Annotated in this window: 53 protein-coding genes (1 of these 53 running past the window's edge); 20 read left to right on the forward strand and 33 right to left on the reverse strand. The window is 41.0% G+C overall.

The features are described 5' to 3' along the window. Nucleotides 1-657 precede the first annotated feature (657 nt). The gene (locus PSH48_RS04720) at nucleotides 658-1113 is read left to right on the forward strand and encodes an REP-associated tyrosine transposase (RefSeq protein ID WP_095206753.1); all 456 of its coding nucleotides are present in this window, start codon (nucleotides 658-660) and stop codon (nucleotides 1111-1113) included. Between the two features lie 422 nt (nucleotides 1114-1535). Here PSH48_RS04720 and katG read toward each other — a convergent pair whose 3' ends face one another. Beyond that, nucleotides 1536-3716, reverse strand: a complete 2181-nt coding sequence (gene katG, locus PSH48_RS04725) for a catalase/peroxidase HPI (RefSeq protein WP_273610993.1) — start codon at nucleotides 3714-3716, stop codon at nucleotides 1536-1538. A gap of 659 nt (nucleotides 3717-4375) precedes the next feature. On the opposite strand from katG, the gene PSH48_RS04730 reads away from it, so the two are divergent. Continuing rightward, a complete protein-coding gene (locus PSH48_RS04730) occupies nucleotides 4376-5254 on the forward strand; it encodes a tetratricopeptide repeat protein (protein ID WP_024032988.1) in 879 nt (292 codons plus the stop codon). A gap of 736 nt (nucleotides 5255-5990) precedes the next feature. Here PSH48_RS04730 and PSH48_RS04735 read toward each other — a convergent pair. From PSH48_RS04735 to PSH48_RS04755, 5 genes are all read right to left on the reverse strand, one after another. Then, nucleotides 5991-6311, reverse strand: coding sequence for a hypothetical protein (locus PSH48_RS04735; RefSeq protein WP_004589283.1), 321 nt, complete (start codon nucleotides 6309-6311; stop codon nucleotides 5991-5993). Between the two features lie 16 nt (nucleotides 6312-6327). Beyond that, nucleotides 6328-7059, reverse strand: coding sequence for a nuclear transport factor 2 family protein (locus PSH48_RS04740; RefSeq protein WP_029773547.1), 732 nt, complete (start codon nucleotides 7057-7059; stop codon nucleotides 6328-6330). A gap of 92 nt (nucleotides 7060-7151) precedes the next feature. After that, nucleotides 7152-7895: a ferredoxin--NADP reductase gene (locus PSH48_RS04745; protein ID WP_273610994.1), complete on the reverse strand. Its 744-nt coding sequence runs from the start codon at nucleotides 7893-7895 to the stop codon at nucleotides 7152-7154. 968 nt (nucleotides 7896-8863) lie between these two features. Continuing rightward, nucleotides 8864-9565 (reverse strand): purine-nucleoside phosphorylase, encoded by a 702-nt coding sequence (gene deoD, locus PSH48_RS04750; protein WP_004587192.1) that lies wholly within the window; start codon nucleotides 9563-9565, stop codon nucleotides 8864-8866. Nucleotides 9566-9580: 15 nt separating this feature from the next. Then, nucleotides 9581-10798: a phosphopentomutase gene (locus tag PSH48_RS04755; RefSeq protein WP_096042662.1), complete on the reverse strand. Its 1218-nt coding sequence runs from the start codon at nucleotides 10796-10798 to the stop codon at nucleotides 9581-9583. 194 nt (nucleotides 10799-10992) lie between these two features. Between PSH48_RS04755 and udk the strand changes: the two genes are divergently transcribed. The 3 genes from udk (at nucleotide 10993) to PSH48_RS04770 (ending at nucleotide 14019) form a co-directional block, all read left to right on the forward strand. Then, the gene (udk, locus tag PSH48_RS04760) at nucleotides 10993-11622 is read left to right on the forward strand and encodes a uridine kinase (RefSeq protein ID WP_004587190.1); all 630 of its coding nucleotides are present in this window, start codon (nucleotides 10993-10995) and stop codon (nucleotides 11620-11622) included. 17 nt (nucleotides 11623-11639) lie between these two features. Then, a complete protein-coding gene (locus tag PSH48_RS04765) occupies nucleotides 11640-12863 on the forward strand; it encodes a NupC/NupG family nucleoside CNT transporter (RefSeq protein ID WP_055013477.1) in 1224 nt (407 codons plus the stop codon). A gap of 442 nt (nucleotides 12864-13305) precedes the next feature. Then, nucleotides 13306-14019 (forward strand): substrate-binding periplasmic protein, encoded by a 714-nt coding sequence (locus tag PSH48_RS04770; RefSeq protein ID WP_273610995.1) that lies wholly within the window; start codon nucleotides 13306-13308, stop codon nucleotides 14017-14019. Between the two features lie 15 nt (nucleotides 14020-14034). On the opposite strand, the gene PSH48_RS04775 is transcribed toward PSH48_RS04770, so the two are convergent. From PSH48_RS04775 to PSH48_RS04835, 13 genes are all read right to left on the reverse strand, one after another. Beyond that, nucleotides 14035-14736 carry a substrate-binding periplasmic protein gene (locus tag PSH48_RS04775; protein ID WP_273610996.1) on the reverse strand — a complete coding sequence of 234 codons (702 nt, stop codon included), beginning with the start codon at nucleotides 14734-14736 and terminating at the stop codon, nucleotides 14035-14037. A gap of 175 nt (nucleotides 14737-14911) precedes the next feature. Continuing rightward, nucleotides 14912-15121: a cold-shock protein gene (locus tag PSH48_RS04780; RefSeq protein WP_004587186.1), complete on the reverse strand. Its 210-nt coding sequence runs from the start codon at nucleotides 15119-15121 to the stop codon at nucleotides 14912-14914. Between the two features lie 265 nt (nucleotides 15122-15386). Next, nucleotides 15387-16103: a hypothetical protein gene (locus PSH48_RS04785; protein WP_273610997.1), complete on the reverse strand. Its 717-nt coding sequence runs from the start codon at nucleotides 16101-16103 to the stop codon at nucleotides 15387-15389. Then, complete coding sequence (locus PSH48_RS04790; RefSeq protein ID WP_273610998.1) at nucleotides 16100-16840, reverse strand: iron transporter; 741 nt, start codon at nucleotides 16838-16840, stop codon at nucleotides 16100-16102. Before PSH48_RS04790 ends, PSH48_RS04785 begins: the two co-directional genes overlap by 4 nt. Further along, entirely contained in the window at nucleotides 16827-17180 is a 354-nt protein-coding gene (locus PSH48_RS04795) for a cupredoxin domain-containing protein (RefSeq protein WP_273610999.1), read from the reverse strand. The genes PSH48_RS04790 and PSH48_RS04795 overlap by 14 nt, the downstream gene beginning before the upstream one ends. Then, nucleotides 17173-18486 carry an ATP-binding protein gene (locus PSH48_RS04800; RefSeq protein ID WP_273611000.1) on the reverse strand — a complete coding sequence of 438 codons (1314 nt, stop codon included), beginning with the start codon at nucleotides 18484-18486 and terminating at the stop codon, nucleotides 17173-17175. The genes PSH48_RS04795 and PSH48_RS04800 overlap by 8 nt, the downstream gene beginning before the upstream one ends. A 26-nt stretch (nucleotides 18487-18512) precedes the next feature. Beyond that, nucleotides 18513-19172: a response regulator gene (locus PSH48_RS04805; protein WP_273611001.1), complete on the reverse strand. Its 660-nt coding sequence runs from the start codon at nucleotides 19170-19172 to the stop codon at nucleotides 18513-18515. A 7-nt stretch (nucleotides 19173-19179) separates the two neighbouring features. Beyond that, nucleotides 19180-19827 carry a hypothetical protein gene (locus PSH48_RS04810; protein ID WP_273611002.1) on the reverse strand — a complete coding sequence of 216 codons (648 nt, stop codon included), beginning with the start codon at nucleotides 19825-19827 and terminating at the stop codon, nucleotides 19180-19182. Nucleotides 19828-19848: 21 nt separating this feature from the next. Next, nucleotides 19849-20619 (reverse strand): SDR family oxidoreductase, encoded by a 771-nt coding sequence (locus tag PSH48_RS04815; RefSeq protein WP_273611003.1) that lies wholly within the window; start codon nucleotides 20617-20619, stop codon nucleotides 19849-19851. Further along, nucleotides 20616-21305 (reverse strand): TenA family transcriptional regulator, encoded by a 690-nt coding sequence (locus PSH48_RS04820; RefSeq protein WP_273611004.1) that lies wholly within the window; start codon nucleotides 21303-21305, stop codon nucleotides 20616-20618. The genes PSH48_RS04815 and PSH48_RS04820 overlap by 4 nt, the downstream gene beginning before the upstream one ends. Further along, nucleotides 21298-22767: an AMP-binding protein gene (locus tag PSH48_RS04825; RefSeq protein WP_273611005.1), complete on the reverse strand. Its 1470-nt coding sequence runs from the start codon at nucleotides 22765-22767 to the stop codon at nucleotides 21298-21300. The genes PSH48_RS04820 and PSH48_RS04825 overlap by 8 nt, the downstream gene beginning before the upstream one ends. Next, on the reverse strand, nucleotides 22764-23417 hold the full coding sequence (locus PSH48_RS04830) for a thermostable hemolysin (protein WP_273611191.1): 654 nt from the start codon (nucleotides 23415-23417) through the stop codon (nucleotides 22764-22766). Before PSH48_RS04830 ends, PSH48_RS04825 begins: the two co-directional genes overlap by 4 nt. A gap of 184 nt (nucleotides 23418-23601) precedes the next feature. Next, on the reverse strand, nucleotides 23602-25101 hold the full coding sequence (locus tag PSH48_RS04835; RefSeq protein ID WP_273611006.1) for a sensor domain-containing diguanylate cyclase: 1500 nt from the start codon (nucleotides 25099-25101) through the stop codon (nucleotides 23602-23604). 314 nt (nucleotides 25102-25415) lie between these two features. On the opposite strand from PSH48_RS04835, the gene PSH48_RS04840 reads away from it, so the two are divergent. From PSH48_RS04840 to PSH48_RS04850, 3 genes are all read left to right on the forward strand, one after another. Further along, the gene (locus PSH48_RS04840; RefSeq protein WP_273611007.1) at nucleotides 25416-27212 is read left to right on the forward strand and encodes a glycoside hydrolase family 3 protein; all 1797 of its coding nucleotides are present in this window, start codon (nucleotides 25416-25418) and stop codon (nucleotides 27210-27212) included. Nucleotides 27213-27231: 19 nt separating this feature from the next. Next, nucleotides 27232-27963 carry a 5-oxoprolinase subunit PxpA gene (locus tag PSH48_RS04845; protein WP_273611008.1) on the forward strand — a complete coding sequence of 244 codons (732 nt, stop codon included), beginning with the start codon at nucleotides 27232-27234 and terminating at the stop codon, nucleotides 27961-27963. A gap of 139 nt (nucleotides 27964-28102) precedes the next feature. Beyond that, the gene (locus PSH48_RS04850) at nucleotides 28103-30139 is read left to right on the forward strand and encodes a S9 family peptidase (RefSeq protein ID WP_273611009.1); all 2037 of its coding nucleotides are present in this window, start codon (nucleotides 28103-28105) and stop codon (nucleotides 30137-30139) included. A 489-nt stretch (nucleotides 30140-30628) separates the two neighbouring features. Here PSH48_RS04850 and PSH48_RS04855 read toward each other — a convergent pair whose 3' ends face one another. Beyond that, nucleotides 30629-32230, reverse strand: coding sequence for an isocitrate lyase (locus PSH48_RS04855; protein ID WP_004587182.1), 1602 nt, complete (start codon nucleotides 32228-32230; stop codon nucleotides 30629-30631). 236 nt (nucleotides 32231-32466) lie between these two features. Here PSH48_RS04855 and PSH48_RS04860 point away from each other — a divergent pair, with 236 nt between their 5' ends. Continuing rightward, nucleotides 32467-34659, forward strand: a complete 2193-nt coding sequence (locus PSH48_RS04860) for a malate synthase G (protein ID WP_138579599.1) — start codon at nucleotides 32467-32469, stop codon at nucleotides 34657-34659. A gap of 292 nt (nucleotides 34660-34951) precedes the next feature. Here PSH48_RS04860 and PSH48_RS04865 read toward each other — a convergent pair whose 3' ends face one another. From PSH48_RS04865 to PSH48_RS04880, 4 genes are all read right to left on the reverse strand, one after another. Then, nucleotides 34952-35677, reverse strand: coding sequence for a YebC/PmpR family DNA-binding transcriptional regulator (locus PSH48_RS04865; RefSeq protein ID WP_024032996.1), 726 nt, complete (start codon nucleotides 35675-35677; stop codon nucleotides 34952-34954). Nucleotides 35678-35855: 178 nt separating this feature from the next. Then, on the reverse strand, nucleotides 35856-36473 hold the full coding sequence (locus PSH48_RS04870) for an HAD family hydrolase (protein ID WP_004588262.1): 618 nt from the start codon (nucleotides 36471-36473) through the stop codon (nucleotides 35856-35858). Between the two features lie 257 nt (nucleotides 36474-36730). Next, nucleotides 36731-37222 (reverse strand): DUF6702 family protein, encoded by a 492-nt coding sequence (locus PSH48_RS04875; RefSeq protein WP_004588263.1) that lies wholly within the window; start codon nucleotides 37220-37222, stop codon nucleotides 36731-36733. Next, nucleotides 37222-39657 (reverse strand): M1 family metallopeptidase, encoded by a 2436-nt coding sequence (locus PSH48_RS04880; protein WP_024032997.1) that lies wholly within the window; start codon nucleotides 39655-39657, stop codon nucleotides 37222-37224. Before PSH48_RS04880 ends, PSH48_RS04875 begins: the two co-directional genes overlap by 1 nt. Nucleotides 39658-40039: 382 nt before the next feature. On the opposite strand from PSH48_RS04880, the gene PSH48_RS04885 reads away from it, so the two are divergent. From PSH48_RS04885 to PSH48_RS04905, 5 genes are all read left to right on the forward strand, one after another. Continuing rightward, nucleotides 40040-40276, forward strand: coding sequence for a hypothetical protein (locus tag PSH48_RS04885; protein ID WP_004588265.1), 237 nt, complete (start codon nucleotides 40040-40042; stop codon nucleotides 40274-40276). Nucleotides 40277-40411: 135 nt separating this feature from the next. After that, a complete protein-coding gene (locus PSH48_RS04890) occupies nucleotides 40412-40648 on the forward strand; it encodes a hypothetical protein (RefSeq protein WP_004588266.1) in 237 nt (78 codons plus the stop codon). Between the two features lie 77 nt (nucleotides 40649-40725). Continuing rightward, nucleotides 40726-41973, forward strand: coding sequence for an exonuclease SbcCD subunit D (locus tag PSH48_RS04895; protein WP_138579601.1), 1248 nt, complete (start codon nucleotides 40726-40728; stop codon nucleotides 41971-41973). Then, nucleotides 41970-45620 carry an AAA family ATPase gene (locus tag PSH48_RS04900; RefSeq protein ID WP_273611010.1) on the forward strand — a complete coding sequence of 1217 codons (3651 nt, stop codon included), beginning with the start codon at nucleotides 41970-41972 and terminating at the stop codon, nucleotides 45618-45620. Before PSH48_RS04895 ends, PSH48_RS04900 begins: the two co-directional genes overlap by 4 nt. A gap of 12 nt (nucleotides 45621-45632) precedes the next feature. Further along, the gene (locus tag PSH48_RS04905; RefSeq protein ID WP_138579605.1) at nucleotides 45633-46289 is read left to right on the forward strand and encodes a class I SAM-dependent methyltransferase; all 657 of its coding nucleotides are present in this window, start codon (nucleotides 45633-45635) and stop codon (nucleotides 46287-46289) included. 1 nt (nucleotide 46290) lies between these two features. On the opposite strand, the gene PSH48_RS04910 is transcribed toward PSH48_RS04905, so the two are convergent. Next, complete coding sequence (locus tag PSH48_RS04910; protein ID WP_171036110.1) at nucleotides 46291-46461, reverse strand: hypothetical protein; 171 nt, start codon at nucleotides 46459-46461, stop codon at nucleotides 46291-46293. A gap of 103 nt (nucleotides 46462-46564) precedes the next feature. Beyond that, on the reverse strand, nucleotides 46565-47170 hold the full coding sequence (locus tag PSH48_RS04915) for a short chain dehydrogenase (protein ID WP_138579607.1): 606 nt from the start codon (nucleotides 47168-47170) through the stop codon (nucleotides 46565-46567). A gap of 144 nt (nucleotides 47171-47314) precedes the next feature. Between PSH48_RS04915 and PSH48_RS04920 the strand changes: the two genes are divergently transcribed. Next, the gene (locus tag PSH48_RS04920) at nucleotides 47315-48196 is read left to right on the forward strand and encodes a LysR family transcriptional regulator (RefSeq protein ID WP_138579609.1); all 882 of its coding nucleotides are present in this window, start codon (nucleotides 47315-47317) and stop codon (nucleotides 48194-48196) included. A gap of 125 nt (nucleotides 48197-48321) precedes the next feature. Here PSH48_RS04920 and PSH48_RS04925 read toward each other — a convergent pair whose 3' ends face one another. From PSH48_RS04925 to PSH48_RS04935, 3 genes are read right to left on the reverse strand one after another with little or no spacing between them, the layout of a single operon-like run. Beyond that, nucleotides 48322-48714 (reverse strand): ACT domain-containing protein, encoded by a 393-nt coding sequence (locus tag PSH48_RS04925; RefSeq protein ID WP_138579611.1) that lies wholly within the window; start codon nucleotides 48712-48714, stop codon nucleotides 48322-48324. Nucleotides 48715-48731: 17 nt separating this feature from the next. Beyond that, complete coding sequence (locus tag PSH48_RS04930) at nucleotides 48732-49274, reverse strand: DUF6942 family protein (RefSeq protein ID WP_138579613.1); 543 nt, start codon at nucleotides 49272-49274, stop codon at nucleotides 48732-48734. Nucleotide 49275: 1 nt separating this feature from the next. Beyond that, entirely contained in the window at nucleotides 49276-49731 is a 456-nt protein-coding gene (locus tag PSH48_RS04935) for a YaiI/YqxD family protein (RefSeq protein ID WP_004588273.1), read from the reverse strand. A 120-nt stretch (nucleotides 49732-49851) separates the two neighbouring features. On the opposite strand from PSH48_RS04935, the gene PSH48_RS04940 reads away from it, so the two are divergent. Continuing rightward, nucleotides 49852-50373 (forward strand): lipocalin family protein, encoded by a 522-nt coding sequence (locus tag PSH48_RS04940; protein WP_138579615.1) that lies wholly within the window; start codon nucleotides 49852-49854, stop codon nucleotides 50371-50373. 237 nt (nucleotides 50374-50610) lie between these two features. On the opposite strand, the gene PSH48_RS04945 is transcribed toward PSH48_RS04940, so the two are convergent. From PSH48_RS04945 to PSH48_RS04955, 3 genes are read right to left on the reverse strand one after another with little or no spacing between them, the layout of a single operon-like run. Then, on the reverse strand, nucleotides 50611-50952 hold the full coding sequence (locus PSH48_RS04945) for a DUF3325 domain-containing protein (RefSeq protein WP_055254328.1): 342 nt from the start codon (nucleotides 50950-50952) through the stop codon (nucleotides 50611-50613). Next, nucleotides 50949-52544 (reverse strand): PepSY-associated TM helix domain-containing protein, encoded by a 1596-nt coding sequence (locus tag PSH48_RS04950; protein WP_138579617.1) that lies wholly within the window; start codon nucleotides 52542-52544, stop codon nucleotides 50949-50951. The genes PSH48_RS04945 and PSH48_RS04950 overlap by 4 nt, the downstream gene beginning before the upstream one ends. Beyond that, entirely contained in the window at nucleotides 52541-52879 is a 339-nt protein-coding gene (locus PSH48_RS04955) for a hypothetical protein (protein ID WP_138579619.1), read from the reverse strand. Before PSH48_RS04955 ends, PSH48_RS04950 begins: the two co-directional genes overlap by 4 nt. A 222-nt stretch (nucleotides 52880-53101) precedes the next feature. Here PSH48_RS04955 and PSH48_RS04960 point away from each other — a divergent pair, with 222 nt between their 5' ends. From PSH48_RS04960 to PSH48_RS04975, 4 genes are all read left to right on the forward strand, one after another. Beyond that, nucleotides 53102-53458, forward strand: coding sequence for a VOC family protein (locus PSH48_RS04960; protein WP_273611011.1), 357 nt, complete (start codon nucleotides 53102-53104; stop codon nucleotides 53456-53458). 149 nt (nucleotides 53459-53607) lie between these two features. Continuing rightward, on the forward strand, nucleotides 53608-54198 hold the full coding sequence (locus PSH48_RS04965; protein ID WP_138579623.1) for a uracil-DNA glycosylase family protein: 591 nt from the start codon (nucleotides 53608-53610) through the stop codon (nucleotides 54196-54198). Beyond that, nucleotides 54195-54932 carry a phytanoyl-CoA dioxygenase family protein gene (locus PSH48_RS04970; protein WP_138579625.1) on the forward strand — a complete coding sequence of 246 codons (738 nt, stop codon included), beginning with the start codon at nucleotides 54195-54197 and terminating at the stop codon, nucleotides 54930-54932. The genes PSH48_RS04965 and PSH48_RS04970 overlap by 4 nt, the downstream gene beginning before the upstream one ends. A gap of 163 nt (nucleotides 54933-55095) precedes the next feature. After that, complete coding sequence (locus PSH48_RS04975; RefSeq protein ID WP_273611012.1) at nucleotides 55096-57480, forward strand: TonB-dependent receptor; 2385 nt, start codon at nucleotides 55096-55098, stop codon at nucleotides 57478-57480. Here PSH48_RS04975 and PSH48_RS04980 read toward each other — a convergent pair. Continuing rightward, nucleotides 57464-57671, reverse strand: partial view of a LysR family transcriptional regulator gene (locus PSH48_RS04980; RefSeq protein ID WP_273611013.1) — the end only. It continues 722 nt past the right edge of the window; 208 of the gene's 930 nt are visible here — the last part of the coding sequence; its start codon lies off the right edge, out of view — the gene reads right to left on this strand; it ends in the stop codon at nucleotides 57464-57466. The two genes, PSH48_RS04975 and PSH48_RS04980, sit on opposite strands and share 17 nt — an antisense overlap.

The following is a 57671-nucleotide window of genomic DNA, read 5'->3' on the forward strand; positions in this document are numbered from 1 at the left end:
GCCGGAGCTAACCTCTACCTTGTAGACGCACAGCTTGCTGGCGTTTAAAAGCAACGCTTTTACCTAAGTGTTACCACCTTTGCTAAGGCCATGAGAAGCTGCGCTTCTAACGTGAGCAAGCTCAACGACTACAAGTCAAACTAACGCCGGAGCTAAGCCCAATCCTGTAGACGCACAGCTTGCTGGCGTCTTAAAAGCAACGCTTTTACCTAAGTGTAACAACCTTTGCTAAAGCCATGAGAAGCTGCGCTTCTAACGTGAGCAAGCTCAACGTCTACAAGTCAAATTAACGCCAGAGCTAAGCCCAATCCTGTAGACGCGCAGCTTGTTGGCGTTTAAAAGCAGCGCTTTTACATAAGTGTAACCACCTTTGCTAAGGCCATGAGAAGCTACGTTTCTAACGTGAGCAAGCTCAACGTCTACAAGTCAAACTAACGCCGGAGCTAACCTCTACCTTGTAGACGCACAGCTTGCTGGCGTTTAAAAGCAACGCTTTACCCTGATGTTAAACCCCTTCGCTAAAGCCATGAGAAGCTACGCTTCTAACGTGAGCAAGCTCAACGTCTACAAGTCAGATTAACTACTGTTTTAAAAACTTGCCTTGTGTAATAAACAGGTTTTCCTATATTTATTAAAATATATTAAGAAATGGCTCTCATGGTTTCTTCAACAAAACTATTAAAAGGTCGCTGCTCGTCTGCAAATAAATATTATTCAGTCACCATATGCTGCGTGCAAAGAGCCGATTTATTTGAAAACTTTGAGAATGCCTGTATAGCCGCTCGCGCGATCTTTTATATGCAAAAAAATGTTAATACTATTTGCTATACCGTAATGCCAGATCACCTTCATTGGCTTTTTCAGGTTAAGGCGCTCTCACTATCTGAGGTAGTTAGGCAGTTTAAAAGCTTAACAACCGTGAAGATTAATGCGCTTAGTGGTGATAAAGGTCCAATTTGGCAACAAAATTATTTTGATCATCAAATCCGCAATGAAAGAGATTTAATAATTCAGGCTCGTTATATTGTTGCAAACCCATTAAGAGCTGGGATTGTGCAAAAGATTGAACAATACCCTTTTTGGGATTGTATATATTTGAACGGCGGCGGTTGAGGGTATTATTTTTCGTGAACAAGCAACGCATACCAACGCTGGAGCTTAGCCCTACTCTGTAAACGCGCAGCTTGCTGGCGTTTAAAAGCAAGGCATTTACCTAAGTGTAAACCCCTTTGCTAAAGCCATGAGAAGCTGCGCTTCTAACGTGAGCAAGCTCAACGTCTACAAGTCAAATTAACCCCGGAGCTAAGCCCTGTTCTGTAAACGCGCAGCTTGCTGGCGTTTAAAAGCAGCGCTTTTACCTAAGTGTAAGCCCCTTTGCTAAAACCATGAGAAGCTACGCTTCTAACGTGAGCAAGCTCTACGTCTACAAGACAAACTAACGCCGAAGCTAAGCTCTGTGCCTACAGGCCACGAACTAAAATTTAGACAACAAAAAAGGGAGCTATGTTGCTCCCCTTTGTGCCTATAATTTTGATTTATTTAAGGTCAAATCTGTCGGCGTTCATTACTTTTACCCATGCATTTACGAAATCATTTACAAAACGTTCGTTGTTGTCGTCTTGTGCGTAAAATTCGCTTAGTGCACGTAATATAGAGTTTGAACCAAACACTAAATCTATACGTGTTGCGGTCCATTTTATGGTGCCTGTTTTACGTTCAACAATGTTGTAAACACCTGGCTCAGACGGTTTCCAGTTATTGGCCATGTCGGTTAAGTTTACAAAAAAGTCGGTAGAAAGCGCACCTACGTTGTCGGTAAATACGCCGTGTTTGCTGCCTGCGTAGTTTGTGCCTAAAACACGCATTCCGCCAAACAGTACGGTCATTTCTGGTGCTGTTAGGCCCATTAACTGGCTACGCTCTAAAAGTAGCTCTTCTGGCGATACGCTAAAATCGCCTTTAAGGTAGTTTCTAAAGCCGTCGTGTACTGGCTCTAACGGTTCGAACGACTCGGCATCGGTCATTTCGTCGGTTGCATCGCCGCGCCCTGGCGCAAACGGTACTGTTACATCAACACCAGCTTGTTTTGCAGCTTGCTCTACAGCTGCTGTGCCACCTAATACGATTAAATCTGCAATACTGATAGGCTTAGCTAAACCTGCTTTAAATTTTTCAAGGGCGCTAAGTACGCTTGCTAAGCGCTCTGGCTCATTGCCTTGCCAATCTTTTTGCGGAGCTAAGCGAATACGCGCGCCATTTGCACCACCACGGCGGTCTGAGCCACGGTACGTACGTGCGCTATCCCACGCTGTAGTAATTAAATCAGTTGCGCTTACGCCACAATCAAGAATTTGTGCTTTTAGCTCGCTAATTTCATCATCAGATAGGGTGTAGTCAACCGCTGGAATTGGGTCTTGCCAAATTAGGTCTTCGCTTGGTACATCTTTACCTAAGTAACACGCTTTAGGGCCTAAGTCGCGGTGCGTAAGTTTAAACCACGCGCGGGCAAACACATCAGAAAAATACTCAAAGTCGTTGTTAAAACGTTCAATAATTTTACGGTAGATTGGGTCTACCTTCATGGCCATATCGGCGTCGGTCATCATTGGGTTTAAACGAATTGATGGGTCTTCTACATCTACCGGCTTATCTTCTTCTTTAATGTTTACAGGCTCCCATTGGTGCGCGCCTGCTGGGCTTTTAGTTAGCTCCCACTCGTAATTTAATAGTAAGTGGCAGTAGCCGTTATCCCATTTTGTTGGGTGGGTAGTCCACGCGCCTTCTAGGCCCGACGTTACGGTATTGCGACCAAAGCCGCCTTCTTTAGTGCTGTTCCAGCCTAGGCCTTGCTCGTGTACATCGGCCGCTTCTGGCTCTGGGCCTAAGTGCTCAGCTTTACCGTTACCGTGGGTTTTACCTACCGTGTGACCGCCTACAGTAAGCGCTGCGGTTTCTTCGTCGTTCATTGCCATGCGAGCAAATGTTTCACGTACGTGCTGCGCGGTTTTTTGCGGATCGGGTATCCCATTAACGCCTTCTGGGTTTACGTAAATTAAGCCCATTTGTACCGCAGCCAATGGGTTTTCCATGGTGTCGGGTTTTTCTACGTTGTCGTAACGCTCATCACTCGGTGCTAGCCATTCTTTTTCTGCGCCCCAGTAAATGTCTTTTTCTGGATGCCAAATGTCTTCACGACCACCTGCAAAGCCATAAATTTTTAAGCCCATTGATTCGTATGCCATGTTACCGGCTAAAATAAATAGGTCGGCCCACGATAATTTGTTACCGTATTTTTTCTTGATTGGCCATAATAGACGGCGCGCTTTATCTAAGCTTGCGTTGTCTGGCCATGAATTTAGCGGCGAAAAACGCTGGTTGCCGGTGCTTGCGCCACCACGGCCGTCTGATAATCGGTACGTACCCGCAGAGTGCCATGCCATGCGGATCATTAAGCCGCCGTAATGGCCCCAATCGGCAGGCCACCAATCTTGGCTATCGGTCATAAAGGATTTTAGGTCTGCTTTTACAGCGTCTAAATCGAGAGATTTGAATGCTTCGGCGTAGTCAAAGTCTGTGCCGTAGGGGTTTGATTTTGTGTCGTGCTGATGAAGAATGTCTAAATTTAGAGTATTTGGCCACCAATCTGTGTTTACTTTAGAAATAACTGAGTTACTACCGTGCATTACGGGACATTGACCCGCTTTAGTGCTGCTCATTTTCAGCTCCTTACTTTAAATGAAGAGTTTAACTATTTTACTCAAGCCCCAGCGCTTACATTTAAAGTAGCACGCTAAGGTTTATTAATTTTGCGCATAATTTTTATTTACTGCTCAAACAATATAGACTCCTAATATTACATTCGCCAGCGTATTAACTTGAATTAAATCGATTGAAACCATTGGTTTAATGAATACAGTTTAAACACCACAATTAGTGTGATCGGATTAAATAGATAACGCGTAATGGTATGTGAAGGGTTTGAAAGTGGCTTTTAATTAAGCGCACATTGGAATACCCCCCTTCACCATGAAATTAAAGTTGTTTATAAAGGTGCATTACTAAGCCCAATGCACCTTTACTTTATAACTTATTGAAATCTATTTTGAATAATTAAGTAAATGTTCAGATTAACTTGATTATTATGACCACTCACTCCTGTTATTTCCCTGCGACAATTTATTGTTGTTTTAAGCAGTTTTGCCAGCCCACATTGGGCTGGCTTTTTTTTTGCCTAAAATTTAGAATCCTTTAAGGCTGTGTGAACAGTTTTATGATTTTGTTAAGTTGTTTAATGTTCAAAGCCAACACGCCCTAGTGCCAATAAGCCTTGCATGTTAAAGTGCGATTAGTCACTAATAATTAACTAGGCGTACCCATGCGTTTTTATATAACTATTCTATTTGTTTGTTTTGTTTCGCTTTTAAATACTGTTAATGCCCAAGAATCTGCTGCACCAACAGAAGAGCAACAGCAACAAGCGTTAGCGCAATTAAATGAGCCCATGTATAAACCGCTTTTAGAACGCTATATTCTTGATGAGTTAAAAGCCGTTCGCCAAGACCAACAACAATTACGCGAAGATGTGACAAAACAAGTTACACACGCCCAGTTAGATACCGCCGACAGAGCGCTTATTTACACCACCGACACTATTAATAACGTGTTTTTTATTATTACTGCTACGGCCTCTATTTTGGTTTTAGTAGGCTGGAACTCGCTGCGCGATGTTAAAAATAAAGTAGAAGACATAGTAAATACGCGTGTCAGTGTGATCACTGACGAGTACGAAGATCGCTTAAAAATTCTTGAAGAAAAACTGCGTGTACGCTCAGAAGAAATACTCAGTAACCAAGAGCGTATATCGGTCACTAACGAGGTACACTCGTTATGGATGCGCGCAAACCTAGAAAGCGACTTTGCAAACAAAATAGAAATATTTGACGAAATTTTAAAGCGTAAGCCAGAGGATGTAGAAGCCATTGCCTATAAAGCCGATGCATTATTAGAGCTAAACGAAACCGCCAAAGCCATTGAGTTATGTAACCAAGCTATTGATATAGATAGCGACTACGGCTATGCATACTGGCAGCGTGCGTGTGCGTATGCACTTACACACAAACATGCCGATGCATTAGCCGATATAAAAATGGCCCTTGAATACTCGCCAAACTTACGTAATGAGCTACTACACGAAAGTGCATTTGCCAGCCTACACGACAACGACAGCTTTAATACCATAGTAGCGGGTAGCTAGAGTTTTGTAGGCGCGTTATTGGCGTAAAGTGCGAAGCCCACAAAAGCAGTAGCAGCGGCTTTATGCCGCGAAAAAATTCAATATAAAACGCGAGGTAAACTCGCTGCTACGTGGTTAGCTCATGCTTTCGTTTAAAAGTGATTATGTCACCACCGAGAAGTGAAGCAGGAGAACAGGAGAAATTACTCACCAACCCCCATTGTTTCCTCTGTGTCCTCTGTGTCTCTGTGTCTCTGTGTCCTCTGTGGTGAAATTAATGAGTAGCAGCGGCTTTATGCCGCGAAAAAGTTTAATATAAAACGCGAGGTAAACTCGCTGCTACGTGGTTAGTGACCACCGAGAAGTAAAGGAGGAGAGCAGGAGAAATTACTCACCAACCCCAATTGTTTCCTCTGTGTCTCTGTGCCCTCTGTGGTGAAATTAATGAGTAGCAGCGGCTTTATGCCGCGAAAAAATTCAATATAAAACGCGAGGTAAACTCGCTGCTACTTAGTTAGCTCATGCTTTCGTTTAAAAGTGATTATGTCACCACCGAGAAGTGAAGGAGGAGAGCAGGAGAAAAACTGAAGAAATAAATCACCAATACCTGTGTTTTCTTTGTGTAGCGCGAAGCGCCTCTGTGCCCTCTGTGGTGAAATTAATGAGTAGCAGCGGCTTTATGCCGCGAAAAAATTCAATATAAAACGCAAGGTAAACTCTCTGCTACGTGGTAAAACTTGTATTCAGGCGTTTATAATTATCGTTTAAAGTATAAATCGATGGCTTTGGTGAGGAGTTCGTCGAGTTGCTCTTCGAAGGTATCTATATCAATTTCAAAATGGTTTAAATAGGCCTTGGCTTGCACTCGCGATAGGTTGCGGTTTTTTACGCTGTATTGACGCTCATCTTTTTGTTTGTCAAAACGTGGTAAAAACAAAAATTGCCCGTAATAAGGTGATTTAATATGCTTGTTAGCATAACGACAAAAGTCTTCTATGTGATCTGCGCCCTGCGGCCCTAAACACCCTGGCTCAACGCGGTACATTAAGCGAATTTTTTTGTCGTCTGCTAACTGCATAGTATGCCTTTTATAATTATCTAAAAAATAATACGCGGATTATTTTTCCGTCTTTTATTTGGTAGCTCGATACTAACTCAGAGCGTTTATCTACCACGTTTTCGTCTGTTGAACAGGTTTCTGATAGCTCGTGGTCTATTACTATGTCGCCGTGCACAATACGCTTTATTGGCGAGCTATTAATACACTTTAATTTTTTAAACATTAAGCCATAACGGGCTATTAGTTTTTCTTTTCCTTTAAATAATAGCTCATTAGGAAAAATATAAAACTCTACATCTTCATCGTACATACGAATAAATTGTTCAATATTACGTGCGTTATAGGCTTCTACTAGTTGCTCTACAACAGCAAGCGACTCGCGAGATTGCTTAGCTTTAGCTTGCTGCTTAGCGGTTAATGCCTCTTTGGCTTGCGTTACCGCTTTTTCTGCCTCGGCCACAGCTGCTGCTTTTTCTACTTTGTTTTTTGGTTTTTCTACCGGTTTTGGGGTTTCGCTACCCAGTACTTTTGAGTCGTCAGGTTTAGTAGTATCTACTGTTGGCGTTTTAAGCTCTGGGGCTTGGTACTCAAGCGTGTTTAACTTTTCATCTTTTGCTTTTGTTGGTGAATTGCTGGCTTGAGTAGAGCTTGACGCTTGCTCGGTACTTTTTTGCTCTTCTTGAGTCTCTTCGGTTTGCTCTGCTGCATAACTGATCAGGGCAACAGTGGCAATAAGCGAGGCAAAAATAATAGATAACGATTTCATAACTTTCCTAATATGAACATATAACGCTGTTAATGCTGCAACATAACAAATTTGAGCGTTTTCGGGTAGCAATTAAATGATTGTTATACACTTTACCAATACTGCTCAACCGTTATGTGCCCTGGGTCTCTGCGACGGTTTCGTTTAAAGTTTTTGTCTAAAAGTAACTGTGTGGTGTCTTTTACCATTTGTGGGTTACCGCAAATCATAAATTGCGAATTACTCGGGCTTGGGGTTTTAGAAGCTTTACTAAATAGCTCGCCGTTTTGAATTGCTGTAGTTATACGCCCTTTTAGGCCTTGTTGTGGCTCCTCACGGCTTACAACCGGAATGTAGTTAAGTTGTGTAGGGTGTGCGTTTATTAGGGTGTGTATTAGATTTTGATAGCTTAAATCGGCATTAAAACGTACGCCGTGTACTAAATTAATCTGTGTGTATTTTTGCCATACCTCTTGTTGCTGCAAAATAGATAAAAACGGCCCTATTGCAGTGCCTGTACTTAGCATCCATAACTGCTCGCTTGGCGGTATTTCGTCTAAGGTAAAAAAGCCCGTGGCACGTTGCTCTATTAATACAGTGTCGCGTGGTTTTAATTGCGCCAACCTAGGCGATAATAAGCCGCCCTCTACATTGATAAGGTAAAATTCTAAATCGGGGTTATTAGGCGCGTTTACATAAGAGTATGCCCGAGCAATTCGTTTATCGCCCTCCATAATCGAGAGCTTAGTAAACTGCCCTGCTTTAAATGGCTCTACGCTTGCGTTTACTACCAGGCTGAAAAGTGTATCGCTCCACCATGTTACTTTTTTTACGGTTGCATCTACCCAGTTAGACATAGTCAACTCCATAGCTTAACGGTTAAACAACAAAAACAATAAATGGTTGTAATTTATACACTAGCATTAACTTAGTAAGAGTGACACTGGGTGTAGTGACTTTTTAAACGTAGTGCTTTTACTTTGGGTAACATTGGTTTGATTAAAAAGATGAGTAGCAGCGGCTTTATGCCGCGAAAAAATTAATACCAAACGCGAGGTGAACTCCAGCTAAGCGGTTAGCTCGTGCTGTACAGACGCGCGTTGTTTTCGTTCATAAGTGATTTTTTTCACCACAGAGAAGTGAAGGAGAAGAGCAGGAGAAATGACTTACCAACCCCCATTGTTTCCTTTGTGTCTCTGTGCCCTCTGCGGTGCAATTAATGAGTAGCAGCGGCTTTATGCCGCGAAAAAATTAATACCAAACGCGAGGTGAACTCCAGCTACGCGGTTAGCTCGTGCTTTGTAGACGCGCGTTGTTTTCGTTCATGAGTGATTTTGTTACCACAGAGAAGTGAAGGAGAAGAGCAGGAGAAATGTTACCACCCCCCATTGTTTCTTCTGTGTAGCGCTAAGCGCCTCTGTGTCCTTTATGGTAGAAACAAGTTAAGCCAATTATTCACAAAGAGGTTAAGACACGCTGCGCTTTTAGAGGTAGAGAATAAGTGATTTAAAAAGTGATGAGCCAATCCCCGTGCTCTCTGTGTAACGCTAAGCGCCTCTGTGTACTTTGTAGTGGAATTCATGAGTAGCAGCGGCTTTATGCCGCGAAAAAAATTAATACCAAACGCGAGGAGAACTCCAGCTACGCGGTTAGCTCGTGCTGTGCAGCTTGCTGGCGCTTTAAAAGCAGCGCTTTTATAGGTATAAAAAAAGCCGCATAAAATGCGGCTTTGGGGGTTTAGTCTCACTTCACTTTGGGCGTGTCTCCAAAACTTAGTGAATACGTTACCAAGGAACTGTTTGCTAATTTAATAAAATTGCGTTTATTAAATAGACTCTAAAGCAATTTTAACCATTTCGTTAAATGTGCTTTGGCGCTCATCTGCAGGTGTTGCTTCACCAGTGATCACGTGGTCACTTACGGTAAATAATGCCATTGCGTTAGCACCATACTCTGCAGCTACACCATATAAACCTGCTGTTTCCATATCTACAGCTAGTACACCTAGTTTATCTAGGTCTTTGTAGAATGTGTCGTCAGCTTGGTAGAAGGTATCGGTAGTAAATACGTTACCTACTTTTGCTTTAATGCCTAGGTCTTTAGCGGCGTTAACACCGTTTAAAAGTAGGTCAAAGTTAGCAATTGCTGAAAAATCATAACCACGAACGCGTGCACGGTTTACGTTTGAGTCGGTGCTTGCGCCTTGTGCAAAAATTACGTCGCGAATTTTAATATCTGTACCAATACCACCACAGGTACCAATACGAATAATATTTTTAACGCCAAAGCTTACAATTAACTCACGCGCATAAATAGACATAGATGGTATGCCCATGCCCGAACCCATAATACTTACAGGTTTACCTTTATATGTGCCTGTAAAGCCGTACATGTTACGTACGCCTGTTACTTGTACTGCATCATCTAAAAAGTTTTCAGCAATGTATTGTGCACGAAGCGGATCGCCCGGCATTAATACTGTTTCAGCGAAGTCACCAACGTTTGCACTAATATGCGGAGTACTCATTAATTGTTTTCCTTTTTATTTAGGCGCGTTTAGCTTATTTAAAAAGCCGTCACCGTATTCAAGTGCAGGTAAGTTAAACCACTGTGCAAGGGTTTGGCCTATATCTGCAAAGCTATTGCGCTCGCCAAGCGGGGTATTTTGCATGCCCGGTTGATAAGCTATAACTGGTACATATTCGCGGGTGTGCTCTGAACCTGGAAAGGTTGGGTCACAGCCGTGATCTGCAGTGATCATTAACACGTCATCTGCATTTAATTGGTTTAGTATAGTTGGTAAGTAATCGTCAAATTCTTTTAACGCTTTTGCATAACCAACTGGGTTGCGACGGTGGCCAAACTTTTCGTCAAAATCAACTAAATTGGTAAAAATTAAGCTGTTATCTGGCGCACTTGCTAATACTTCGCTGCTTTTTTCAAGCAAATTCATCAGCCCTGGGGCTTTGTGTTTTTGGGTAATGCCTTGGTGTGCATATATATCTGCAATTTTACCAATGCTTATTACTTCACCGCCGTGTTTAGATAGAACATCTAATAGGGTCGGTGCTGGCGGCAATACTGAATAATCGCGACGATTACCAGTACGGGCAAAATCTGCGTTGCTTGTGCCTAAAAATGGCCTAGCAATAACACGGCCTATATTTAGTTTATCAAGTAATTCGCGGGCAATTTCACACACTTCGTAAAGGCGCTCAAGGCCAAAAGACTCTTCGTGTGCGGCAATTTGAAACACACTATCTGCAGAGGTGTAACAAATTGGTTTGCCTGATTTTACGTGCTCTTCGCCTAGCTGCTCTAATATGGTAGTGCCTGATGCATGGCAGTTGCCTAAAATGCCAGGTATACCGGTAGCGGCTATAAATTCGTCTACAAATTCTTGTGGAAAACTCGGCTGTGTTTTAGGGAAGTAGCCCCAATCAAATAACACAGGTACGCCGGCCATTTCCCAGTGCCCTGATGGCGTATCTTTACCGCTTGAAAGCTCTTTTGCATAACCCCATGCACCTTGCGATGCTTGACGCTCAGAAACTAAACACGTTTCACCGCCCGCTGCCTCACAGGCATCGATTAAACCTAATTTAGATAAATTAGGTAACGATAACGCTTTACCCGTTTCGTCGTGGTATGCTTTTAATAAGTGGGCGAGTGTATTTGCTCCAACATCACCAAATTTGTCTGCATCGGGTGCTGCGCCTATACCTAGGCTGTCTGCCATTAAGATGATTGCTCTTGCCATGTTGACCTCACTTTGCTTCTAGGTGGTTACTTTATCCGCTGATCGAATTTTCCGTACAGGACATAAGTCCTGTTTCATAAAAGCTAAACATTATAAATTTGCGTTCTTAAGCAAAGCAAAAGAGATTATTCGTGTCTTTTTTGCTATTGTGATCAACCAAACAACTTTTCCTTTCTGTGTGGGTGAGAACTTTAGTGACACGAACTATTATAGCTATTGCTGGCGCATCAGCGTCGGGCAAATCTCTTTTTAGCCAAACTATTTACAATGAGTTGGTTAATGAGCTTGAACCAGGCGCTATCGCCATTATTGAAGAAGATGCTTATTACAAGGATCAGTCGCATTTGCCTATGGAACACCGTACGCAAACTAACTACGACCATCCTGATGCATTTGAACATGAGTTAATGCTTGAACATTTAACTCAACTTCGTAGTGGTAACTCTGTCGAAGTACCTACTTATGATTATGCACAACACACACGAAGCGATGAAACTCGTCGCGTTGCTGCAGCTAAAATTTTAATAGTAGAAGGTATTTTATTATTAAGTGATAAAGCACTTAATAAAGAATTTGATATTAAGGTATTTATAGATACACCCCTTGATATTTGCTTAATGCGTCGTATGCAACGAGACATGGAAAAAAGAGGCAGAACATTACAATCTGTTGTTGAGCAATATCAAGCAACTGTTAGACCGATGTTTTATCAATTTATTGAGCCTTCAAAGCATAACGCTGATTTGGTTGTGACTCGAGGCGGAATGAACCGCGTTGCGATTGATATTATTAAAAGTAAAATTAAGTATTTACTACAAGAATAATAACGGGAAACATCTGTATGACAACATTTATGAGCTTAGTAGGCATGTTTGTACTACTAAGTATTGCTTTTGCGGCTTCGACTAATCGTAAAGCAATAAACTTACGCACCGTAGCGATAGCCTTTGCTATGCAAGTAGTTATTGGTGGGTTTGTACTGTTTTTTGAAGCAGGTAAAAATGTGTTAGCAAGTATGTCTAGTGCCGTCTCTTCGGTAATTAGCTTTGCAAACGACGGGATTGGGTTTTTATTTGGCCCACTTGCTTCGCAAGATACACTCGGTTTTATTTTTGCTATTCAAGTTTTACCGGTCATTGTGTTTTTCTCAGCACTTGTTGCTGTGCTTTACCACATTGGCATTATGGATTGGATAATTAAAATTCTGGGCGGCGGTTTACAAAAACTATTGAAAACCTCTCGCACAGAGTCGCTCTCAGCAACGGCTAATATATTTGTAGGCCAAACTGAAGCACCCTTAATTGTTAAGCCGTTTATAGCAACCATGACTAAGTCTGAGTTGTTTGCAGTAATGGTAGGTGGCTTAGCCACGGTAGCAGGCTCTGTAATGGCAGGTTACGTAATTATTGGTGTAGAGCTTAAGTATTTAATTGCCGCTAGCTTTATGGCTGCACCTGGTGGGTTTTTAATGGCTAAAATGATTGTGCCAGAGACCGAAACACCTAAAGATACGCTTGCAGAGTTAGATAGCGATGAAGACAAGCCAGTTAATGTTATTGATGCAGCAGCATCAGGCGCAGCTAACGGCATGCATTTAGCGCTTAATGTGGGCGCAATGCTATTAGCTTTCGTAGCATTAATAGCGTTATTAAACGGCTTATTAGGCGGAATTGGAGGGTGGTTTGACTATCCTACTTTAACGCTACAAGAAATTTTAGGTTATGTATTTGCCCCTGTTGCATGGTTACTTGGCGTACCATGGGATGAGGCAATCATAGCAGGTAGTTTTATTGGTCAAAAGTTAGTAGTAAATGAGTTTGTTGCTTACTTAGACTTTATAAATTATCGCGATACGTTAAGTGCGCACACTCAAGCGATTGTAACATTTGCCTTGTGTGGGTTTGCTAATCTATCGTCGATAGCTATTTTACTAGGTGGATTAGGCGGTATGGCGCCTAGTCGGCGAAAGGATATCGCGCGCTTAGGGCTCAGAGCAGTGTTAGCAGGATCTATGGCTAACCTTATGAGCGCAGCAATTGCTGGGTTTTTCCTCTCGCTAGCTTAGAAACTTAATGAGATGAACACCGGTGTTGCAAAACAAGAAGATAGTACTTTAAGGGGTTAAAGCACTATTTGACTTGAACGATACTTCACCAAGGGCCGCAAGGCCCTTTTATCGTTTTAGGGCTATTAAAAACTTACACCTTTGTTAAATAAGCACTAGCCTTTGTCCCTCCCTCAACGAGCTGTTTACTCAAACACCCGTAATAAATAAACTTTTTCTCATAAATCCTTTTAATTATTGGTAAATTTGCAATCTTAGACCACACTTAGTAGTAATTTTTGCTATAACGTTGCCGCATATTTTGCACATAAGTGGCGTGTGTTTTTGCTTATGAGCTATTAGCTACAAAACTATCAAAAAATAAAACCTATTTACTTTTTGCTATGTGATGGCCAGCTAAGCGTTGTATTCGTTATTGAACACTATGAGATGAACTTAATTAATGCGTGTAATTGTATCTTTATTGCTGTTTTTTTCTTTTTTTAGCTTTGCTTCATCTAAGCAAATTTTAGTCGTTACGGAGCTTTCACCACCGCATCAAACCCTCGTTAATGGAGAGGTATCAGGCTCTGGCACTGCGTTCATACGCGACATTTTTAAAGCTGCCGGCTTATCTCCCGACATTCATATGTACCCTTGGGCGCGTGCTTATAAATTAGCAACAACAGTCAATAATACATTTATATATAGCCTCGCCAGAACCCCAGAACGAGAGGCTAAGTTTCACTGGATAGGCGGCCCAGTAGGTCATTTTGAACTAGGATTTATTAGCTTAAGTAGTCGCTCAGATATAAGTATTTCAACAACTGAGGATGCTAAAAAATATAAAATTGCGATGCAGCGCAACGATTTTGCAACAGATACGTTATCGAAAATAGGCTTTGAAGTGGTACTAACCTCTGACATAAAAAAATCATATGCGCTGTTGTTAGCAAACAAAGTCGACTTAATTGTAGATGATAAAAACTTTATGGTTAAAATGGTAGAGTACTTAGGCTATGAAAAAAACCATTTAAGCTTTCTTTATAAAGTGGATGAATTAACCATTAATGCATACTTAGCCGCCAACATAAATACTGATCTAAAATATATAAAGGCCCTTAATGAGGCCTATTTTGAGGTAGTAAAAACAACGCCCCTACCCTATGATATTTAGCCTTAACTAGCTTAATTATTTTTCATAGGGGGCCATAAAATATGCCAGCCCTCGCTGTTGCACAAGCTTGTTATACGCAATTTCAAAGCGCTTAGTAACCTCTAAAGGCACTTGTTTGTTAAACGCCAAATAGTTATCTTTTAGAGAAGGCGGAACAGGCAGCTCATACAGTTGTTCAACATTACTTAGCGATAAACCATATGCCTTAAGTTGGTTATTAACGACTTGCTCCGATCCTATAATTAAATCTAACCTCTTTTTTATAAATAGCTCAATGTACTCTTGCTCTTGTGCCACCACCAAGAGGTTTTTGCCGTGTTCAAAACCCGCCTTTTCGACTAGGGTGCCATATATATCTCCTCTAACAATACCTAAAGTATAACTTTTAAGCTCGCTCAAACTAGCGCTCTGTACTTGATTGTTACCAGCCAATTTATAAAAGTAGGTTTTACCTGAAACTAATGGCCCTAACCAATTGAATACACTTACCCGGTTTTCATGTTTAGCTACAGAAAATATTGCTGAGTGGGGGTCTAACGATACAGACTTCATAGCACGCGCAAAGGGCTGCACTCTAAATGTGCATTCTATGTTTGCGTCAATGCATAATGTATTTACGATATCAAAATTTACACCAGTCAAAACACCTTCATCGTTTAAAAAGTTATAGGGTGCAAAATGATCGGTATATATAGTTAGCTTAAAGCTATTTGCCAAAACAGGTTGTATGCAAAATATAAAAAGAAGTGAAAGTAAGGCTTTTAAAATAACAACACCACAATAAATATAATAAATTTTTATAAAAGAATAGGTGTTTAGGTAGGACAGTCAAATTTTAGGCACAAAAAAAGCGCCTTACGCGCTTTTTTTATTTTTACTTTAACAGTAAAAATTATAACGGAGTGATGTTATCCGCTTGAGGACCTTTTTGACCTTGTGAAAGAGTGAACTCTACACGTTGGCCTTCAGCTAAAGTTTTGAAACCTTCGCTTTTGATTGCTGAGAAGTGTGCAAAAACGTCTGGGCCGTTTTCTTGCTCGATGAAACCAAAACCTTTAGACTCGTTAAACCACTTAACTGTACCTGATACGATGTTAGACATTGTAATATCCTGATATAAAAATAAAAAATATGCTCGTAAGAGCGGGTGTAGCAAAAAATGAGATGGTACTTAAAAACTTCAGGACGGTACTACAAGTATTACTTATACAACAACGAAATAAAGATTTATAAACTATCATGCTTTCTTTCTAGCTGCGGCCCACTATATATTGTTTTAATATTATGTCAAGCCTTTATGCTTTTTAATAAAAAGCTCTCCTAGTCTGTATTTACCTTTTATAACTAGTGTTCATAAAAACGTGTAATTAAAATTCAAATTCTAATGCGAGCCTAAAGCTATGATTTTTTTCAGATTGGCTTATCTCAGTGATAAACCCGGCTTCCCATTTTAATTGCTTTTGGCCATCAAAACGCTGCAAACCGATAAACCCAGGGCCTATACCAACGAAGTCTTCTCCTACGTACACCTCAATAGATGGCTGAAAAGCAGAACGATAACGATAGCGGTATTGTGCTCTAAACTCACTTTCCCATTCATTTTGAATATCCTGCCCCCATTCATAAACCAAAAAAGCATTCATAGTTAAGCTTGTTTTACCAAATTCTTTTTCGATCACAAAACCCGACGTTGCTTCATACACATCTTCGTTATGCTTTTTCTCAAGCTCAAATAATGCGCCCCAATCAGACCATAACTTACCTTGTTCAATTAGTTGCCAACGTAGCTCAAGCTCGTACGCTTCTAAGCCAAAATCGCCGTTATCGTCTCGCTCACCAACTATGTAACCTTCTAGTGCCATTGTATCGTTAATAGCACCACCGCCACCCAAACGCTGTGCGAGTATGTTGCCACTATCTGTTTGGTGCGACACTAACCGCCATTCAAACTCACGTTCAAAAGGTAAAACATAAGGGTGATATACCTTATCAACAACAATACCATCGGCCTTTGCTTGGGTTGGGAGTAACAACACACAAACAGCGGTAAAACTAAGCGCTAAATATAGGTTGAGTGCTTTCATACACGTTCCTTAGATATTGAAGCCGTAATAACATAACAAAGTGATAAAAATATCACGCTACTTGTACTATATATAAGTACACTCATTAGATTAGGAGTGGCCTCATAACCAACAAGAGCACGCAATACGCGCCCAAGCTCAGAGTTTTCGCTTAATACATCGCGTAAATCCCACACGGTTGCGGTGTTGGTAATTAAATCTATTTGGCTTGCCAAATCCAGTGCAACTAATAACTTAGCCGCGCTGTTAAAAGCAAGCAAAGTAAAAAGCGGATACATACCAAAGCGGTGCTTAATTGCATTCATTAAAAAGTACAGCAATACGCTAAAACTTAAACAAATTCCAACACCTAATAAAGTGCCAATAAATAAGCTTTGCCCTGCATCATTATTTTGCCAAAAACTGGTGAGGTAAATAATATAGTGGCTTAAGTACAATGTTGTTGTGCTTATAACAGCAATATAGAAAGCCGCTGATTTTTGTTTTATTGCAAATACTAATACGGCAATAAATAGAGTAATACAGAGCCCTATTTGTGAGTACTCTAGCCCTTGGTGTTCAAACCACTGGCTCACCCATGATGCACTTTGCATGTACAAAAACGACATGAACGCGCCAATTAATAAAGCAGATCCTATTTTTAAAGAACTTTGTTTTTTAACTACTTGTAGTAGCACTAATAAAATAGCCACAGGTAGCAATTGATTAAGACTCATGACTAAACTAGTTATTAGCATGCTGCGCCCCTTCATCACCAACTATGACAACGCCCCTTGCTGTATTGGGCGAAAACTCACCAAAAAATTCGTAATGCCCTTTACTCAGCGGCCCTATATAAATAATGCTTTTACGGTTTGGGTAGAGTACTTTTTCTCTGTTTAGATCAAAGCTATCAAACTCTTCTGGTGTGCTATCTTGGTTTTCTATTAATAGTTTTACTTTTTTATTCGCGGGAATGGTAATTTGTGAGGGATAGAACAAGTGATCTTTTAAAATAATAAGGTACTCTTTACTCGCCACGTTAAACGACAAAAATAACAAACAACAAAGGCACTGATTAAATAAACGTTTAGTCACTTTTTACTCCTGTAAAAGTAACCTTAACGGTTAGTCCGCCTAAAGGGCTATTCGCTAAATGAATACTTGCGCCATAAATAGCAATTATGTGTTGAACAATCGCCATACCTAAACCGGCACCTTGCTCGCCTGATGGATGCTGATCACCTCCTACTCGATAAAAACGATTGAATATTCGCTCTTTTTGCTCTTCAGTCATACCCGCACCAGAATCATCAATTTGCCAACTATAGCCGTTATTACTTGATACTAATTTAATTATAATTTGACCCTTATCAGGTGTGTACTTTATGGCATTGCTAAGTAAATTAGTGATGAGTGTGGTTAATGTAAACTCATCACCATTAATAATAAAATCATCGCCTTCAAGACTAATGGTTTGGTTTTTTTCATCTATTTTGTTGTATTGCTCCGATACGACTTGCTGAGTAATCGTTAGCAATGATTGTTCGCTAAATTGCCTCTGCCATTGTTCAGGCTGAGTGCGCCCTAAAATTAGCATTTGCTCAACAATATTACTTAAGCGATTAATGCCTTGTGACATGGCTTGTAATTCTTGATGGTTTTGCGAGTTACTTTGTTTATTAGCCAAATTATGTACATTAATTTTTAAGCTACTGAGCGGGGTACGTAACTCATGAGCTGCATCTGAGGCAAAAAAGCGCTCTCGTAAGTAAGCAGTTTCTACGCGTTTAAATAAATCGTTTAAACGATTAATAACCGGTTTAATTTCTTCGTCGGTTACTTGCCAGTTAATTGGCGTAAAGTCGTTTGCTTGGCGAGACGCCAGCTGCTTAGATAATCGAGTAAGAGGGGCTAATGCGTATTTAACAAAAAAGCTAATAAAAATAGCAAGCAGAGGGACTGCCCATAGCATTGGTAACATTGCAGATAAAATAACGGCTTCAGCTAATTCAAACCGCTTTGCCATAGGTTCAGCAACAATGACTTTACGGGTGTTTTTACTCATCACAAATACCCGCATACGCTGCCCTGCTACATTGGCCGTTTGAAAGCCCTCGCTAAAACTAATTTGGTTATTCGTTAAACTCGATGAGCCACTAAGTAAACTATTATTTTGCCAAATTTGATACAACAACTGAGCACTATTATTGCTTACTTGTACTACATTTGTGCTTAGTGCTAATGGTTGCTCAATTAAAACGCCAGCCACTATTTTAAGCTCATCATCAAGCAAACTTTCACCGTGGTTCATACTTTTTTGATAGCCTTTTACTAATGCTAAAAAGCAAGTTAGCACCATCATTGAAAGTAAAATTAAGGTTAGACGTTTACGAATAGACATTTTCAACCTCGAAAAACAAACTCACTCTAACGCTTACCAACCACGTAGCCAATGCCACGTAAGGTTTTAATAAAATCGCTAGGGAATTTTTTACGAAGATGATGAATATGCACCTCTATGGCATTAGAGCCAACTTCTTCACCCCATTGGTAAAGTTTGTTTTCGAGTTGTAGTTTTGATTGCACCCTTCCCTGATTTTCCATCAGCGCTTTTAAAAGCATGTATTCTTTTCGAGGTAGTGTAAGTGTTTGATCACTTAGCTTAACTGTATGAGCAGAGGTATCCATTACTACATCACCACAGCGCAATAAGCTTGACTGAGTTTGGTTAATGCGCCGGCTTGCTACACGTAATCGAGCAAATAACTCAGCAGGGTCAAACGGCTTTGCAAGGTAATCATCTGCTCCCATATCGAGCCCTTGGACTTTGTCGTCAATACTGCCGCGAGCAGTTAAAATAACCACCGGAATAACTTTTTTTTGTACTTTAATATGCTTTAAAACTTGCGAGCCGTCGCCATCAGGTAATCCTAAATCGAGAATAACAAGCTCAATCTCACCACTAGAAAGGCACTCTAAGGCGTGTTTTACTGTGCCACTATGCTCTACGCTGTAGCCCTCTTGACGCAAAGAGCGAATAAGCCCTTGCGCCACTAAATGATCGTCCTCAACGAGTAATAAATGCATTATGTGTTTATCTTTTTAATTTTTTATCTACTTTAGCCAATAACTGACTTATTGCTTGTTGACGATATTTATCTGCTTTTGCACGAGTATCACGGATCCCAGCAGCTTGTGCTACAAGTAGTCGCGCTTTAGCTTGTTTATAATCGCCTTCGTCATACAAGTATTCACCGTATAAGTAATTAGTATCAATGCCTTCGAGATTAAAAGCGAGCGCTTGTTTAAATAATTTTTCAGCTTTGTCGTCATCACCAAAACCAATTGGCCAGCCAGGTACTTTACTGTAAAGCGTTGCAAGGCTTGCGTAAGCTGAGCCATTTAGTGCAGTGCCATCTATTGAAAGTGCATTTTCAAGTGATGCTTTTGCTTCTTTTGCTAAACCAAGTGCACCCAAGCCTCCTTTTGCGCCAGCAAAGCTGGCTAACACGATGCCATTCCAAATATGTGTTTGCGCCGAGCTCGGGTAGTTTTTAACAAATAACGCGCTTTGCTCACTTAGTTGTGTAAACGCGTCTATTTGCGCATCGTCTTTAAGTTCGTAATTAGCAATTGCCCACTTTTGTTGAATATCGCTTAAATCTTGCGCTTCATCTGCGTGCACTGCGGTTGCAAATACAGAGGTTAGTATTAAATAAAATGCGAGTGTAAATTTATACATAATTTTGCCTTTGTGTGTTTGTTAACTTAAAAAACGTTTAATTTTAGGAAGCTGCTTTGCAATAGCATTATCAACAACGCTTGGGAATACGCCATTTATGCGTGCAAATAATTTTTCAGGAAAACCAATAAAGCGCCTTGTTTGGTTTGAACTTATAAGTGTTAATAACTCTTGTGCAACTAATTCTGGCGAGTCCATTTTATTACCGAGCTCTTCATTCATTGCCCGCGCTTTACTGCTATTAATAGATGTATCTGTTGCTCTTGGTGCTAAATAGGCCACTTTAACGCCTGAACCATTTAACTCACGCGATAATGCTTCTGTAAAGCCACGTAAACCAAATTTACTGGCGCAATAAAGTGTTTGAAAAGGGTAGCCAATACTGCCAAACGATGATCCCACGTTAACAATGGTGCCTTTGGTATATGCTAACTGTCCTAAAAATAGCTGGCATAATTTAATAGGCACCGACAAATTAGTAATGAGCATATTATCTATTTGCTCATTACTTGTGTGCTCAAGGCTTTGCATTGTATTTATACCTGCATTATTAATAAGTAATTTAACGCCGCCGAGTTGCTTGGCTTTTATTGCTAGGTTAATACCTGCTGTATCGTCGGTTAAATCGCCCGTAAATATTTCACTGTCTGGGCATTCACGGCTCAGTTTTTCAAGGGCTTGGGTATTTCGCCCTACAAGCAGTAACTTCCACCCTTCTGCATATAGGGCTTTAGCAACCGCTTGCCCTATTCCGCCTGTTGCACCAGTGAGCACACATAAAGGGCTACTCATGACAATTTGCCGTGTGCACTTGCTTTAAAAAATGGCTCGTCATCGAGTCCACGAAATATATCGCCATATAAACGATAAAAGCGCTTTGCACTATGAAGTATGGCTTGCTGATCCGCCTCGTCTGTTATTTGGTTCATTAGGTTTTCAAAAAACTTTACATGCTCTATATCAAGTGCGCCGTGAGAGGTTAAATAACTAAATGCTTTTTTAGGTAAGCCCACGGCATTAGCAATATTTGAAGCCGCGCCATCAGCAAGCGCTATCGAAGTGCCCTCAAGCACATGCACCATGCCAAAAAAACTCAAGGGATTTTTACGTGCAATAGAGTCGTACGCATACGACACCATCATTTCAGTTGCAAATTGCGGCTGACTACACCGTACTGTTTCTTTGTCAAAACCACAGGCTGCAATATCATTAAGTACCCACTCTTGATGACCAATCTCTTCTTCAATGTATTCTGCGACGGCTTCGCGCAGCCATTCTTGATCGTCGGTTAATCGCGCACCAACCGACATCATTAATGGCACGGTGTGCTTAACATGGTGATACGCTTGCGCTAAAAACGAGGCGTATTCTTCAAGTGATGCTTCGCCTTTAAAAACACGCTGTATAATCGGCGCTGCAAGCAGATAGTTTTGCTCTTGTTTAGTTTGCTCTTTAAGGGTGTTAAAAAAATCACTCATTAATTACTTCTCCAAGTCGGTAAAATTGCTCAAACACAGCATGGTACTGCTTACTTATGGTATCTCGTTTTGGGCGATTATTTGTTGTTAATAATCCTTGTTGCACACTTAATGGAGCAGCTAAACGATGCCATTTTTGAATTCGAGCATAGTCGGGTAGTTGTTTATTAATTGCGTTAATGTATTGCGCTAACGCTGGGTTACTTAGCTTCGAATCGGCGTAAATAATGGCGGTTAAAAAAGGTCGACCTTCACCAAACACAACCGCCTGTAAAATACCGCTTTGGCTGAGTAATAGTGATTCAGGCCACTCGGCACTAATATTGCGCCCCATGCTAGTAATAATTAGATTTTTTAGGCGGCCTTTAATAAATAAGGTATTTTGATGCTGTTCGACCAGGTCGCCAGTTGCATACCACTGTTCTTTGTCGTGAGGTTGATGATTTAAGTAGCCTAAAAACAAATCGCCTTTTATAAAAAGCTGGCCATTTTCAATTTTGGTTTGAATATGAGGCAACACAGAGCCGGCACTTTGCAGGTTATCGTTTGTGGGTGTATTTAAACTAACGACAGATGCCGCCTCAGAAAGGCCATAACCTTGGTACACCGGTAAGTTTAAGCTACGCGCTTTTACTATTAGCATTTCGCTGACACGCGCACCACCTACTGCAATAAACTGTAACGAACTAGGCGGTTGCCACCCTTGCTCTGCAAAAGCGACTAAGCATGCTAATAGTTCAGGCACTAAAATAAGCGTATTTGGCTTAACTTTATCAATAGCAGCGATAAGCTGTGCGGGCTGTTTTAATGTAGTTCCAACAAAGCCTAATTCATTTAATGACATTAAGTGTACTGTACCGCTACTTTTTAAAGGGGCATACACCCCAGCTATATTTTCAAGCAATACAGCTAGCGGCAATAAACACAAATGAACAGGCTTTTTAATATTAATTTTATCGCACAGAGATTGAGCCACCTGCATTTGGCTATTTGCAGATAAACACACGCCCTTTGGTTGCCCAGTTGAGCCTGATGTAAACGTTACTTTTTGAGTTTCTGGAAAATAACTGACGGGTTTAGCTACAACGATTTCGTAAATATATAATGTGTAAAGCTCAAACACAGTAATAGAGGTAACAGGCTCCCCAAATAAAGAGGTTATCGTGTCGCTAATAAATAGATTAGCGCCGCATTGCGCTAGTACATATTGAGTTTGTTGCTCACTAAAAAAGTGAGCAATTGGCACAGCCACTTTGTTAGAAACTGCAGTAGCAGCATCAATAACAAGCCAAGCTGGTGTATTATCGAGCTTATAAGCGACACATTTGCGGCCAAAGCCTTGTAGTGTTTTTACTACTTTTTGTATTTGCTGGTTAAACTCATCGCTGTTAATTTCACGTGTTAGATCTTTATTATGGGCAATAATTAATGGCGATGCTGAATGCGTATTATTGTAATTCATACATTCACCAATGCGTTTACCAACGAATTGATATTTGAGTGGTTTTGCTGCATTAAACTATAAAGCATTGGGGTATTTAGTACTTGTTGATGAGCTTGCTCTAGGCTCACAATACATACTGTTGGTTGGTTAGCGTAATAGCTGCCCCACTTTAATGGGTTCTCAACTACAAAACTGCTAGCAAGTGCAATTTCAGTACACGTAACACCAAGTAAGCGCAATAAAGCACGCACTTTGTTGGTTGCACAAAACACTAAATGTTTTGCCCCTACACTTTGCAGAGCTTCGTTAACAATAATAAAATGCGCAAGTGTTGCCCTACGATTTGTAGAGCAGAGATTACCAAGTTCAAAAATTTTATTGCGAGAAATGCTCTCATCTAAAAAATCTTCAACGGGTGATGCTAAATACTGCTCTATAAATAATGGCGAAGTTGCTTGCCTCAGCCCCAGCGTGCACTTTCCTTGCTCGGTAACGTATTGGCAAAGTAGTGGCATAAAAGAAGTAAGCTCAGCGTTATACGCAACTAAAAAACCTTCTTTCACTGTATTTTCGAGATTTTTTCGATGAACATCATCAATACGAGCACTAATAAACTGACTGTTATTTTGTGTTAAACCTAATGATGTAGAAGTGTGGGCTAATTGCATAAGCTCGCTCATTTAAACCTGTTTATATTTCAGGGTTTAAATTTAACCAGCGAAACTTAAAGAAAACTTAAGGCAAGTTAATTAAAATGAGAAAACTTTTAAAGGTGAATAATAGCTAACAATAATTTAATACGGCCACCATTAGTATGCCCAATTATCACACATACAAACAAGCCATTTTTGCTTAATTAACGTCAGCTATTACACATCTGTTGCGGCCATGGTTTTTAGCATAATAAAGTGCTTTGTCGGCACATTTATAAACTTTGTCAATATCGTTACTGTGATCTGGCCAAGTTGCTATACCTATCGAAATAGTAATGTGACCAATAGTATCTATTTTTGAAGACTCCACAGTGGTGCGCAAGCGCTCCGCAATTGTATAAGCACTTTTGTTGTCCTCGTTAGGTAGTACTAGCACAAATTCTTCACCGCCAATACGGGCTATAATATCGTCTTTTCTTGAGAGCTTTTTAATGATGTTTGTTAAGTAAACAAGCGCTTCATCACCTTTATCATGGCCAAAGGTGTCGTTTACGCGTTTAAAAAAGTCGATATCTATTTCTAAAATAGCAAAAGGTGTTTGTTTATACATAAGGTGGTTAAGTAAACCATTTAGGCTTCTTCGGTTATGTGTTTCTGTAAGAGGATCTGTTTGCGCATCATGGCGAAGCTGCCCTATTTGCATTTGTAATATATTAACCCCTTTTAGCATCGCCATTTTTAATCTATGACTTTCAAAGTACCAAGACTTAACCGCTTTTAGTTTTTCTAAGCTTTGAGGATCGTCAAGAGTATCAGCATTCTCGGCTAAACGTTTTAATGGCCTTGCAATAAAGTGCGCAAATAAGCCTATGAGTATAAATGTGATTAATGCCATAGGGATCGTTCGCTTAACTACTTCAATAGTTAATACATCCAGTGATGAAAGCGTTACTTTTAAAGGTCTTTGCGCCACTATGCCCCAACCAGAGGATGCAACCGGTGCATAACCTGCTAACATGGTTTTATTTTTACTATTAAGTACTTGCGACGTACCTTTTTTGCCACTTAACGCAGCGTCTACAACTGCGTTATCAGTAACTAAAGAACCTATACGGTGTGCATCAGGATGATACAAAATACGTTTATTTGAGCTAACCACATATAAATAAGAGCCCCCTTCGTGATAATGCTGCTCTAAAAGAGCATTTAAAATATTTTTTTCTTTTAAATAAAGAGAGCCACCAATGTAGCCTAAATAATTGTTCTCTAAATCAAATAGTGGATGCGATATAAAAACAATTAAGTTGCCAGCTGCCGACATATACGGCTTACTAATTAACGGACGCTTTTCATTAGTAGCCTCAATTGCACCAGGCGTATTTATTGGTTGGCCAATTATAGTAGCAAAGTGTGGAGAAGTAGCTGCAAGAATTCCATTAACGTTAACCACAACAGAGTTAAAACTTTTTGTTTGAAGATTTAACCGAGTTACTTCGCTATTTAGTAACTGCAGATCATCTGTTTGATGTTCAATAACGTTAGCCGAATAAGCCAATTGCTGAAGTGCCGACTCTAAAAAATTGTCAGTTGCGGACGCTAGCTTTTGCGCATAAGCTAGGTTACTTCTGAGAGTGAATGCAGTTAGTTGCTCTTTTTGAACTTGATAAGTAGAGTAAAAACTTCCAATCAGCGTACTCATCGCTGTAGAAAAAGCGAGCAATAAGATTAGAGTTCTTAAATTTAAAGCTGGTAATAATTTTTTAATCAAAGCTCATTCACAACCAATCATTAATTATACTAAAAAGTGTATGCAAAGCCCTCGATTATAACGCTTACCTGAGTATTAAGCCATTAATTATACTGTCTATAGCTTAGTAAAAATCCTTATCAATACGCACTTTGCAGTTGTATAAAAAAGTAGATAAGCTACTGGTACTTATCTATTTAGCGCTGGAGTGTGTTTTGCTAAATAAATGCTTTATTTCGTCTGTTGTTTTTTTATCTGGGTGTTTAATGCCATTACAATCTTCTTTTGCTAAGCCTACTCTGTCTCTTGAGCAACAACTGGGGCAAAAACTAATACTCGATTTACGCTATTTTTGTCAACAAGGGTCAAGCAAACAATGTAGAACACCGGTTACGTCTCTCCCTGATGAACTAGCAGCGGCCATTACAAAGCATAATATTGGTGGGGTAATTTTATTTTCTGAAAACACCCAATCTATTGAGCAAACCATTAACCTTAATAGCCAATTACAAAATGCTGCTAGTAAGTCGAGCTCTAAGCTGCCGTTATTTATTTCAATAGATCAAGAAGGCGGGCGCGTTGCTAGACTGCCTCGCGACGTGGCCACATCATTTACTGGTAACATGTCTATTGGGGCTACATATGAAAAGCACGGTACAAAATATGCGACGCAAATAGCGACGGTTATAGCAAAAGAACTTGAATCTTTAGGTATTAATGTGAACTACGCTCCCACCGTAGATGTAAACATGAACCCAGATAACCCTGTAATTAATGTACGCTCATTTGGTGAAAATCCAGCTTTAGTCAGTAAGCTTGGCGCAGCCCAAGTTGCAGGGTACGAAAACAATGGGGTAATAACGTCGTTAAAGCACTTCCCAGGGCACGGCGATACTAACGTAGATAGCCATACAGGCTTGCCACAAGTTAACCATTCTAAAGAAGAAATTTACCAGCAAGATCTCGCTCCATTTAAGCATATTATTGCTACGCAAAACCCAGGGATGATTATGACGGCGCATATTCAATACCCACAGCTCGATAGCAGTACATTTGTTAGTACTAAAGGCAAAAGTATGATTAAGCCTGCCACTATGTCGCGTACTATCATTACTGATATTTTACGAGGCGAGTTAAAATATCAAGGCGTAGTTGTTACCGACGCACTTGATATGGCTGGCATTAGCGATTTTTTCACTCCTACCCAAGCGGTAATTAATACTTTTGCAGCAGGCGTAGATTTAGCCCTAATGCCCATAGAAATAAGAACACCGGATGATTTAAACGCACTAGACGAACTCATGGATGAACTAATCGCAGCGGTTAACAGCAATCAGCTAAATAAAAACGAAGTGGCTCAATCGGCTTCGCGTATAACAACGTTAAAAAATAAGTTTAAATTAACGACCAAGTTAGACCCATTAAGCACGTTAGCTAAAGCAAAAAATATTATTGGCTCTAAAGCTCATCGAAAAGTAGAAGCCGAGCTTGCCGTAAACGCCATTACCGAGGTTAAAAATAATAATAACGCATTACCCCTTAACTTAACTAAAGGGCAGCATGTACATATTATTATGCCCGACACACGAAAGTGCATGGCTATGCAACAAGCACTTAGCGCAACAAGTTCCATTACGCTTAAATATAGTTGCAGTAGTTTGCAAGGCTTTGACCCAGTAAAAGCACATAACTTAATTAAAAACGCAGATATTGTTATCGCGGGCAACGCCACACCAAACCAAAGTGCAGTAGAGATTGGCGGAATGGATGATTTAAAAGACAATCCTCGCTTTGCGCTCAATACGGCAGAGCAACCTAAAGCGCTGGCATCTTTACTGGATATTGCAGCATCAGTGAATAAAAAAACAATTTTTATAAGCTTACGGGCCCCCTACGACATAGCGCAGTTTGGCAGCAGAGCTAATGCAGTGCTTGCTTCTTATGCGTACAATATAGATACAGATAAAAACAATGCGGTTGCAGGGCCTGCATTTACAGCGCTAGCAAAAGTATTGTTAGGTAATGTACCGGCTCACGGCGTGCTGCCTGTTACCATAAAATAATAAAAACAAGGGATATAAAATGAAACTTAATTGCGATTTAGGCGAGAGCTTTGGCGCATGGAAAATGGGGTTAGATGATGAGGTAATGCCTCATATTGATATGGCGAATATTGCTTGTGGGTTTCATGCTGGTGACTCAGATGTCATCGCTGATACATTATATTTAGCAAAGCAGCATAACGTTCAAATAGGTGCGCATCCAAGTTATCCCGACCAACAAGGTTTTGGTAGGCGCTCTATGGCGCTGAGTGCGCAAGAACTGACTAATTGCTTACATTACCAAATTGCTGCCCTTGATGGCATGACCAAAGTGCAAGGCTTAACACTTAGCTATGTTAAGCCACATGGTGCTTTGTATAACGATATGATGAAAAACGATCATATTTTACAAACGGTTATTACAGCCGTTGCGCACTACCCGTCGCCATTAAAGCTCATGCTATTAGCCACTAAAGACTCTGCTAAACACTCTTTAGCCGCAAACAGTTTAGGCGTTGAGCTAATTTTAGAAGCCTTTGCCGACAGGCAATACACAGATGAAGGACACTTAGTATCTCGCCACCTTGAGGGCAGTGTTCACGATAAACCAGCGCTTTTAGCGCAAGTAAAACAGCTTTTAAACGATGGCACAGTCACCACCCGCTCAGGCAGTACACTTAATTTAAACGCTAACAGCTTATGTGTACATGGCGACAACGCAGCCGGTATTGCACTTATTAAAGAAATTAAATCCCTGTGTGAATTAACTTAATAACTCATACTTTCGAGCTGTAAAGCCCCTTTACAGCTTTAACTCGTAGTTACAAATTATTGTTTCACCGCATTGCGCTTTTCATCCTTTCCCTGCTGACATATAACTATGTATACAAAAAACACAACAGGGAATACAAATGAAGACGCTTATAGCACTAAGTTTAAGTAGCAGTTTATTACTAGCTAGTAGCCAGTTAGCTTTTGCAAAGGACAACACATTACAGCTACAAGATGTGTTTAATCTTGAATATGCCAATCAAATTGATATAACCGACGATGGTAAAACGGTGTACTTTGTACGTAATCGTATGGATATAAAAACCGACCGTAAAGTCAGTAATATTTGGTCAGTTGATTATAAAACCAAACAACTACAGCCGCTTACCTCTGGCGTGCATATGGATCACTCCCCAGTACTTTCACCTGATGGCCAGCGCCTTGCATTTATATCTAACCGCGATGGTAGCAGCCAAATTTATATAAAATGGCTTAAAACAGGTGCTGTAGCAAAAATAAGTAACCTAACCAGCAGCCCACGTGCAATTACTTGGAGCCCTAATTCTAATCAGCTTATTTTTAGTATGTTTGTGCCCAGTAGCAGTGCCGCACCTGTAAGTTTGCCTGGAAAGCCTAAAGGCGCGACGTGGGCCAAACCAGCAAAATTTATAGACGATGTCTACTACCGAGCCGACGGTGGAGGCTACACACAAAAAGGCTATAATCAATTATTTGCTATAGATGCCAACGGCGGTAATGCAAAGCAGCTTACACACGATAAGTTTGATAATGCGGGTGAAGTAAGTTTCAGTAAAAACGGTAAAGCCCTTTATTTTTCTGCCAATCGCCATGAACAAAATCAATTAAAACCAATCAACAGTGAAATATACCAACTTAATTTAACCACCCTAGACATCAAGGCCATTACCAACCGCAATGGGCCAGATCAACAACCTAAAGTATCTCCCGATGGGCGTTACTTAGCGTATACAGGGTATGACGATAAACGTACTAATTACGAAAACACGCAACTTTATATTCGCGATTTAAAGTCTGGTAAAACAACAAGCCTAACCCCTAACTTTGATAGAAGTGTGGGGCAAATTAAATGGAGTGCCAATTCAAAAGGGGTTTACTTTAGCTACGCAGACGAAGGCCAAACCGCCCTTGCCTACCAACCACGCAGTGGTAAGCGTAAAGTGCTCACCGAGCAAATAGGTAGCGTTGCGTTTGGTCGTCCTTATTCGGGCGGCGATTTTGATGTAAGCGAAGATGGCGATATTGCTTTTACACTTGCCGATACTCAGCGCCCTGCAGATATAGCCACTATAAAACGAGGCAAAGCTCGTCGCCTCACTACACTCAATGCCGATGCATTAGGCGATAAAGAACTTGCCAACGTAGAAGAAATTTGGCTTAAATCTAGCCACGACCAGCTGCCAATTCAAGGTTGGATTGCATACCCTCCTGGGTTTGATAAATCAAAAAAATACCCACTTGTTTTAGAAATTCATGGCGGCCCTGTGGCCAATTATGGCCCTCACTTTAGTACCGAGGTGCAATTGTTTGCAGCCAAAGGAAACGTGGTTTTATACATGAACCCACGAGGCAGTGACTCATACGGTAAAACGTTTGCCCAAACAATTCATCATAATTACCCAAGTAACGATTTTGACGATTTAATGACCGGCGTTGATGCACTAATAGCGAAAGGCTTTATTGATGAGTCTAAACTATTTGTAACAGGTGGTTCTGGCGGTGGTGTATTAACCGCATGGATTGTAGGGCACACCGACAGGTTTGCTGCTGCAGTGGTGGCTAAACCCGTCATTAATTGGATCAGCTTTGTACTAACTGCCGACTTTTATCCATTTTTTGCCGATTACTGGTTTCCAGGTAAACCTTGGCATCATATTGAGCACTATATGAAACGCTCACCTATTAGCTATGTAGGTAACGTAACAACGCCCACTATGCTTTTAACAGGGGAGGCAGATTACCGTACCCCTATTTCTGAAACCGAGCAGTTTTATCAAGCCCTTAAGTTGCAAGGTGTTGATACCGCCATGGTGCGTATTCCTAATGCATCACACGGTATTACGGCGCGCCCTTCTAATTTAATGACTAAGGTAGCCTACATTCAATGGTGGTTTGATAAACACTCAAACAAAAAATAAGTTCCGTGTTTAGGTTTAAAAATAGCCACACCTAAGTGGCTATTTTTTTGTAATTACCAACGCTTAGGTTAATTAATGCCAAACTGTAAACCCCCTTTACAGTTTTGAGCTTATCCATATCGGACTTAGGTGTTTTTCAGTTAGTAAAATTTCGGTTTATTGTAATTTTAATCGTTTGAGTTGGTAAAAAATCGGTTTGAGCCACTGTTTATAAGCACTCAGTTAGTAAAAAATTGTTTTATAAAGGCACCAGGTTAGTAAAATTTCGGTTTATTATTTTACTTATACTTAGTAAAACAGCTAAAAACAGCCTTTTAATAGGGGGATTTTGCACTTTAAAGCGGCTTTACAGTAAAAAAGCAGCCATATAGCTGTACTTAATATCTACCTAGTTAAATTGTGATCCAAACTAAATTCAACCGAGCCTGATTTATATTAATACAACAAAAAAAGGGCCTTACGGCCCTTGAGTAACACTATCTAGAAAAGTTAAAACTGGTTCATGGTATTATCTTCACCACCGGCTTTAAGTGCGTTTTCACCAGAGAAGTACTCTTTGTGCGTATCGCCAATATTAGACCCAGCTAAATCTTGGTGCTTAACTGAGGCTTGTTCGCGGCGGATTTCTTGACGTTGTACATCACGTACATAAGCAAGCATGCCCATATCACCAAAGTAACCTTCTGATAAAATATCGGTGCTTAGTGCAGCCGTATGGTATGTAGGCAGTGTAATTAAGTGATGGAAAATACCCGCTTCACGTGCACCATCGCGCTGGAAGTTTTGCACTAATACATCCGCTTCAGCAGCAAGCTCTGTATCGTCCATTTCTGGCGCCATTAGGCCTTTATTATCACCTAGGCTTGGGTAAGCGCTCAAGTCGCGACCCGCTTCTTGCCACTCTTGGTACACTTGCTCACGGAACTTAAGCGTCCAGTTGAATGACGGTGAATTGTTATAAACAAGCTTAGCATCAGGTACTTGCTCTTTAACGCGGTTAACTAGCTCTGCAATTTGTTTAACATGTGGTTTTTCGGTTTCAATCCACAATAAGTCAGCGCCCGATTGTAAGCTTGTTACACAATCTAGTACTACGCGGTCTTTTTCAGTGCCTTCGCGGAACTGGTATAAACCGTTTTCTAAACGCGTTGGCTTACATAATTGGCCATTAATTTTCATTGCCGTATCACCTTCGTTTAAATCATCTACACCGTTAATAGGTGTGGTTTCTAAAAACGCGTTGTACTGGCTAGCTAAGTCTCCTGGCGTTTGAGACACAGGCACTTTTTGCGTAAGGCTTGCACCTAATGAGTCGGTACGCGCAACAATAATACCGTTATCAATACCGAGTTCTAAAAATGCGTAACGTACAGCGTTAATTTTTGCTAAAAAATCTTCGTGCGGTACAGTTACTTTACCTGCTTGGTGACCACATTGTTTAGCGTCAGACACTTGGTTTTCTATTTGAATGGCACACGCACCTGCTTCAATCATCTTTTTAGCAAGTAAGTAGGTTGCTTCTTCGTTACCAAAACCAGCATCAATATCGGCAATAATAGGCACTACATGTGTCTCAAAATTATCAATTTTATCAAGCACCGCTTGCACATCGCCGCCATTGGCTTTCGCTTCGTCTAGATCATTAAATAAGTGGTCTAGTTCACGGGCATCGGCTTGTTTTAAAAACGTATAAATTTCTTCAATAAGCGCAGGCACTGAGGTTTTTTCGTGCATGCTTTGATCCGGTAACGGGCCAAATGCAGAGCGAAGTGCAGCAACCATCCAACCACTTAAGTAAACATAACTGCGCTTAGTTGTTTTTTGATGACGCTTTATTGCCATCATCATTTGTTGCGCAGTAAAACCATGCCAACAACCTAAAGACTGTGTGTATTGGCTGGTGTCTTTATCGTAAGCGGCCATATCTTCACGCATTACATCTGCGGTGTATTGTGCAATTTCAATCCCTGTACGAAAGCGGTTTTGTAAACGCATGCGACTTGCATATTCAGGGTTAATGGCTTTCCATGCGCTACCTTGAGATTGGCAAAGTGTTGCTAGAGTATCGGTTTCACGTGTGTATGTTGTCATAATAAAATCCTTCGAACGGGTCTATAAATTATTTAAATTATTGTGAGAGTGGCTAGGAGTGTGTGCTCCGTATCGCTTAATTCAACATTAGGCTTATTTTTTAGATTTAGTAAATTTATAGTTGTTATTACCGCTATATTTTTTGTGAATGGCTAAAAAGCACGCACTGAGCCTTTTTTGCGTTATTGTTGCTTTAACGCACACAACAACACCGCGACCGTTTAAGGAAGGTAAACATGGCACACACTCTCACACACTCAGGGCTAAGCGTAGATACACAGCTGGCCAACTTTGTAAAAACACAGCTACTCCCAGGCACTCATTTATCTGAGCAGCAATTTTGGCAAAGCTTTGCAAACATAGTACAAACGCTTACCCCGAAAAATAACGCTCTTTTAGCTAAGCGCGAGCAGCTACAACAACAAATAGATGACTACCATAAAACAAATAAAACCTGGGATAGCGCGCAGTACCAAGCGTTTTTAACAGACATTGGCTACCTAGTACCAGAGCCTGCAGACTTTGCCATTGAAACCCAAAATGTAGAGCCCGAAATAGCACTCAGCGCAGGCCCTCAGCTTGTTGTGCCTGTTAGCAACGCACGTTTTGCGCTTAATGCGGCTAACGCGCGCTGGGGTTCGTTATACGATGCGCTATACGGCACCGACGTATTAAGTGAAGACTACGGCGCTGAAAAAGGCACTACGTATAATCCGGTTCGTGGTTTTAAAGTAATGGCGTATGCGCGCCAGTTTTTAGATAAGGCCCTGCCCCTTAAAAATGGCTCACACATAGAAAGCACCAACTACTCAATTGTTGAAGGCGCCTTGTCTATCACCCTAAGAGACAGCTCGCATACTCAACTAAAAAACCCTGAGCAACTTATTGGCTACCAAGGCGAGGCGCAAAACCCAAGTGCTATTTTATTAAAAAACAATGGCCTGCATGTAGAGCTGCAAATAGACCATCACCACCCTATTGGCCAAGCCGACAAAGCAGGATTAAAAGATGTTTTGCTTGAAGCTGCACTAACAACCATTATGGATTGCGAAGACTCTGTTGCCGCAGTAGATGCCGAGGATAAAGTACAAGTTTACAAAAACTGGCTGGGTTTAATGCAAGGTAACTTGGTTGAATCGTTTAAAAAAGGCGATAAAACCATAGAGCGTACTTTACAAAGCGATAGGCAATATACAGCTCTTGATGGCAGCAGCCTTACGCTTAAAGGCCGCAGCATGATGTTTGTCCGTAATGTCGGCCACTTAATGACAAACCCTGCTATTACCGACATTTACGGCCAACCCGTATTTGAGGGCATTATGGATGCGATGTTTAGCGCAACCGCAGCCCTGCACGATTTAAATAAAAAAACAGGCATTAAAAACACCAGTGCGCAAAGTATCAATATTGTAAAACCCAAAATGCATGGCCCTGAAGAAGTTGCTTTTACAAATACGCTTTTTAGCATGGTAGAAGAAGCACTTAGCTTGCCAAAAAACACCCTAAAAATGGGGATTATGGATGAAGAGCGCCGTACTTCAGTAAATTTAAAAGCCTGTATACACGCAGCCAAAGCGCGCGCGGTGTTTATAAATACTGGCTTTTTAGACCGCACGGGCGATGAAATTCATACCTCTATGCACGCAGGGGTCGCTTTGCCAAAAGCCGCTATTAAAGCTCAGCCGTGGATCAAAGCATACGAAGACCGTAACGTTGATACAGGCCTTGCCTGCGGCCTAAGCGGTAAAGCACAAATAGGTAAAGGTATGTGGCCAATGCCAGATAAAATGGCACTTATGATGGAGCAAAAGCTTGCTCATGTGCAATCTGGCGCTAATACCGCGTGGGTGCCCTCGCCTACCGCAGCCACTTTGCACGCTATGCATTATCACGATGTAGATGTATTTACCGAGCAAAAAGAAATTGCCAAACGAGGCATGGCAAGCCTTACTGATTTACTTACACCGCCTTTAATGGCACAGCCGAAAACGCTCAGTAAAGAAGATATTCAAAGTGAGCTTGAGAACAATGCACAAGGCATTTTAGGCTACGTAGTACGCTGGATAGACCAAGGTATTGGCTGCTCAAAAGTGCCTGATATTAACCACATAGGCTTAATGGAAGACAGAGCAACCTTGCGTATTTCAAGTCAACATATGGCAAATTGGCTACAGCATGGGGTGTGTACTCAACAACAAATAGAGTCGATTATGGCTAAAATGGCTAAAGTGGTTGATGGCCAAAATGAGCACGACAGCGCGTATAAGCCAATGGCACAAAGCGAAGAGTCACTAAAAAATAGTATTGCTTATCAAGCCGCTTTAGCACTTGTATTAGAAGGTGCTAAGCAGCCAAGTGGCTACACCGAGCCCTTATTACACAGTTACCGCTTAAAATATAAAGCAAAACACTATAACCTAGCTGAATAGTTAACATTAGTTTAATAGCAAAAAAGCGCGTTTTGCCTACACAAAACGCGCTTTTTGTTTATTAGGGCGTGTTGATCTTTGCAGATTGAAATTTGTTCAACCTAGGCAGAACCCAAAAGGGCAGCGTATGTTTGGCATTTATGCTACGTTATCGCCTATTTATGGGGAATAACCACACTTCATAGGCTCTGCCTTGCCTAAAAACCAAACATACTGCTGCAAATTCAAGCGCCAAAGGTCAACACGCCCTAGTACCGTTATTTATTTAGTGCGCACTGTACCAAGCGCTAAATTAATTTTTAATTATTGCATTGTGATACACGTTTTGAACGTCATCACAGTCTTCAAGCATGTTGATGAACTTGTCAAAATTAGCAATAACTTCTTCATCTTCAATTTCTACATGCACTTGCGGAACAAACGTAATTTCATCTACTTCAAAGTTAATCCCTTCAAAGTTTTCCTCAAGCGCTGTTTTCGCTTTATAGTACTCAGTATGGGGTGCAAATACCGACACTTTACCATTTTCAACTTCCACATCGGTTACATCAACATCGGCCATCATTAGTGCTTCAAGGACCACTTCGTCATCGTCACCGGCAAAACCAAGTACAGCAAGGTGATCGAACATATGTGCAACACAGCCCGGTGTACCAATTTTTGAATCTGTTTTGGTAAACGGTAAACGTACATCTTTAATTGTACGGTTTGGGTTGTCGGTTAAGCAATCAACAATAACCATGCAGTTGCCTGGGCCATAGCCTTCGTAACGTGCGGGAGAATAATCTTCCCCTGCCCCACCGGCTGCTTTTTCAATTGCTTTTTCTATTACGTGAGCAGGAACCTGGTCTTTTTTTGCTTTTTCAATTAGACGACGCAGTGATTGATTGACATCGGGGTCTGGTTCGCCATTTTTAGCGGCAACATAAATTTCTTTACCGTACTTTGAGTTAACTTTAGTTTTTGCGTTGGCTGTTTTAGCCATCGAGCTCTTACGGACTTCAAATGCTCTGCCCATCTTGTGCCTCTAATCAATACGTTAATTTTGCCATATTTTACCAATTCAAACCCTATTGGGCTAGGGTCTGTTGAACTTTACAAACTGAATTTAAAACAACCTATTTGCTAAATAAATAAGGCCGAGCCTATGCAAATAATACAGGAGTAATTACACAAAAATAAAAGCTAAGCGCTATTTAACATAACTCTACTTTTTGTGAGTAACTTTCGACTAAAGTAACTAACTCTGTAAATTCACGTAAAACGTAATCAGCTTGGTCGGCATAAATAGGCACCGCGTTTGGCGCGTACAAACAAGCGCGCATATTTGCATTATGTGCTGCTTGAATGTCGTATAAAAAATCCCCTACGTATAACAAGTTGCTGGCGTTTATATTCCAAAGCGTGGCAATTGCATTTAAGGCACTGGGATCGGGTTTGGCTGGGGCATCGCTACGGGTTAATACCGTTTCGATAGGTAGCGGGTTATTTTGTAGCTTTATTGCTGCCGCTTTATCAAAATTGCGGGTAACAATAGCCATAGGAATATTTTTAACTTTAAGGGCGTTAACAGCTTCGGTTACGCCTGGCAATATAGTAGCAAACTGAGCGTCTTGCAGCTCGTGCTGGTGCACTATATTCATCGCTTCTTCACGCATGTAGGGCGATGGAAGCTGGGCAATATAATCAAGTAGGTCTTGCTCGCATGGGCAACCTATTTGTGCTTTTATAAGAGAGAAATCTAACTCAGACGATACTAACGTGCCATCTAAATCAAATATAACTCCTTGAATAGCCTCTACTTGAGCTTTCATATCATTCCTTGAATGGGGTAAAAATCAATACAACATGTGTACACATAATGACTCTACTTCATGAGAATAATTTAGCAAATGTTTATCAAACAAATTATTAGAAAAGTATTCACTTATCTATTACTTAGCCTTATAAACACCAATTAATTACTAAAATTCTACGAACAGCTAGTAGTAACAGATCAAAAATGAACACAGCATAAACAAAAGGAGAATACGCGCACATAAACTGCAGTGCGCGTAGGTTGGGGAAGTACTTATTGCTCGAACTTAGCCTCGAGCCAGGTATCGTTTTGGGTAAAGTGAAGGGTTTTAATCTTACCTTTACCTTCTACGTTTACCATATTTACTTGAGAAGGCCATAAGTCACGCAGTGCGCCATTACTCATTTTTATGCCTTCAATCCCTTTTGGGATAGGAGCTTCTTGATACACCCAAAAAAACTTTCCATCAATTTGCGCACCGACTTGGCTAAGCGTTAATGGCTTACCCTTTAAGGTTTGCAGCGCAACATGCGACTCAACATACTCTACAAAACGTTGTTGGTCGGCCTTGTTGCTAATGATATCGGCTTTTCCATTAAATAAATGCGCTACAGCATGCTCAGTATCATGTAAATAAAAGCGATGCATAAGCTCAATATTGTTAGTGCGTTTATTAAAAAGCACCGTAGTAACCGATGACTTTAGTTGATGCGCCATACTTGGCGCAGCAACTAAAAGGCAAACAATAATAAGCAAAAAGCGCATTATTGTTGCTCCTCACCATCTTTTTTCTCGTCTTTTTTAAGCTCAGTTTTAATGTCTTGCATAATATCTCGACTTACTTTCGCTTTACTCTTTTTCTTTTTATACACTTCAATACGTGAAGGAATAATACGACGAGGGTAGTTGTTGTTCTCAACATCTACATCAGCTGTTTCCCAGCGAGGGTCAACGCTTACCGATACCAATGGCTTATTTTTATCTGTAACAATAAGCTTTTGTACATTTTTGTGATTACGGCGCCAAATTTCAGCCGGAATGTAACGCTCTTCGGTTGTGCCATCTTCATAAGTTAGCTCTAATAAAATAGGCATTACCAAGCCACCTAGATTTGAAAACTCCATAACATAGTAGTTTTTATCTTCTTCAAGCGCGCGATCTAGCGTTTTACGCTCCCACGGCTCTAAGCCTTTTAAAAACTTGTTGTACGCGTTTCGTTCTTTATTGGTAACAGTAAAGCGGTCGTTTTCGTCGTAAAAGTCGGTAATATCTGGATTTTTTTCAACCCAAGTTTGCTTACCTTCTTCACGGTTGCGCTTAACAAATAGTGATGTTGGTTTGTCTGCTTCTATATCGCGTAAGCGTTTAAAGTCAATATCAGGGTTTTTAGTATCTAAACGTAATTGATACACTTTATCTAACGAGATATCTACATGGTCGGTGCTGTAAAACCAGCCGCGCCAAAACCAATCTAAATCAACACCCGAGGCTTCTTCCATCGTACGGAAAAAATCTGCTGGAGTAGGGCGCTTGTATTTCCAGCGCTGTGCGTACTCTTTAAAAGCAAAGTCGAATAAGTCACGGCCTAAAATAACTTCACGTAATATATTAAGTGCCGCGGCTGGTTTAGTATAAGCATTAGGGCCTAAACGAAGTACGCTGTCTGACTGCGTCATAATAGGTACTTGGTTTTGCGATTTCATGTAGCTCACAATATCGCGCGGCTCAACACCCCACGGTATAGTTGGGTCCCATTCACGCCCTGCAACGCCATCTAAAAAGCTATTTAAACCTTCATCCATCCAGGTCCATTGACGCTCATCAGAGTTTACAATCATAGGGAAGTAAATATGGCCAACCTCGTGAATAACCACACCAATTAAAAAGCGTTTTTCAGCTTGAGAATAAGTGCGCGAGCCATCATCTTGCAGCTCTGTACGTGGGCCATTAAAAGTGATCATTGGGTATTCCATACCACCTACAGGGCCATTTACCGATTGCGCTACAGGGTATGGGTAGTCAAATGAATAGCGAGAATACACTTCCATTGTATGTACTACAGATTCAGTTGAATACTTTTTCCATAAATCGCCACCCTCTTTAGGGTAAAACGACATAGCCATCACTAAAGGTTGTTCATCGCCACCTTGCTGATAGCCCTTTGCATCCCACATAAATTTACGCGACGACGCCCACGCAAAGTCACGCACATTTTCTGCTTTAAAGTGCCATGTTTTTGTTTTATCGGTACCTTGTTTTTCGTTTTCTAACGCTTCTTCTTCAGTAACAATAAATACAGGGCGTTTTGCTGTTTCAGCTTTTTCTAAGCGGTTACGCTGCGTGCGTGTAAGCACTTTGCTTGCGTTATCTAACTTACCTGTTGCCGATACAATATGATCAGCAGGTACAGTAATTTCTACATCGTAATCACCAAACTCAAGCGTAAACTCACCACGGCCTAAAAACGGCTTGTTTGTCCATGCTTCGTAATCGGTGTACGCAGCTAAACGCGGAAACCACTGCGCAAGTAAAAATATATCGTTGCCATCTTCTTCAAAGTGCTCGTAACCAGAACGTGCACCTACGGCATCTTCTTCAACAATGTTAAAAGCAAAGTTCATACTAAACTCAGCTTCTTTGCCTGGTTTTAGCGGCTCGTTTAAATCTATACGCATTAGCGTATCAACAACAGTTACGCGCAGTTCATCGCCATTGTCATCTTTTACATTGCTAATTGTATAGCCTAACTCGTTGTCGCTCATAAATTGTTGACGACGTAGCTCACCTAAACTTAATTTAGCCGGCTTTTGCGCAGGTAAACTATTTAGCGTGCTTTTAAACGTTTTTGTGGTTTCGGCAATTGAGTCGCTTTTAAAAATATTTTGATCTAACTGTAACCACAAATATTTAAGTGTATGCGGCGAGTTATTTTTATACTCAATGCTTTGGCTTGCTGTTAAGCGGCGCTTTTTTTCATCAAGCTTTACATCTATGTCGTAATTAACACGTTGTTGCCAGTATTTTTCGCCAGGCTCACCTGCGGCACTACGATAAACATTTGGGGTAGGAAGCGCTTCGTCTAACTGGCGAAACTTATCAACGAATGAGCCTTTAGTTTGCTCAACGGATGACGCTAACACAGCGCTCGACATTGCCAAAGGCAACACAAACGCGCTTAGCGTAAGAACTGTTTTTTTCATTATGAGTCCTAGTGGAATTTTGTGAGCGTACTTTGACAAAGTTACTATTTTTGTTCAATTAATTAGCGACCAACCGCCCATTAAACACGGTAATATTCACGTTGTTTTAACATGGTTTTTGAATCAGTAAATTAAGCCGCTTTTAAAACTGTAAAGGGGGTTTACACTTTATAGCTAGTTGATGTGTATTAATTAAGGTACAAACACAGTATTTATAAGGGTTCAGGCCTAATTCATGCCATTAGCTTAGGATTAAATTAAGGTGCAAAAATATGTTGTTTAAATTGAGCTTAAATTTATAGCGTTAGCAGTGTTTACACGGTTTTAATGCGCTCAGGTTCAATACAAATTAAGCAGCATATTTAAACTAAAGGAGCCCGATATGAAATTTTACATTGTAAAAAAAGATCATCAGCTCGAAGCTATCCCTGCTGATAAAGACTTACTAGAGCGCTACGAATCAAACCAATATTCGTATGTTAATGTGGTGTCGGCATGCAATAAGCAAGATGCACTAAAACGCCTATCTACTGAACAAAAACACAGTAAAAAGTGGTTAATAATTGGCGCAAATATTGCCGTGATCTCACTAATATTAACTATTTATACGATAAATTAAAAATAGTGAAATTTTAGGTTGATATTTAGTGCATTTTATATTTAAAATCGCCCACTTTTTTTATTTGAGCATAATAAAATCGTTACAATTATTCTCAAATATGTACTTATTACCAGTAAGCAATGTGGTGGGTGTATGGATTTTTATATCCTAAAAAAACAACAAGAGCTAATAGCCATTCCAGCAAATCAGCAAAGTTGTAAGCAGTATCTAGACTCAGGTTATTTTTATATTGATAAAGTAGCCGCCTGTAACGAAACGAATGCCATAAAAGCATTGCAAGCAAAGCAAACTAAAAGTTTAAAAATGCCGCTAGGTATGGCTTTGTTAGCGCTTCCTGTCATTATTATTGCTATATATAGTTTTACCTAAACTAAAGCCCTCCCGAGGCTTGCATCTTTACTTGCCTTGGGTATATTGGCGCTCTTATGGTTTTTTAAGAGCGCGATATGAAAGTTCTCCACACCTCAGATTGGCACCTAGGCCAACAATTTTATGAACATGACCGCCGTGATGAGCACGCTGCATTTTTTACTTGGCTACTTAGCACCCTAGTAGAGCAACACATAGATATACTTTTAGTTGCAGGCGACATTTATCATACAGCCACACCCAGTGCCAGCGCCGAAAACCAACTTTACCAATTTATAAAAGATGCTAAAAAGCGTTGCCCGCAATTGCATGTAGTTATTATTGCCGGCAACCACGACTCAGCAAATCGTATATTAGCGGCGCAGCCATTACTTGCTCAGTTTGACACCCATGTAGTGGGGCGCTTTGAAGTAACCGACCCAGCCAATACCGTGATTGAAATAAATACGCAAAATAAACGCGCTGTAATCGTCGCTATGCCTTTTTTACGTACCAGCGATATAAGTTCACTTAGTCATACTAAAAACGGCCCTAGTTACGCACAAGGCGTTGAAAAAGCCTATAAGCTTGCTCTTGATCACGCCTATAGCATTAACGCGCAAAATTCGCCGTTAATTGTAATGGGGCACTTACATGCCAAAGGCGGTGATATTTCAAGTGACTCAGAACGTAATTTAGTGATTGGTGGGGAGGAGTCTATTTCGGCCAATGTATTTGGTAACAAGGCAGACTACGTAGCACTGGGGCATTTACACAAAGCGCAGCAAGTCGCTAAAAAAGACGTTATTCGTTACAGCGGTACGCCTATTCCTATGTCGTTTTCAGAGCGTAACTACACGCACCAAGTTAATGTAATAGAATTTAAAAGTGATGAAAAACAAACTATTAGCACATCTGTAAACCCCCTTTACATTCCACGCTCTGCTGAAGTAATTATTTTACCAAAAGGGGAGTGCGTGCCATTAAGCGACTTATGCGAGCAAATTAAAGCGCTCGATACATCACAACATACTATTGCGCCTTATTTACGCGTAAAACTTAAATCAAGTGATACCGACACCACCTTTAGGGAACAAATAGAGCAAGCACTTGAGGGTAAACACGTAAAATTTTGCGGCATTGAGCGGGTACGAGAACAAACCATAACAAGCGATAACAGCGCCGTATTTGAAGATTTAAGCGAAATTGAAATGCTCAACCCATTAAACTTATTAGAACAAGCCTTTGCAAACGACAAAGATATGGCCGGCCAAGCTGTACCAGATGAGCTAAAAACACTGTTAAACGATGTAATAAGTGAGCTGACGGAGCAAGAGCAACTATGAAAATAACCGCAGTTCGTATTCATAACTTAGCCTCAATAGTCGATGCCGAAATCGACTTTACTCAAGCTCCACTAAAAGACGCTGGTTTATTTGCAATAACCGGCGACACAGGCGCAGGTAAAAGCACCTTTTTAGATGCTATTTGTTTAGCGCTTTATACTAAAACAGCGCGCTTAAAAGGCGATAAAGGCAACTTAATTGATTTTAACGGCGACAGCATAAAGCTAAACGATGCGCGTAACTTACTGCGCAGAGGCAAATGGGAAGGCTTTGCTGAAGTTGATTTTGTTGGCCAAGATAAACAATTATACCGCGCACGCTACGTTATTACCCGTACCCACAAAAAGGCAACAGGCAAGTTAAAAGTAGCTGAGCATACGTTACTAACCCTGCCCGATGAAACCCTAATAGCCGATAAAAGCCAAACCATAAAAGAAGTAGAGAACAAAATAGGGCTAAGCTTTGATCAGTTTTCGCGTGCGGTATTATTAGCACAGCACGAATTTGCAGCCTTTTTAAAAGCCACAGGCGATGAACGCGCACAACTTTTAGAGTGTTTAACCGGCACCGATAAATTTAGCTTAATAGGTAAACGTATTTTTGAGCGTAATAAAGCGCTAAAAGATCAATATGAATTACTTAATGCAAGCCTTGCAAGCTACACCTTATTAAGCGATGACGAATTAAGTGCTAAACAAACCCTGCGCGATGAGTTACTTAAAAAAATTGAGCAAACTAAAAAAACGCATGCAGCAACAGAGCAAGACTTAAATTGGTATAAACAATCAGCTAGCTTATCGCAGACACTAGAACACGCAGTAGAGCAGCAACAACACGCGCAACAACAGCTTGATGCAATAGCAAAGCAAAGTGAGCAAGCTAAACAAGCACAAAGCGCCCTTGAAATAAAAGACAACCGCAAACGTCATGAGTACTTAACGGCGCAAAACAAAGCACTTAGTACGCAAATAAGCGATTTAAAAGCGATTGACCATGCTGCGCTTATAAAAGAGCAGGCCGCAACACTTACAACAAAGCAAAGCGAGTTAAAAACAGCGCAAGAGCAAAAGCAAACGGCAGAGCCAATTATTGCAAAAGCCCGCGAGCTCGACAGCCAACTTGCTATACACGCACAAACTATTACAAGCCTGACTCAGCAAAGCGAAAAAGAGCAGCAGCAACTTAGCGAATTACAAACGCAGTACACGCAAAGCCAACATGCACTCGATGAGGCAACAAAACTCAGCACTGGGCATCAAACGTGGCTAAACGAGTACACGCAGCTTAAACCATTGGCTAATGATTGGAATTATTACCAACACAGCTTTAATACGTATTTAAGTGCTAATGAGCAAATAAAGGCAACCGCTTCGCAAAACCAACAGCTGTTAGAAGAGCAAACTAAACAAGCGACACTGTTGGCTGAACAAACTAAAAAAGTAGAGTTGCAAGAGCAACAACTTGCGCATCAACAAAAAGATCTTAACCAGCTAAGTGAGCAACAACGCCAATTTAATATTGAACAATGCGATAGCAAACTTAAAAATATTGAATATTTAAAAGATCAGCGCTTGCGCTACCAGCAGTTTAATCAAGAAATAAAACACAGCACACAACAACAAGCGGCGGTTGCGGCCAAGCTTGTACACAGTGAGCAAACGCAAACAACATTGCAACAAAGCTTAGCCTCGTGCGAGCAAGCACTTAAACACAGTGAATACGCATTAAACCAAGCTCGCCTGCGTGCCAGCGAAAACGTAGAGCATTTACGCACGCAGCTTACCCCTAACGAGCCATGTGTAGTGTGCGGGGCAAAAGAGCACCCGTATGCAAGCAGCCAAAACCCGCAATTAAATAACCTAATAGCCGATTTTGAAACAAGTTATAACCAAGTTAAGCAGCAACACGATAGCGCCCAAGCTAAGCTGCATCAGCACCAAACTCAACATGCTGTACTTGTCACTGAGCACGCTCAATACAGCCAAGCTATACAGAGCGCACAGGCAAAGCAGCTAGAAATTAAAACAACAATGCAAGGGGCACGTACAGAGCTTAACGACTTAACAGCACAGCAGCTTGATGAAACATACGCCCAGCTCAGCAGTCAAAAGTCGCACTATTTTGAATCGCAAAAACAGCAAACAGCCCTGCAAGAAAAAGTAAATCAGCTAATAAATAACTTAAAAGCCGAGCAACATGCACAGCAGCAATTGCATAATCAGCATGTTGAATTAACCAATAAGCTTGGCCAAATAAACACTAAGCATGCAGAGCTAAATACGCAAGTTAACGAGCTTACCAGCACCCTTAACGCACAGTTTGAGCACAGTGACTTTTGGCAGCAATTGCAAAATAACACGCTTAATATGAGCGATTTAAGCCAGCAGGTTGAGCTGTACAAGCAAACACAGGTTCAGCTTGAACAAAGTCAAAAACAAATAGACAGCGCTAATCAGCAATTACAGCAACTCACACCGTTAATTGCTAAAAGTGAGCAAGCGCTTAAAGTTTTAAACGACGATTTAGCCAAGGCGCAACAGCTGCAAAATACCACACGCACAGAGCGCCTTGCTTTATTTAACAACGAGCCATTAAGTGCCGATGATTACCAAGCAAAACTTAATGCGCAGCTTGAGCAGTGCCAAAAGGCGTTACATACAAGCCAACAAGCCCACGACAGCGCAATTAAAAAACGCGATGAGCACGCTATAACACTCAAAAACATTGAGCAGCGCTTGGCAGAGCAAATTCAAGAGCAAAGTACACTTGAAGAGCGCTACAATGACTGGTTTAGCGACTTTAAAGCGCAATATAGCGAGGCAAATCACGAACAGATCGCTATTTTACTAACTCTGACTAGTGAGCAAATAAAAGAGCAATTAATGCAGTTTGAGCAGCGTTTAGCAGCACTTACAGACGCAAATGCAGCGCTTAAGCAACAGCAAAAGGCGCAAACAGATCACCAAAATACTAACAAGCCCGAAAAAAGCGAAAGCCAATTAGCAGAGCAAGAAACGACCTTAGCCAATGAGCAAACTGAGCTACAAAATAGTTTGCTTGGCACTAATACCGCGCTTGAGCAACACAATCAAAACGCCACAGCACTTAAAGGCAAACACGCTGAACTTGCTACCCTTAAAAAGCAGGTAGAGCAGTGGCACGTACTTAATAAAGTATTAGGGGATGCAACCGGTAAAACCATGCGTAACTTAGCGCAAACACAAACCCTTAAAATATTGCTGCATTATGCTAACAGCCATTTAAAAACCCTCAATAAACGCTACGAGCTCACTGCCATTGCGCAATCGCTCGATATAGCCATTATTGACCGCGATATGGCCGACGAACAACGCTCCGTTAATACGCTCTCTGGTGGTGAATCATTTTTAGTATCACTAGCACTGGCTTTAGGGCTTGCATCGCTTTCTTCAAACAAAGTGCAAATCAACTCTTTGTTTATTGACGAAGGGTTTGGTACGTTAGATAGCGAAACACTCAGCGTTGCTATGGACGCACTCGACTCATTACAAGCACAAGGCCGTAAAGTAGGGGTTATATCGCATGTGAGCGAAATGAGTGAACGCGTAGCCACGCAAGTACATGTAAGTAAAAAAAGTGGTGGATACTCCACTGTTGAAGTCTTATAAAGGAGTTAAAAAATGCCAACATTCACAGGCGAGCAAGCAACGCATTACAACGACCGCATTACCCGTTTAGTCCCTGGTTATGAGCTATTGCACCAACTTACTAATGCTCAACTTAAAGCAACCCTTAAAGATAACGCACATATTTTAGTCGTGGGCGCAGGCACAGGCAAAGAAATACTCGCCCTTGCCGCGCTTAACCCTACTTGGCAATTTACCGCGCAAGATACCTCAAGTGATATGCTCGCAATTGCTAAACAAGCGTTTGAAGCGCACGGCATAGCAAAGCGCGTTAATGTTATTGAAGGCGAGCTTGATAAGCTATCTACCAAGGCCGATGCGGCCCTATGCTTACTCGTAATGCACTTTTTAAAAGACGACGGCAGCAAAAAGCAGCTATTAAAAAATATTAAAGCTAATTTAAATAAAGGCGCAAACTTATTTATTAGCGATTTAATGAAACCCGAAACCGACTTTGAGCGCGAAGCACAAATTACTGTGTGTGCCGATTTAGGCTTAAGTGATGCAGGGCAAGCCTACACAGCTCAAAACTTAGACAGTGAATTTTACCCACTTGATAGAATGCGCTTTAGCGAGTTACTTAACGAGTGCAAATACGGTATTCCTAAGCTTTATTTTAAAGCGCTTGGTTTTAGCGGATACGTTGTTTAACTTATCTTGAAGGATGCGGCCTGCACCATTTAACCGTATGTTTATGGCGCGGTATGGTTTTACATTCTTTATTAGAATCGGCACTTGGCTCGCTAACATATTGCGAGCTTGGTGCTACACTGGCACAGCCTGCGGCCAATAATATCGCAAATACGGGTATTAATTTTTTCACTTCATCACCTATTAAAATCTGTATTTAAGCGCTTTGCAGTTACTGTTAATGCAGAGCGCTTATTTGTTTAATTTGCCACGTCACTCACCAATATGGCGGGTAGTTATGCATCTACAAAAATAACTTCGCCAGTAATAAAGCCATCAACCGAGCGCTCAAACGCTTTACCTACAAGCTTGCCTGGCACGGGTTGAAAACCTGGCATCATTTCGCCATATACGTCCCACGCTTCTTCAAGCACGGTAGGGTTAACCACATTAATACGCGTGCCACGTGGCATTTCCAGTGATACGCATTTTGCAAACGTATCTATTGCGCCGCTTGTTGTTGCATCGGCAATCGCAAAAGGAATCGGTTTAACGTTTAAAATACCGCTAATCAGCGTAAATGAGCCGCCATCAGCAATGTACTTTTGACCAATACGTACAAGGTTAATTTGCCCCATCATTTTGCTCATAATGGTCGTCATCCACTGCTCTTCGCTCATATCAGCAAAGGTTTCGTATTCGCATAAACCCACTGTATTAACTACCGCATCAAAGTGGCCTACTTTTTCGTACAAAGCAGTAATTGACGCTTCACTCGTAATATCAACAATATGATCTACATCGCCCGAGCGACCCGCTGTAATAACTTTATGCTTAGATAAACCGGTCAATGCCGCTTGACCCATTTTGCCCAGTGCACCGATTAAAATTACTGTTTTCATTGTTTGCTCCAATCATTCAATTTAGTGTGTAGGGGCATAATAAGGGGGTAGCTCGACAATTAGAAACAACCACTTCATGTAAGTGATACAAAAATAAATGGTAATGTGATACGTTAATAATGCTAAAACAACAAAGGCATTGGCATGAGTAAGTTAGACAGGCTAGATATAAAGCAGCTGCGTATTTTCCAGGCGCTCATTCGCGAAAAAAACGCATCAAAAGCGGCGAGTAAATTAGGCTTAACCCAACAAGCTGTGAGTGAGCAACTCAAAAAGCTGCGTGATGTATTTAACGACCAGCTGTTTTTAAGAAAAACCACCGGCTTTGTGCCAACGCCTTATGCAGAAGAGTTATCGGGAGATATAGACAAGCTGCTAAACGATTTTCAGGCATTATTAGCGCCTAAAATATTTGACCCAAAAACAGTTGATGGTGCGTTTGTAATAGCCGCTACCGACTACGCACAGCAAGTTGTTTTGCCAGCGCTTGTAAAAGAGTTAAGAGAGCAAGCGCCTAATTTAAAATTAATAATAAGAGACTTTGAACTCGATAGCCTGCACGATTTAATGGAAAACGGTAAAGTTGATTTAGCCATTGCCTTCCCCGACTACATCCCAAGTACTTACCCCATTATTAAGTTATTTGAGGAGCAACATATTTGCGTTACTTCAGCTAACTCATCAATAGCAGGCACAAAACCAACCCTTGCACAAATAGCCAGTTACCCAAGCATTATAGCCTCGCCTTCGCGCCCAAATTTTAAAGGCTCTATTGACGATTGGTTTAAAAGCTTTGATTTAACGCGCAATGTTGTTGTATCGGCACCGTGTTTTTCAATTGTGCCTATGTACCTAGAAACCACCGACTCCATCGCGTTTTTACCCTCACGCGCGGTAAGCTCCGAACTGGTAAAGATAGAGCTACAGCAGCTGCCAGCCCCGTTTGATGTAATAGCGGCGTGGCATCCACGCTACAATAAAAACCCACTGCATAAATGGGTAGTGTCAAAGTTAGTGGTTGAGTAATTTGGATATATTAACTCTGATCAAACGCTTAAGACAAGCTCATCCTAAAACGTAGGTCGGTTAAGCGAAGCGCCACCCGATGCGCTAATATCCACATCACCTAACATGTTGCTGTGCCCGCAAACTCAAGAAATTTCACCAAGTGCTTTCATCGCGGCCTGCGCTTTATCGGTTTGTACAAAAATATGATCGTGATAAAACGCAGCTACTACGTTAGCGCTTATATTATGCTCGGTTAATTTGGCCGATACCGCAGCGGTTAACCCAACAGCCTCAAGGCTTGAATGCACATTAAGGGTAATTAAATTATATTTAGCTTCATAAGTAATACCGGCTTTATTGGCGGTATCTGCATTTAAAATAAGGGTTAGGCCTTCTTCTTCAACGTAACTGGCAAGCGGGTTTAAATGAACGTAGTCAGCAAGGCTGCCTGCTAAACAACAAAATATATATTCACCTTGTTTAAGCTCGGGGTTCATTGATTTTAATAACGTATTTAGCTCTAAAATTCCCGCCATGTTGAGTCCTTACATTTTTAATTAGATGTTTTAAGCTTGGCAACTAGCTCGCTTAATCGGGCTATTTTAATATTACTTAACTGCCGGTAATCAAAGTACGGGCACACGATAATGTTATTCGTTGTATCAATTGCAAACTCATCGTCTAACCAATTAAATTGCGCATTAAGCTTACCTTGCTGTAATAAGTTTTTAGCATGGGTTCGCCCAGCAATAATATGCAGTTGGTTTTTATTTGTGCCGTTAATAATGGGCGCACTAAATAACAGTGCTGTTTTACTGTTTTTTTGCAGTAAAAATGTATCGCGATACGCTTGCCAGCTAGCGGCTTGTTTAGCAAAGTTGTAATGCTCACTCGGTAGCGCAAACAACACTTTAGCGTATACGTTAAACACTTTACGCCAGCCATTACCACAGTGCTGGTTTATGGTATTTATTTGCTCGTTTATTACAGGCTCAACACTGTGTAGAGTTGCAAAGTAGGGCATAGGCGGCGCTTTTGCCACATAAACGGCTACGCTAAAGGCTTGCTCACCTAAGCCAATTAGTTGCTCACTCACACTAGCTCGCCTTTTTTTGCGCTAAAATACGGTCGAGGTTATTGGCAAAGTTTTGGCGGTCGGTTTGGCTAAGCGGTGGTGGCCCGCCACTCATTTCTACGCCGCTTGAGCGCATGGTATCCATAAAGTCGCGCACGTTTAATAACGAGCGAATATTCTCTGGCGTGTAAAGCTCACCACGCGGGTTAAGTGCTTGGCCACCGTTATCTATAACTTCACTGGCTAGCGGTATGTCGCCAGTAATAACTAAATCGCCTTTTTCTACGCGTTTTACTATTTCGTCATCGGCCACATCAAACCCGCTCGAAACCTGTACGCGGCTTATAAATTTTGAAGGCGGAATGCGCATTGCATGGTTAGCTACTAAAATAGTTGGTGTTTGCGTGCGCTCAGCGGCTCTAAAAAGTATTTCTTTTATTACCACAGGGCATGCGTCGGCATCTACCCATATTTTCATGCTTAAATCTTTTAATTGCTCTAGTATTTAGCTGATCCTATAGCAATTTATTTTAATCGGCTAGCAAACTTTATTGGCTTAGAGCCGTACAAACAACATCACTTTTAAAAAGGAGCTTTCATGAAGGCCATTACGACTATTTTACTCATTACAGGGTTATTTTTACTCACCGCCTGCACAAGCGCACCAGGGGGCATTACTCCAGTTAAAAACTTTAACCTAGAGCAGTACAAAGGTAAGTGGTACGAAATTGCCCGCCTTGATCACTCATTCGAAGAGGGTATGGAGCAAGTAACCGCGACTTACACCGTAAATGACGATGGCACAGTAAAAGTGCTCAACAAAGGTTTTATAACTGAAGAGCAAAAGTGGGATGAAGCACAGGGCTTAGCTAAATTTGTAGAAGGCACTGACACAGGCCATTTTAAAGTCTCGTTTTTTGGCCCATTTTATGGTGCTTACGTTATTTTTGAATTAGACCAAGACGACTACCAATATGCGTTTATTACAAGTTATAACCGCGACTTTTTATGGTTTTTATCGCGTACACCGACCGTTAGTGACAAGCTTAAACAACATTTTATAGCTAAAGCAAGCAAACTAGGCTTTGCTACAGAGCAAGTTATTTGGGTTAAACAGTAGGTTATTTAGCTATGTAAAGGGGCTTTACAGTTGTTGAGCAAATGATTGTTACAGCTGTAATAAAACGATCACCTCACTGTAAGGTAAGTTAAATATGTTCGGGCTATATTAGCTGCACTTGCAACGAGACATGCAAGTGTTGGACATACTGAATATCCCCCTATTGTTGGCAAGCTTTATAGCTTGCCATTTTTTTGCCTAAAATTAATGGCTTTCTTTGGATCAGGTTTTTACTAACTAAAGTGAATTTACTGCCAGTAATAGCCCTGATAAGCCAATCAGTAACATATTTAAAAAGCTAAATGGCTTAATCAACTTTTCTATAAAATTATAAAAAATCGTTATAATTAATACACTTAGACCCATAAAGCCACAAAACAGTAAAGCACCGTATCCCTGCTGCGTAACCACGCAGAACAATAAACTTAGTAAAATACTGATCCAAGCAACTATTAGTAGCAAATTACTTTGCAGCTTAGAGGGACGCGTTGTAAACACCGTTTTAAAATGCGCTGGTTTTGCCAAAGCAAAACCATTAAAAGCAAACAAACAGAGGCTAAAGCTAAGTAAATCAATCATACTTTTTGCCTCTTTTTATTATCGGCTAGGTTATTAGCTGTTTTTTTAGATGCGCTAGAAGCAGTACGTAATTTTTCGGTTTGTACTAAAAACAGTATGCTAAACAGTAAAAATACCGCATCGAAAATAAACAAGGCCCATTGTTTATTAAGTAAGTAGCTCACTATATTGCCCTGTGTGGTGAGCGCATTTATTGCCGGTACACTCAAACAGGCGAGGGCATTTATGGCTGCCATTACACGCCATTGCAGCCTATCGCGCTTTAAAAGTGCCATAACGGCAACCACTAACCACGCTAAAAAGAACGCTGTAACTTCTTTTTCACCACGCCCTGCTACGGTCGGGCTAAGTAATCTATTGGCAATAAAAAAGGCGCAGGTAGCCAGTGGTAAACCCATGATGGTGGCAAGGTTTAAAGCTTCGACTAATTGTAAGCCAAATGAGGCTTTACCCTTATTACGCTCGCGTATGCGTTTAGCCCACATTATGCAGCCAGAGCCAATCATTACGCAGCCTGCAATACCGCCAAGTACGTATAACCAGCGCAGTAAAGGCGTAGCAAAGCGCCCTGTATGCATAGAGTTAAGTGATTCATAAAGTGCTTTACTACTGCTAAGTTCGTCATCAGTTTGTGCAACTAATTCGCCCGTAGCACCACTAAACAAAAGCCGCGGAGATTGATCGCGAAGCGCCTTTGCAGGGCTTACCAATACCGTTACTGTTGAAGCGGCCATATTCGGTTTACTAACCTGAACACGCGTAATATCTGCACTAGGCCACTTGGTATAAACTTGATCCAAAATAGTGTTTATAGGGAGCAATTCTGCACTGCCTTGGGCGTTATTAGTCACGTTATTGCTAGGTGTTACATCGTTAAAAAAGCCACGCATACCCTTGTCGTAAGTCGTTAACGCAGGGTAGGGGAACAACATAAATATAAGCGTAATGATGCCTGTGTAGGTAATCATTAAATGAAACGGTAGGGCAAGTACCGAGCTTAAATTATGTGCATCTAACCAGCTACGAGCCCCTTTATTGCGCCTAAAAGTAAACATATCTTTAAATATGCGCTTATGAATAACCACGCCCGAAATTATTGCCAGCAGCATAAAAAAGCTGGCAAAACACACTACCCAGCGCCCTGTTATGGCATCTAAATAATAAAGCTGATAATGCAACCGGTAAAAAAAGTTACCGCCTTTACTTTCAACAAAAGAAGGCAGCGCTTGCATGGTGTTTGGGTTTAATTGGGTATTTACAAACTGGCTGCGGCGCTGCCCCGGCTCTTTAGGTTTTGCATAGCCATATACCAAATATGGTATTCGCTCTTCAGGCAAGATAATACGCCAACTAGGGGAATTTGCAGCGTGCTGATTTAAATAATCAAAGCCCTTTATAATTTGCTGCCTTTGCGCGGCCACTCTGTCGGTTTGGGCTTGCACATTGTGTATAGCCGGCTGATTCCACAAGTTTATTTCATCTCTAAAAAAGCTCGCTGTGCCTGCAAAAAATATTACGTAAATAATCCAACAGGTAAGTAAGCCCACCCAGGTATGTAGCCAGGTCATCGACCTAAAAAAACTGTCTTTCATAGCCAACCCTTCAGTAATGCCAATACAGCAACAAAAAAACCTGTGCTTAGTAAAATACTGATCCAAACAGTTTTTAACGACTTAACCGAAAACGCATAAATAAACACTGCGGCGTAAATTAAAATACTGATAGACACACACAGTAATACGGCATCTTGCTTAGGAATGGGCAGCAGTACACTTAATACTGAAATACACGCTGAGGTAAACGCATAGCCACCCACTATGGCAATAATAAAACGCAAAAATACTAACACTCTATAGCTTTGGGCCACCTTTAAAAGCGCAGCTAGGTTAGTTTTTGTAAAAGGTGCTATGTGCAGAGGTGCCTGCATAGTTAACAAATCCCTTATTCAAATACGAGGATAAAAATAAGGCGTTATTATAAAGCTTACAAATACAAAAGATAGCGATTCTCATTTGTATATTCTAGTTAATTTAACATTAGTGCCTAGCATGTTAGTAAAATACTGATCTCTGCCGTTTTAGGGTTATTGCTTAGCTAATTACGAAGGTTTACAGTGGTCAATACTGGCAAGCCAAAGAGTAAATTTAAAATGAGCAACCACGAAAAACTAAATTATGTAGAGTTTCCCGCGTGCGATTTAACAGCTACAAAAAGCTTTTTTACTAACGTGTTTAACTGGCAATTTACCGACTATGGCCCAGAGTATACGGCATTTAGCGGCCAAGGGCTTGATGGTGGCTTTTTTAAAGCACCGCTTAAATCACTTACTCAACATGGGGCCGCACTGCTGGTGTTTTACAGTAACGACATTCACGCAACCTATAAAAAAGTAGCGCAATATGGCGGCAAAATAGTAAAACCTATTTTTGAGTTCCCCGGTGGCTGCCGCTTTCATTTTACCGAGCCCAGTGGTAACGAATTTGCCGCATGGTCAGAAAAACAATAATATATCAAATAATTAGCTGTTATTTTCAAGTGAGATCACGATTTTACCAACTAATAACTAATTTGAGTAAAATAAACCGATTTTTTACCAACTCATCAGGTCTAAATGGCCATTTAGAACAAAATTTAAGCATTTAAGGCCAAATTTATATGGATCCGATCAATTTAATTGAGCAAGTTAGTAAATGCGTGATCTGTGAACCTCATTTACCGTTAGGTGCTCGCCCCGTTATACAATTTAATGCCAATGCGCGTATTTTAATTGCCGGCCAAGCACCGGGCCTAAAAGTACACGAAACTGGCAAGCCCTTTAACGATGCCAGCGGAAACCGCCTACGCGAATGGCTTGGGCTAAGTGTTGATGAGTTTTATGATCCGCAAAAAATAGCTATTTTACCTATGGGCTTTTGTTACCCTGGTAAAGGTAAGTCGGGCGACTTACCCCCGCGTAAAGAATGTGCACCTGCTTGGAGAGCGCAATTACTGGCCGCTCTGCCAAATTTAGAGCTAACAATCGTGCTCGGTAAATACGCGCAGGCTTATCATTTACCGCATACTAAAAACAGGCCCTTAACCGAGTTAGTAAAATCGTGGCGTGAATATTGGCCGGAGCATTTGGTGCTACCACACCCAAGCCCACGCAATAATATTTGGCTTAAAAAGAACCCATGGTTTGCACAAGATGTACTGCCAGAACTTGCTGAGCGCGTTGCTGCAATATTAAATGAAGAACCACAATGAACAACTATAAATCAAACGGTTATATGCTTGTAAAGGGGCTTTACAGCACCGAAGAGCTAAATAAAATTAAGCTCCTAGTTAATGCCTTTCATACACAGTGGAAGGTTAATAACCGTGAGTTTTATCAATCCCGTGCCATTAATAGCTCGGGCATAACAAATAGTGAATATTTAACAGCGCAGCAAAACGAAACCTTATTTAGTTTAATAGCTGATAACAAATTAATTAAGTGTGTAAAACAGGCGATTAGTGAGCCACTGTTTTTAAATACTCAGTTATTTTTTAATCCCGTTAATGTTACACAAAAAAATTATTGGCATCGCGATATGCAATACCATTTAAATGTGCAAGAGCAACAAGCTGCGTTAAACGGGCCCGACGTAGTGCACTGCCGATTAGCCCTTGAAGACGAACCAGGTATAGAGCTTGTGCCCCACTCGCATAAAAATTGGGATACACCAGAGGAGCTAAATGTACGTTTTGCAAAAAATAATAAACTGCCAAGCGATAACCTAACTACAGGCAAAGTCATTAAACTTAATGCGGGAGACTTACTGTTGTTTTCAGCCAATATGATTCACCGAGGCTTATACGGCAAAAACCGCTTAGCACTGGATATTATTTTTTGCGAAAATGCGCCACAGCTTACTGCCTTTATCAATGCAGCAAACACCCCAAGCTCGGCAATAGCAAATAAAACCGCTAATCCGCAAGTATTTTTTAACCCACTTTAAACCCGCTATAACCCCATTTAAGACAACACTTTTTCGCTTAACTATAAATATTACTAATAGTGCTGAATAAATAAACATCACTGTTATTTATTTTAAGACTCGTCAGTATGAAATAGACGCAAAATTATCCAATAAAAATAACCTCTATAATGGAGTTGCAGCTATGACAACTGAACACACACAGTCACACACACGTTTAAAACCTGCTTTTTTAAAACAAAAAACACTTACTTTATTTACGCTCAGCGCATTAAGCGTGGGCATGGCACAAGCTGGCGAGCAAAAAATAAATAAAAGTGAGCTTGAAACCATTACCGTCACCTCGCAAAAGCGGGTCCAATCGCTACAAGATATTCCTACCTCTATTCAAGCGCTTTCTGGCGACTACCTCGAGCAAAACAGTGTTGACGATTTACTCGCCCTAAGCGAAAACCTACCTAACGTGCATATAACCGAAACCTCAAGCAGCAAACGTATTTTTGTACGCGGCATAGGCTCGGGTACTAACTCAGGCTTTGAGCAATCGGTTGCTATGTATAAAGATGGCGTGTATTTAGGGCGCGGGCATCAGGCTAAATTTCCATTTTTAGATATGCAGCGCCTTGAGCTTATAAAAGGCCCGCAGTCGGTTATGTTTGGTAAAAACGCCACAGCAGGAGCCTTTAGTATGATCTCAAATTCGCCAACCGATGTACTTGAAGGCAACGTATCGGCAGAGTTTGGCTCTGATAACGAAAAGCGCTTTACAGGCGCTATAAATATTCCTATTAACGATGATTTAGCCATTCGTATTGCCGCGTTTGATCATTCTGTTGATGGCTTTTTATATAACCAAGCGCGCCAAAGTGATGAGCAATCTAACGACTCATCAGGTGCACGTTTATCAATAGATTGGCAAATAAACGATGATATAAACGCATTGTTTAAGTGGGAACACGGTGAGTTTGAATCGCATGGCTCGCGCTACCAATACATTATTGATACTCCCAACCGAGATTTACAAATAGCAAATGACCCTACTAACCCAGGCAATGTAGGGTATCGTTCACTTTTATTAAGCGACAACTCTGGCCTTGATTACACAAGTTCGGTATCGGGCGATGGTCACCTAGGTGGGCTTAATGAGCAAAGTAAAACCACGCTTGATAACGCATCACTTAAATTAACCTATAACCATGGCGAATACGAATTTACCTCTGTAACCACCTATAGCGAGTACGATTGGGACTCAACCTTTGACGCGGACTTTTCAGAAGTTCCGCTTATAAAACAAGACTACTTAGAAAACTATAACCAGTTTACGCAAGAGTTTAGAGTAAGCTCGCCAACAGGGCGCACGCTTGAATACGTAGCGGGCATTTTTTACATGAGCAGCGAGCTTAAACACCCGAACGATATATTATTTGGCGCATCGTTACTTATTCCTGATTTAGTGGGTACATCATTGGGCGTAAATGCGCTGTTTGATCAAGACCAACAAAGCTACTCAGCATTTACCGCCCTTACTTGGAATGTAAACGCGCAATGGCGCGCTAATTTTGGTCTGCGTTATCAAAAAGAAGAAAAAGAAGTAAGCAGCGTACAAAGTGTGTATAGCGTATTTGAGCCAAACACACCGCATGCCGTACAACAATTTGCCAATGCCGCTGCGCCCACTATTGCAGGGCAGCTCTCAGGCGCGGGGGTACATAACCTTAACGCTAAGCGTGATGAATCGCACTTATCACCCAATATTAGTGTGCAGTATTTAGGGTTTAACAACACCATGTTATTTGCAAGCGCTGGCATAGGCTACAAAGCCGGTGGTTTTGATGGCTCTGGCTTAAATGGCTCACAAGGTAATACGGTTGATGAAAACTCAGGCTTTGAGTTTGACGACGAAAAAGCCACAAACTTTGAGTTTGGCATAAAAGCCGAGCCAATTAAAAATACTCTACAAGTAAATGCTACACTGTTTTACACCCTGTACGATGACCTACAAGTATCTGAATTTAATGGTAATGCATTTGTAGTTAAAAATGCCGCCGAAACCAAAGTAAAAGGGATTGAGCTCGATTCGCGCTGGGCAATAAATCAAAGTTGGCAGCTATCGGCAAACCTTGCGGTGCTTGATTTTGAATACGAACAATACGCCAGTGCATCGCCAACGGTTATGCAAAGCGAGCTACTTGGCCAAGCATTTCAAAATTTAACCGGGCAAACGGGCGCGTTTGCTCCCGACTACTCAGGCAATATAGCGATTGATTACAATACCGAGGTATTTTCTAATTTAACTTTAAATAGCAATTTAGCGCTTAACTTTAGTGACGATTACTTTTTAGAGCAAGATCTTGACCCAATAGCCAAGCAAAGCGCTTTTGAAAAGTTAAATTTACGCATAGAGCTAGGTAGCAGTGAAGGAGATTGGTCGGTGGCGTTATTGGCCAAAAATTTAACCGATAAACACACTTTTTCGCAGGCCAACGATGTGCCAGTAATTAGCTACGCACACCGTTTTTTATCAGAGCGTGGGCGCAGTTATCACGCACAATTTAATTACCGCTTTTAAGTTTGTCAGCAGGGATAAGTTGCTGGGCTAAACCTAGCAGCTTTTCTCGCATCCAACTATTTACTAAATCGTCATCGGCTTGTTCGTGCCAATACATGTGCACGGGCATTAACGGCACATCAAACGGCAAGCTAGTTACATGCACAGGCATTTGCTCTTTTAATACCTGCGCGTACGCGTTTGGCATGGTC

It is taken from the genome of Pseudoalteromonas sp. Angola-4 (assembly GCF_028599265.1).
Classification (GTDB): Bacteria; Pseudomonadota; Gammaproteobacteria; order Enterobacterales; family Alteromonadaceae; genus Pseudoalteromonas; species Pseudoalteromonas atlantica.

Coding starts and splice junctions, on each gene's coding strand:
- PSH48_RS04860 (WP_138579599.1), top strand. CDS start 32,467: ATGGCACACACTCTCACACACTCAGGGCTAAGCGTAGATACACAGCTG.
- PSH48_RS04875 (WP_004588263.1), bottom strand. CDS start 37,222: ATGCGCTTTTTGCTTATTATTGTTTGCCTTTTAGTTGCTGCGCCAAGT.
- PSH48_RS04800 (WP_273611000.1), bottom strand. CDS start 18,486: ATGTCTATTCGTAAACGTCTAACCTTAATTTTACTTTCAATGATGGTG.
- PSH48_RS04830 (WP_273611191.1), bottom strand. CDS start 23,417: ATGCAATTAGCCCACACTTCTACATCATTAGGTTTAACACAAAATAAC.
- PSH48_RS04865 (WP_024032996.1), bottom strand. CDS start 35,677: ATGGGCAGAGCATTTGAAGTCCGTAAGAGCTCGATGGCTAAAACAGCC.
- PSH48_RS04855 (WP_004587182.1), bottom strand. CDS start 32,230: ATGACAACATACACACGTGAAACCGATACTCTAGCAACACTTTGCCAA.
- PSH48_RS04845 (WP_273611008.1), top strand. CDS start 27,232: ATGAAACTTAATTGCGATTTAGGCGAGAGCTTTGGCGCATGGAAAATG.
- PSH48_RS04770 (WP_273610995.1), top strand. CDS start 13,306: ATGCGTGTAATTGTATCTTTATTGCTGTTTTTTTCTTTTTTTAGCTTT.
- PSH48_RS04790 (WP_273610998.1), bottom strand. CDS start 16,840: ATGCTAATAACTAGTTTAGTCATGAGTCTTAATCAATTGCTACCTGTG.
- PSH48_RS04950 (WP_138579617.1), bottom strand. CDS start 52,544: ATGAAAGACAGTTTTTTTAGGTCGATGACCTGGCTACATACCTGGGTG.
- PSH48_RS04870 (WP_004588262.1), bottom strand. CDS start 36,473: ATGAAAGCTCAAGTAGAGGCTATTCAAGGAGTTATATTTGATTTAGAT.
- PSH48_RS04825 (WP_273611005.1), bottom strand. CDS start 22,767: ATGAATTACAATAATACGCATTCAGCATCGCCATTAATTATTGCCCAT.
- PSH48_RS04740 (WP_029773547.1), bottom strand. CDS start 7,059: ATGAAATCGTTATCTATTATTTTTGCCTCGCTTATTGCCACTGTTGCC.
- PSH48_RS04810 (WP_273611002.1), bottom strand. CDS start 19,827: ATGTATAAATTTACACTCGCATTTTATTTAATACTAACCTCTGTATTT.
- katG (WP_273610993.1), bottom strand. CDS start 3,716: ATGAGCAGCACTAAAGCGGGTCAATGTCCCGTAATGCACGGTAGTAAC.
- PSH48_RS04890 (WP_004588266.1), top strand. CDS start 40,412: ATGGATTTTTATATCCTAAAAAAACAACAAGAGCTAATAGCCATTCCA.
- PSH48_RS04815 (WP_273611003.1), bottom strand. CDS start 20,619: ATGAGTAGCCCTTTATGTGTGCTCACTGGTGCAACAGGCGGAATAGGG.
- PSH48_RS04920 (WP_138579609.1), top strand. CDS start 47,315: ATGAGTAAGTTAGACAGGCTAGATATAAAGCAGCTGCGTATTTTCCAG.
- PSH48_RS04925 (WP_138579611.1), bottom strand. CDS start 48,714: ATGGCGGGAATTTTAGAGCTAAATACGTTATTAAAATCAATGAACCCC.
- PSH48_RS04840 (WP_273611007.1), top strand. CDS start 25,416: ATGCCATTACAATCTTCTTTTGCTAAGCCTACTCTGTCTCTTGAGCAA.
- PSH48_RS04945 (WP_055254328.1), bottom strand. CDS start 50,952: ATGATTGATTTACTTAGCTTTAGCCTCTGTTTGTTTGCTTTTAATGGT.
- PSH48_RS04730 (WP_024032988.1), top strand. CDS start 4,376: ATGCGTTTTTATATAACTATTCTATTTGTTTGTTTTGTTTCGCTTTTA.
- PSH48_RS04960 (WP_273611011.1), top strand. CDS start 53,102: ATGAGCAACCACGAAAAACTAAATTATGTAGAGTTTCCCGCGTGCGAT.
- PSH48_RS04955 (WP_138579619.1), bottom strand. CDS start 52,879: ATGCAGGCACCTCTGCACATAGCACCTTTTACAAAAACTAACCTAGCT.
- PSH48_RS04765 (WP_055013477.1), top strand. CDS start 11,640: ATGACAACATTTATGAGCTTAGTAGGCATGTTTGTACTACTAAGTATT.
- PSH48_RS04755 (WP_096042662.1), bottom strand. CDS start 10,798: ATGGCAAGAGCAATCATCTTAATGGCAGACAGCCTAGGTATAGGCGCA.
- PSH48_RS04900 (WP_273611010.1), top strand. CDS start 41,970: ATGAAAATAACCGCAGTTCGTATTCATAACTTAGCCTCAATAGTCGAT.
- deoD (WP_004587192.1), bottom strand. CDS start 9,565: ATGAGTACTCCGCATATTAGTGCAAACGTTGGTGACTTCGCTGAAACA.
- PSH48_RS04820 (WP_273611004.1), bottom strand. CDS start 21,305: ATGAGTGATTTTTTTAACACCCTTAAAGAGCAAACTAAACAAGAGCAA.
- PSH48_RS04935 (WP_004588273.1), bottom strand. CDS start 49,731: ATGAAAATATGGGTAGATGCCGACGCATGCCCTGTGGTAATAAAAGAA.
- PSH48_RS04720 (WP_095206753.1), top strand. CDS start 658: ATGGTTTCTTCAACAAAACTATTAAAAGGTCGCTGCTCGTCTGCAAAT.
- PSH48_RS04850 (WP_273611009.1), top strand. CDS start 28,103: ATGAAGACGCTTATAGCACTAAGTTTAAGTAGCAGTTTATTACTAGCT.
- PSH48_RS04975 (WP_273611012.1), top strand. CDS start 55,096: ATGACAACTGAACACACACAGTCACACACACGTTTAAAACCTGCTTTT.
- PSH48_RS04970 (WP_138579625.1), top strand. CDS start 54,195: ATGAACAACTATAAATCAAACGGTTATATGCTTGTAAAGGGGCTTTAC.
- PSH48_RS04965 (WP_138579623.1), top strand. CDS start 53,608: ATGGATCCGATCAATTTAATTGAGCAAGTTAGTAAATGCGTGATCTGT.
- PSH48_RS04895 (WP_138579601.1), top strand. CDS start 40,726: ATGAAAGTTCTCCACACCTCAGATTGGCACCTAGGCCAACAATTTTAT.
- PSH48_RS04805 (WP_273611001.1), bottom strand. CDS start 19,172: ATGCATTTATTACTCGTTGAGGACGATCATTTAGTGGCGCAAGGGCTT.
- PSH48_RS04915 (WP_138579607.1), bottom strand. CDS start 47,170: ATGAAAACAGTAATTTTAATCGGTGCACTGGGCAAAATGGGTCAAGCG.
- PSH48_RS04905 (WP_138579605.1), top strand. CDS start 45,633: ATGCCAACATTCACAGGCGAGCAAGCAACGCATTACAACGACCGCATT.
- PSH48_RS04885 (WP_004588265.1), top strand. CDS start 40,040: ATGAAATTTTACATTGTAAAAAAAGATCATCAGCTCGAAGCTATCCCT.
- PSH48_RS04940 (WP_138579615.1), top strand. CDS start 49,852: ATGAAGGCCATTACGACTATTTTACTCATTACAGGGTTATTTTTACTC.
- PSH48_RS04780 (WP_004587186.1), bottom strand. CDS start 15,121: ATGTCTAACATCGTATCAGGTACAGTTAAGTGGTTTAACGAGTCTAAA.
- PSH48_RS04785 (WP_273610997.1), bottom strand. CDS start 16,103: ATGAAAGCACTCAACCTATATTTAGCGCTTAGTTTTACCGCTGTTTGT.
- PSH48_RS04735 (WP_004589283.1), bottom strand. CDS start 6,311: ATGCAGTTAGCAGACGACAAAAAAATTCGCTTAATGTACCGCGTTGAG.
- PSH48_RS04835 (WP_273611006.1), bottom strand. CDS start 25,101: ATGAGTACGCTGATTGGAAGTTTTTACTCTACTTATCAAGTTCAAAAA.
- PSH48_RS04880 (WP_024032997.1), bottom strand. CDS start 39,657: ATGAAAAAAACAGTTCTTACGCTAAGCGCGTTTGTGTTGCCTTTGGCA.
- PSH48_RS04745 (WP_273610994.1), bottom strand. CDS start 7,895: ATGTCTAACTGGGTAGATGCAACCGTAAAAAAAGTAACATGGTGGAGC.